The 43,453-nt window shown below is 55.7% G+C and carries 29 protein-coding genes and 1 pseudogene (1 of these 30 running past the window's edge); 6 read left to right on the top strand and 24 right to left on the bottom strand.

The window, feature by feature from the left end; translation table 11 throughout:
• A partial coding sequence (locus BM125_RS10740) for an IS66 family transposase (protein ID WP_139224958.1) occupies positions 1–306 on the top strand: 306 nt, incomplete at its 5' end.
• A 953-nt stretch (positions 307–1,259) separates the two neighbouring features.
• Entirely contained in the window at positions 1,260–2,036 is a 777-nt protein-coding gene (locus BM125_RS10730; protein ID WP_092407789.1) for an ion transporter, read from the top strand.
• Here the strand turns inward: BM125_RS10730 and BM125_RS10725 are convergent.
• From BM125_RS10725 to BM125_RS10720, 3 genes and pseudogenes are all read right to left on the bottom strand, one after another.
• Entirely contained in the window at positions 2,021–2,662 is a 642-nt protein-coding gene (locus tag BM125_RS10725) for a hypothetical protein (protein ID WP_175498020.1), read from the bottom strand. The two genes, BM125_RS10730 and BM125_RS10725, sit on opposite strands and share 16 nt — an antisense overlap.
• Positions 2,663–2,761: 99 nt before the next feature.
• Positions 2,762–2,827 (bottom strand): annotated as a pseudogene (locus BM125_RS21070) (competence protein CoiA family protein); the annotation flags it as partial.
• Between the two features lie 83 nt (positions 2,828–2,910).
• Positions 2,911–4,995 carry a DEAD/DEAH box helicase gene (locus tag BM125_RS10720; RefSeq protein ID WP_092407784.1) on the bottom strand — a complete coding sequence of 695 codons (2,085 nt, stop codon included), beginning with the start codon at positions 4,993–4,995 and terminating at the stop codon, positions 2,911–2,913.
• On the opposite strand from BM125_RS10720, the gene BM125_RS20900 reads away from it, so the two are divergent.
• A complete protein-coding gene (locus BM125_RS20900; protein WP_342741296.1) occupies positions 4,909–5,643 on the top strand; it encodes a Mov34/MPN/PAD-1 family protein in 735 nt (244 codons plus the stop codon). The genes BM125_RS10720 and BM125_RS20900 overlap by 87 nt on opposite strands.
• Positions 5,644–5,687: 44 nt before the next feature.
• Here the strand turns inward: BM125_RS20900 and BM125_RS10710 are convergent, their stop codons facing one another.
• The 6 genes from BM125_RS10710 to BM125_RS10675 form a co-directional block, all read right to left on the bottom strand.
• Positions 5,688–6,053: a HigA family addiction module antitoxin gene (locus BM125_RS10710; protein ID WP_175498019.1), complete on the bottom strand. Its 366-nt coding sequence runs from the start codon at positions 6,051–6,053 to the stop codon at positions 5,688–5,690.
• Positions 6,054–6,329: 276 nt separating this feature from the next.
• The gene (locus BM125_RS20980; RefSeq protein ID WP_425429615.1) at positions 6,330–7,505 is read right to left on the bottom strand and encodes a pentapeptide repeat-containing protein; all 1,176 of its coding nucleotides are present in this window, start codon (positions 7,503–7,505) and stop codon (positions 6,330–6,332) included.
• Between the two features lie 2,211 nt (positions 7,506–9,716).
• Entirely contained in the window at positions 9,717–12,785 is a 3,069-nt protein-coding gene (locus BM125_RS10690) for a UvrD-helicase domain-containing protein (RefSeq protein WP_245778887.1), read from the bottom strand.
• Positions 12,786–13,402: 617 nt separating this feature from the next.
• The gene (locus BM125_RS10685) at positions 13,403–17,698 is read right to left on the bottom strand and encodes an NACHT domain-containing protein (RefSeq protein WP_092407772.1); all 4,296 of its coding nucleotides are present in this window, start codon (positions 17,696–17,698) and stop codon (positions 13,403–13,405) included.
• A 225-nt stretch (positions 17,699–17,923) separates the two neighbouring features.
• Positions 17,924–18,187 carry a hypothetical protein gene (locus BM125_RS10680; RefSeq protein WP_139224954.1) on the bottom strand — a complete coding sequence of 88 codons (264 nt, stop codon included), beginning with the start codon at positions 18,185–18,187 and terminating at the stop codon, positions 17,924–17,926.
• An 891-nt stretch (positions 18,188–19,078) separates the two neighbouring features.
• Entirely contained in the window at positions 19,079–19,786 is a 708-nt protein-coding gene (locus BM125_RS10675; protein ID WP_175498018.1) for an RES family NAD+ phosphorylase, read from the bottom strand.
• A 554-nt stretch (positions 19,787–20,340) separates the two neighbouring features.
• Here BM125_RS10675 and BM125_RS19830 point away from each other — a divergent pair.
• The 3 genes from BM125_RS19830 to BM125_RS19825 all read left to right on the top strand — a co-directional run bounded on the left by BM125_RS19830 (position 20,341) and on the right by BM125_RS19825 (position 24,013).
• The gene (locus tag BM125_RS19830) at positions 20,341–21,423 is read left to right on the top strand and encodes a hypothetical protein (protein ID WP_139224953.1); all 1,083 of its coding nucleotides are present in this window, start codon (positions 20,341–20,343) and stop codon (positions 21,421–21,423) included.
• Between the two features lie 408 nt (positions 21,424–21,831).
• Positions 21,832–22,089, top strand: a complete 258-nt coding sequence (locus BM125_RS10665; protein ID WP_139224952.1) for a hypothetical protein — start codon at positions 21,832–21,834, stop codon at positions 22,087–22,089.
• 424 nt (positions 22,090–22,513) lie between these two features.
• The gene (locus tag BM125_RS19825) at positions 22,514–24,013 is read left to right on the top strand and encodes an AAA family ATPase (RefSeq protein ID WP_139224951.1); all 1,500 of its coding nucleotides are present in this window, start codon (positions 22,514–22,516) and stop codon (positions 24,011–24,013) included.
• 377 nt (positions 24,014–24,390) lie between these two features.
• Here BM125_RS19825 and BM125_RS10655 read toward each other — a convergent pair whose 3' ends face one another.
• The 15 genes from BM125_RS10655 to BM125_RS10595 all read right to left on the bottom strand — a co-directional run.
• A complete protein-coding gene (locus BM125_RS10655; RefSeq protein ID WP_092407760.1) occupies positions 24,391–25,131 on the bottom strand; it encodes an ATP-binding protein in 741 nt (246 codons plus the stop codon).
• Entirely contained in the window at positions 25,128–26,669 is a 1,542-nt protein-coding gene (gene istA / locus BM125_RS10650) for an IS21 family transposase (RefSeq protein ID WP_139224950.1), read from the bottom strand. The genes BM125_RS10655 and istA overlap by 4 nt, the downstream gene beginning before the upstream one ends.
• A 1,448-nt stretch (positions 26,670–28,117) precedes the next feature.
• Positions 28,118–28,585 carry a hypothetical protein gene (locus tag BM125_RS19820; RefSeq protein ID WP_139224949.1) on the bottom strand — a complete coding sequence of 156 codons (468 nt, stop codon included), beginning with the start codon at positions 28,583–28,585 and terminating at the stop codon, positions 28,118–28,120.
• A 513-nt stretch (positions 28,586–29,098) separates the two neighbouring features.
• Complete coding sequence (locus BM125_RS19815) at positions 29,099–29,536, bottom strand: hypothetical protein (protein ID WP_139224948.1); 438 nt, start codon at positions 29,534–29,536, stop codon at positions 29,099–29,101.
• Between the two features lie 259 nt (positions 29,537–29,795).
• A complete protein-coding gene (locus BM125_RS10645; protein ID WP_139224947.1) occupies positions 29,796–30,206 on the bottom strand; it encodes a hypothetical protein in 411 nt (136 codons plus the stop codon).
• Between the two features lie 269 nt (positions 30,207–30,475).
• Positions 30,476–30,889: a hypothetical protein gene (locus BM125_RS10640; protein WP_092407754.1), complete on the bottom strand. Its 414-nt coding sequence runs from the start codon at positions 30,887–30,889 to the stop codon at positions 30,476–30,478.
• A 205-nt stretch (positions 30,890–31,094) separates the two neighbouring features.
• Positions 31,095–31,892 carry a hypothetical protein gene (locus BM125_RS10635; RefSeq protein ID WP_092407752.1) on the bottom strand — a complete coding sequence of 266 codons (798 nt, stop codon included), beginning with the start codon at positions 31,890–31,892 and terminating at the stop codon, positions 31,095–31,097.
• A 147-nt stretch (positions 31,893–32,039) separates the two neighbouring features.
• Entirely contained in the window at positions 32,040–33,464 is a 1,425-nt protein-coding gene (gene mobQ, locus BM125_RS20975) for a MobQ family relaxase (protein WP_425429614.1), read from the bottom strand.
• Between the two features lie 425 nt (positions 33,465–33,889).
• Positions 33,890–34,996: a class I SAM-dependent methyltransferase gene (locus BM125_RS10625; protein WP_245778886.1), complete on the bottom strand. Its 1,107-nt coding sequence runs from the start codon at positions 34,994–34,996 to the stop codon at positions 33,890–33,892.
• 1,211 nt (positions 34,997–36,207) lie between these two features.
• Positions 36,208–37,563: a right-handed parallel beta-helix repeat-containing protein gene (locus BM125_RS10620; protein WP_139224945.1), complete on the bottom strand. Its 1,356-nt coding sequence runs from the start codon at positions 37,561–37,563 to the stop codon at positions 36,208–36,210.
• A 729-nt stretch (positions 37,564–38,292) separates the two neighbouring features.
• On the bottom strand, positions 38,293–38,571 hold the full coding sequence (locus BM125_RS10615) for a hypothetical protein (RefSeq protein ID WP_092407744.1): 279 nt from the start codon (positions 38,569–38,571) through the stop codon (positions 38,293–38,295).
• Between the two features lie 1,502 nt (positions 38,572–40,073).
• Positions 40,074–40,562 (bottom strand): JAB domain-containing protein, encoded by a 489-nt coding sequence (locus BM125_RS10610; RefSeq protein ID WP_092407742.1) that lies wholly within the window; start codon positions 40,560–40,562, stop codon positions 40,074–40,076.
• Between the two features lie 309 nt (positions 40,563–40,871).
• The gene (locus BM125_RS10605) at positions 40,872–41,903 is read right to left on the bottom strand and encodes a hypothetical protein (RefSeq protein WP_139224944.1); all 1,032 of its coding nucleotides are present in this window, start codon (positions 41,901–41,903) and stop codon (positions 40,872–40,874) included.
• A gap of 391 nt (positions 41,904–42,294) precedes the next feature.
• Positions 42,295–42,720 carry a helix-turn-helix domain-containing protein gene (locus BM125_RS10600; protein ID WP_217647852.1) on the bottom strand — a complete coding sequence of 142 codons (426 nt, stop codon included), beginning with the start codon at positions 42,718–42,720 and terminating at the stop codon, positions 42,295–42,297.
• A 700-nt stretch (positions 42,721–43,420) separates the two neighbouring features.
• Positions 43,421–43,453, bottom strand: partial view of a tyrosine-type recombinase/integrase gene (locus tag BM125_RS10595; protein WP_092407738.1) — the final stretch only. Its footprint extends 1,104 nt past the window's final position; 33 of the gene's 1,137 nt are visible here — the last part of the coding sequence; its start codon lies beyond the right edge, outside the window; the stop codon is at positions 43,421–43,423.

Here is a 43,453-nt window from a genome sequence, read left to right as displayed (position 1 = left end):
ATCGACTACACCTTGCGTCGCTGGCCAGCCCTTGCGCGCTATGCCGAGGACGGCAGCTACCCGATCGACAACAATGCGATCGAGAATGCGATCCGACCCATCGCACTGGGCCGCAAGAACTGGCTGTTCGCCGGCTCCGAAACCGCAGGCAAACGCGCTGCGGCCATCATGAGCCTGCTGGCCACCGCAAAGGCCAACGGCCACGAGCCACTCGCCTGGCTCACCGACGTGCTCACGCGATTGCCTACGACCCTTGATCGCGACATCGACACTCTGCTGCCACATCGCTGGAAGCCTGCCGCGTAACCCGAGTCATGCCGGTGCGCAACGTGTCGGGAGCAGGCGCTTACGATCGATTGCGCATCCAATTGCATGCTTAGGTGAGAAGAGACTAAAGATTCCGGCGTGAAGGTGCGTCTTCATTCCAGATTCCAGAAGAGGCACTTTTTGGTAGAGTTCGCCAGCATCCTTTGGCAACCAAGTGCCGCACTCGTTTTTTCCAAGCATCTGGCGAGGGTGCGCGACCTGGCCGGCCTTGATGGCGGCAGGCATTGCAGAGCCGGCAAGCGGCCACGATGTTAGTTCCGCCCCTCCCACCCTTCTGGCGTTCCACGAGGTGCTCAGCCGTGCATTGGAATGTTCGGACCTGTCGGAGGCGAAGTCCGTGGCGCACGGCGAACGCATCAGGGTCGCTCAGCCACATCGGCTGAAGGCAATAATAGCACTGGCCATTTTGGAGATAAAAAGCACGCGTGCGTGCTGAGGCGAAACGATTGGGCACAAAGGGATCCAGGCTGCAAGAGAAGTCCCCTCACCTGCCGTATGGGGCATGGCGGAGGCACTCAACAGCTAGAGCCGATTGAGCCAAACATCGGCCGCGTTGTGCGTGCCGACGTGGCTTTATACCGCCGTCAAAACCCCGTAGCAAGATATCCGGATCGCGTATTGCAATGCCTACCAACGCTCTTTAGGCAACCGCTACCCTTCAGGGAGTCACCTACCACCACCCAGTACTCGAAATACGGCGCCCGGATGACTAGAAAGTTGGCAAGGAGAGGCCGGCATGCAGGAATGTGATCCTGGTCGTGCGCTCGCTGCCCAAGTTGCAACCGAGCTCGAAGTTGAATCTTAATCGAGCGTTGCCGGGTTGAGACGGCGACAGAAAATCGTTGGCTTCACCAGACTAGCGCTTCATCACAAAGCCGGAACACGCGAGTGAATGCCGTAGGATTCCGGCTATACCCAACGCAGGGGGCTCGATGCTACTCCAAGCCGTACACCACGCGTTTCATGGCACCCAGGGAAACGGACTCACCCGTACCCAGATCGCCAGTGCCGTCCTCATCATTGGCTCCGTCATCTTCGCCATCGCTCGCACTGAACCTACGGTCGAAACGGCCCTGGGCGGCTGGGCAGATCGAATCGACGTCATCATCGCGTGTGTCTTCTCGATGGAATACATCCTTCGCGTCTGGTGCGCTGGGGCAAATCCATCCTTTGAAGGTGTTCGCGGACGATTGCGCTACATGGCGACACCGATGGCCCTCGTGGACCTGCTGGCCATCCTTCCATTCCTGTTCGGCTGGGGAGGACAGAGTTTTCTCGTCCGAATCATCCGGCTGTTCCGAATCCTCGCACTCTCCCGGCTGCTTCGATATTCAGAAGCGATGCGCCTGGTGCTGGAGTCGATACTGAACCGACGCTACGAGCTTACGTTCGCGGTAGGCCTGGCGGGTGCGGTCATCATTCTCACTGCCGGTGCGCTCTATTCGGTCGAGGGGGATATCCAGCCTGAGTACTTCGGAAGCATTCCACGTGCGCTCTGGTGGTCCATCTGTACGCTCACCACCGTCGGATACGGCGATGCTGTGCCGGTCACGGCCCTTGGCAAGGTGCTCGCGGCGCTTACGGCCATCTCCGGCATCGGTCTGATTGCCATGCCAACCGGAATTCTCGCTGCGGCGTTCTCGGAAGCTTTCGCCAGGCGTAGGGAGAATCCGGGCGGCGCTAAAAAGAGCGATCAGCGCGAGGGTTGAACGCGGGCACAGAGGAGCCCTCCGCACTTCGGACAATTGCAAGGCCCCCTACTGCGCGGCGCCTCCCATGTTGCAAGGCAGATCACACACGCATAGTCGGCCATCGAAGCCACTGGCGCTGCGCCCGCCGTAGGAGTCGCGTGCCGCTGCACCGACAATTTCGTCGGAGCACTCTCGCGAGAAATCTGCAGTCGCTTCGACATTTTTGCTTTCGCTTCCGACTCTGCGCTCTGGTATCCCGGATGGAAGATCCATCGCTTGGCGCTCAAATCCTCGGTCAAGAAGTCCAGGAGGACCTCCCTATAGGACTTCCCCGAAAGGTGTCCATTAAAAAAAGCGCGCTCGATGCCGTGCAGCCGGACTTCAATCACGCCGCACCGCGAGTCCTTGGGATGATATAGGCTGTCTGGAACCCAACGCCCCGGATACGTAAAGTAGACAACAAAGCCGTACCCGGCAATGGCACCGAAAATGTCCACGATCGTCGAATCGAGACTCGTCTCAACCGTGACATCGGTCACCGCAACTCTTCGGCTCTCGGTAACAGTAAACCACTCTTCGATATCGTCGAATCCGTTAACGTCGGACCGGACGCAATCCCGATATGCGGGCAACAGCAGCTTCAAGCTGTCGCCTACCAATTGCTTTAGCATCGACCGAGCTGCGACGAATATCGAATAGTCGCATGGGCTTTGGGTGTCGTCGTAGGCCTTCCGAGCGGCGTGCGCGAAATGCGGCGCGCGGCGCGCACCCTTACGTGCCACGAGGCGCGTCTTACACGACGGACAAATACAGTGGCACGCAGACCCGCGCGCGACATCTGCGACATCGACCAGCCTTTGCCCATCGAGACTCCATCCAAATGGAATCAGCGTCAGTTCGATGGGAGCACCCTCCCCGCTTCGTCGAAGCCAAGTGATGACATCGGCGGCTTGCCCTCGATGGCGCGTGTACTCACGCGACGCAGCCAGCTCATTGCGTCATCGAGGTCGAGATTGAGGCTCGCATACGACTTCTGAAGCAGAGATCGGGGAAGCGCCCAATCCCATTTCTCGCGAAGGAGGTTCTTCGCATCCGCGAGTAGGGCCTCAACCGGCGGAACTTCGCTCCTCGCGAGATCGTTGATGCAGGCCCGGATCTCGTCCCAGCTCCGCTCCCCGCGTGAGACATCCACACCGAGTTGCCCCGCACTCGCATCCACTCCTCGCGAAACAAGCAGGCAGCCGATGGCTTCATTGGCCGAGTCGCCCAACCAGGTCACCAGCGTTCCGTCCTTTCCGCTCTCCAGGAGCCACTGCGTACCAAGGTCAAGCGTCCTGAAACATGCGCGGCCCTGGTCCACGAATCGCTGCGCTACTTCATCGAGGTAGGGCAACGCGGCCTCGGATGCGTAGATCTCGCGCATCCGCTGACGGACTTGCGGGTGAACCCGCCCCCCGGATCCACTGAAGAGCGGGGGTGCGCCGCCCTTAGCCGCGGAGACGTGGATGACCTTTTCGGCATCGTCGACGTCATCGACGAGCCATGTCCGCCCGGCAAAGACGATACGCTGCCCTGCCCTAAGCATCTGGCTGACTGGAAGCGTGCCGAGCAGTGAGCCTCCCGCCACGACCCGGAACTCATCGTCGGACGCGAAGGCGGCATAGAACGAGTAGTGATTGACGAACTGTTCGCCCTTGACACCGAGCAGGAGCAGACGAGACGTATCCATCATGATCAGATCTTCGGCATGGAGCTGCTGCAACAGCTCCAAAAACTCGGTCTTGGTCAGCCCTGAGAATGGTCCCGTCGCTCCGCACAGTAAGCCGTACGCCTTCGGAGCCGATAGGCCACCGTATTGCGCAATGGCAGAGAGCAGCTGTTGGACGAGCGTGGAGAGATGGGCGCCGTGGGCGACTGGCGGCTCGAACCAGCCTTCGAGCAGAAGCGAAATCGTCGCGGCCGTACGCACGGTGTCCAGGCGCAGTTGTGTCGCAAGCGTTGCGGTCTTGCTGAGTGCGTCTTCAATCACATAGCCGCGCAAGATTGCAGGCTCGCCGGGCCGTCGTCCGGAGCGTCCTAGCCGCTGCCGGAGACTGGCGACTGAGGGCGGTGGACCAATCTGCACGACACTCTTGACGGCACCGATGTCGATGCCGAGTTCCAACGTGTTCGTACATACCGCCGTTGCCGGGCGGCCCTTCTGCTTGAGGGCGGCTTCCGTATCAGTTCGAATCGCCGTGGAGAGGTTGCCATGATGAGGCCAGAACTCATTGGGCACCCGCTCGCCCTCACACAGCTGATTGAGATGGAGCGTATAGCGCTCCACTTCGCGCCGGCTGTTCGGAAACACGAGATTGTTCGAGCCTCTCAAGACGCGAAAGAGATGCTGGGCGATCGCGAGCGCGGCCATACCCTCCCCTTCTGTGTCCGCGGGTGACGTGCCGGGCTCCGGCTTCGCCTCCTCATAGCCTTTCACCTTGACCAGCAAGCGCGACTCACCCGAATCGGCGTCCACGATGGCGACCTCACCACCACTTCTCAGGAAGTCCGCCGCCAACTGCATGTCGCCCAAGGTCGCCGACAGTCCGATGCGGGGCACGGTGCGCTCGATGATCGTCTCAATGCGATGCAGCAGCGATTGCATCTGCTTCCCCCGCTCGCTCCCTATGAAGGCATGCAACTCGTCGATGACGAAGGTATCAAGCCGCTCGAAGATACGCGCGACGGACGTGCCCCGATTACATAACGTCGCCTCCAGGGACTCCGGCGTGATGAGCAAGACACCATTCGGGCTCGCCAAGAATCGTCGCTTCGCCGCCGCACTAATGTCGCCATGCCAGGGACAAACGGGAATATCTAACTCGACGCAGAGGCGGTCCAGCCGACCGAATTGATCGTTGATGAGGGCTTTGAGTGGACTGATGTAGACGATGAGGCCCAGGCGGTCACCATCCAGTCGGATTGGGGCAAATTCCATCTGGGCGGACAGGTGCGTACATTCTGGAGCGGTGCGAGTTGTCGAGACATTTCAACCGTGATGCCCTATTCCCGGGTACTGGGGCACGCAAGCACTCTATCCGAACAGATTCAAGCTACCGCAAGCACCGAAGAAGCGCTAATTCGTGTGTGGCAGCGCGACCCTAAGCTTGGCTCTGTCAAGGTGCACGATGTTCCAGTCATGCCAGAGCAGCGCATATCATCCGGCGACGTTGACATTTTCATTGACGATGCCGTCAAGCAACAGTTACGCGAACTCCGGCGACAGCGACTTCCCAACGAAACCGGGGGCGTACTCCTCGGCTACTATGATTTCAATGTCAAGGCAGTCGTCATCGTCATGGGCCTGCCCGCCCCTCCCGACAGTGAAAGCCATCCCGATTCGTTCGAGCGCGGATTATCAGGATTGAAGGAAGCCGTCAATGAAGCCACGGCACGCACTGCAGGGATGGTTGGCTACATTGGCGAGTGGCATAGCCACCCACCGGGTCATTCCGCCTTACCCAGTGAGCACGATCTCATGCAGCTGATTCATCTGGCTCTTGGAATGGCCGACGATGGCTTGCCAGCGATTCAGCTCATCGTCGGCGAAGAGGACCTGCGGGTTCTTCGCCTAGAAGCGGAATGATCACGAAATCAGCTGGAAAAAAATCCTATCTCCTAGCCGCAATGCTAACCGCGGAAATAAAACTTTCCGGTAGCCAAAAAGTTAACGTGCGCCTCTCGCAACCGCTCCATCTCTTCAAAACCCAGCGTCCGCTTTGCTTGCCACAAATCATACGTCACTTGCAAATTCTGCCAAAACATAGGCGAGTTCCCCAGAAGCGACCCTAGCTTTACCGCTGTCTGCGCGGTGACAGACCCCTTACATCCAAGGATCTCGTTGACCGTCTTCCGCGAGAGCCCTAGGAGATTTGCAAACTGCTCTTGTGTGACTCCCAAAGCAGGAAGCACGTCCGCTTTCAAGATAAGTCCGGGATGAGTCGGAGGGCGCTTTCGTTCCTCTTCAAACGAAGTCAATGTTGTGACCATGATCATCAATCCATTCGTACGTAATGCGGTAGTACCCATCAACACTCACCGAGTGAACATCTCCTGAAACTCGGTATCCGTTCCCTGCCAAATCCAGGTCCTCTGGGCGAACAGCGCTCTCGATACTGTCTGTCAGACGTTGACACCGTGGCTGTACCGCAGCCGGGATCGACGGATGACTGATTCCGAAATGAGCGTCCGCAAGTCCAGAGTGTGTGAAGTTTCTTCTAGTCAGTATCATGGTAACCATATTAGTTACATTATGTCAAGGATGACGTTACATTAACCGCCAGCCGAAACCAACCAAACAGGTGAGAGTAATCGCGGCACGACGTGCCACAGCGCAGCTAGAACAGCAAACCAGGCCCCAAAAACCAACGACTTGTGGAGCGGCATTAGCCACCGATAGGTACTTCGCATCCGTTCCGGCCATGGCGCAGAAAGTAGCTCCCTAGCCGGCGTAAGCCCGCTCCGCGCCTCCTCGTCTCGCATCGGAGCAACTACCCAAGTAACCAAGAGACGCGTCAAGTTGTAGCAAAGAAGCAAGCATGCAACGAGCCAAGCACGCCAGCCAAGCTGAACCCCGAGCATCACCTGCCAAATCTCTAGACATTTCCCTGAGTCACTAAATCGAGACGTCTCACGTTGCGAAAGGCACGCCTCCATCCCCGGACTGTGAACTTTCTCCAGAATATCTTCCGCTAGTGCGTTAAAGTCTGTGAGGTCTATGCGCGATTTTCCATTTAGTTCCACTCGAACAGAGTTCACAGCACGTACAGCACTCATCTGAAACTCATTCAACGCGCTCCACCTGAGAGCGTCAAGCGCCCATGGCGCGAAGAAGATGGCCGACAAGACCAAATTGAAGACCATATTTGCACCCGTGTATTTTCTCCTCAAGACCGACCAATCATCGTTAGAATTAGAAGAAAGAGTGCACTCCTTCAGTGCATTGCTGTCGAACTGGTATCCGACAGCTTGCCTGAAGTCACACATATCAAATCTAGCGTTCGTTATCTTACAATCGCTTAGCCTAGCTCCGTCGAATTGACAAGAGGAAAAGACTCCGCTCTCCAGGGTGCATGACCGGGGAAAATCAGCGCCACCCTCCCTTGCTAGGAATTTTGTTCCTGAAAACTTACATTCTAAGGCCTTCACTCCAGAGAAGACGCAATTTATGAACTCAACGTCAGAAAAATCGACGTTCAGCATATTGCATCTAGAGAAATCTACGTACTCGACTTTCCCTCTGACTACTATGTCACTCAACTCGGCCTTGATAAGATTTGCTTGGCTCAAACCATTGAAAGTTGCCCCAATCAAATTACAGTTCGTTAGGTCCCACTTTGAATCGCCGCCTACCGAGGCAAGAACTAGATTCGCGCCGCTTAAGTCTGGCCGAACGCTTCTATTGTCTTCCCTCCAGCGATTCCATTCCTCGACCCCCGAATTGATCACCTGCAAATGCTTGCAATCAGCCACTACACTCTCCTGACGTCCGAAAATCACTAGACCCGCAACGAAAGCCGAGCACAAGCAAGCAATCTTCCGCACCCCCAGTAACGCAATCCCTCTACGGAATCACCATTCGCCGAACATTATTCCCCTGGAACAAGAGTGGTGACCTTTTGACGCACCCACCTCGACAAGGGCGTACTCAGAATTCCTATCAACATCCCTCCCCAAAAATCCTGTATGCGAAGCGAGATGGGTGGATCGAACCCTTGGGTTGAGTTTGCCAGAACGATTAGCACGAGTGCTAAGCTGCCGCCGACCAGCGAGCTACGTAGCGCAGTCCAAAGTCCTAGCCCCAGGCCCGCGATTGTCGGCGGCACAGCTCGATTTATCCGAGAAAGCAAGTCTGTCCATCCGTCAATCGGCTTCCGCGTCGTATTCTCGTCCGTCGTGGAAATTTGCAGGAACAACGCCCACATGAGTGCTCCCGCGAATCCACCCAGGATGACGGCGAACTTCGGACTGACAAAATCCGCGCTACCCGACACGTAGTACGAGCGGGCTTCGCCCATGCCCTCTCTGATTGCGACTTGGATCCTGAATTGCTGCTTGCCACTACCTAAAAGCGTGTTGAGATCAACCCGCCGATACCACCCCGCTTTAAGGCTGGTCAGCTGACAGACTGCCAAGAACGGCACCCCTTGCGCGTGGCTATCTGTGTCTGACTCGACTCGGCATCCGACCCCAAGCTCCCGTGTAGGCTGCTGACTAAATGGATCGATGTCGTCTGTCGCGTTCTGGTAGATGGTGGCAAGTTCACCAAGAGGGTGAACCCTCACTGATTCGAGGTCCCATCCTCTTAGAGGTGTAATCAACACCGAAATGAGAACACTATCTCCGTAGCTGATAGCGCCTCGGTTCTCGACCGAGATTAACGCCGTGAACGGGTTTGGGGCGCCTGCTGGGCTACTATCGGGCTCAGTAGCGCCTTTGGATAATCCGTCAGCCTCAGTTTTCGCTGGGATCGAACTGTCTGGCTCTGCGCTTACTCCCGAACTCGCGAAGAGCAGTATGACCAACAGAGCAGCGGAGAACCCAGTACTCGTAGCCATGTCGTTCTTCTTCCTGATCTAGTTGGAAGCGGGGTGAATTGGACAATCTTCGTTCGCCGGCAGGAGGGCACTCAGAGCGAGGTCGATGTTCGGTCCATCGACTGCACCTATTCGCGATCGGTCTAGGATTCTCGTCAGCGCTAACTTGCACTCGTCAACGCACAAGAGAGCTTCTTTGAGCGCCGGGAGATCACGGTTCTGCCCTTGAACGAAGTCCCACTCATCGCAAGACCGGATTGCACGCGCCCACGTTTCGAAGGTCTTCACGGACATATCCCTGTCCGCAGCAAGCGTGGCCGCCACATGATAGTCGTGACCGTCATGCATTCGCTCCATCGCATCTCCCAACCCCTCGAAGTTTCTCGTCCAGGTAGCGCGAGTCCAATCTTCTTGTGGAAGCGCTCTAAGAAATTCGGCAAGCTTCCTTCGAGTCCTGATCTCACTCTCGTAGTAGTCGGAGCGGGACTTAGCTGAGGCAGTTTGCTCTGCAGCAAGTCGCTCGTATTGAGTCATGTCGAGCAAGAATCCAACATACTCTCTTACGCACGCACTGCACTCCTTAGGAAAGACTGCCGCGCCGTCGAAAGCTTCGTCGATTGCTAGTCCGCACTGGATACGGCTCGAAACACTCTTATGCGCCGTTGATTTGATACGGCCGCGAGCCTTTTGAAGAGAACTTTCAGAATAAGTCCAGTCGCCGATCGGACACCCGTTCGCATAGCAAACGGTGCCAGATAAGAGGAGAAGCAGCGAGAGAAGAATAGGCAGCGGGCCTCTTCCGGATCGCGCACAAGTTTTGTGAGCGGCTGGGCACTGCATGCGGCACTCCTTGTCACAGGACATCAACGCGACGATCTGGGTTAGCCCACTTCGCCGGAAATCGCCCGCGGACACTAGGGCATGGATCCCCATGACCGAAATTTCCGCGCTCAGGCAATGAATGATCTACCCCGAAATGAATTTACACCAAAGTCATGAAATGTTAAACACATCACATTTTGTGCTGTGGAGCACCGAGGGGGAGGGCGCAGGAGGTCCCGCGAGCAAGATGCTCGCTCGGTTCAGATTGACAAAATATCAGCGACGCCGGGCGCTGTCTGCGCTACCGAATGCTCGCCGTCGCCCCGCATCCCTGCCGGTAGCGTGAACAGCCAATAAAGTCGCCGTTCCGCCCCGCCCTCTTTATGAGTGTCCCGGTGCGGCACACCGGACATGGATCGCCCGGACTGACCGGAAACCGTATTCGGCTCGTTCGCGCTAACGTGGGGAGTGGCCGCGCCTCAGTTTCCATATCTTGAGAGAACTCGCACGCTGGAAAGCGACTGCATCCCAAGAATGGCCCACGCGGCCCCTGACGCTGCAGGAGGACGCCGGCTTGGCACCTGGGGCACGGCTCCAAGGGATCACCATCGACCGGTTCAATGGCTAGATGCCCGCTCGCCACGAGCTCAACCAGAAACTGTGAGGGCTGCCCGAGTGTTGTGTAGAAGCGGACCTGCTTGCGGGCGCGCGTCATGGCGACATAGAAAAGGCGTCGCTCTTCCGCGAATGGGAACGGGTCAGGCTCGGGCATTGCCAATTGAAGAGCCGGGTCATCCTGAATCTGACTGGGGAACCCCCGTGTGCCCTGGACGACATTCAGAACGAAGACATATTCCGCTTCAAGCCCCTTGGAACCGTGGACCGTGCTGAAGTCGATCTTCAGTCGGTCTCCGAACCGTTCGATCCAATCGGCTAGCTCTGAAGGTCGGTCGTTCTGATACCGGCCCAGGAGCTTCACAGTAACGTGCGATCCGCTCATGGACCTAAGCTTCCCATCCGCAGCGTAGCGATGCATGTCCTCCAGCTGTTGCTCGATGTAAGGGACAATGGATTCTTGGCTCTGGAGGCCGAATGCCAAGAGGGGGGTTTTGGATAGCGGATTTGTGGTCGAAACCACCTTCGAGATTTGGGCGGGATTGACCTGAATGAAGGCACTGGAAGCCTCGCATACGTCGTTCGGACACCGAAATGTCGTATTCAAAGTCAAGCGTGTCGCATAGCCAAAGATCGATTCGAACTCCCGCATGACTGAGATATCCGAGCCGGCGAACCGATTGATGCCCTGCCAGTCATCGCCGACTACGCAAAGATGGGTTGGAACCGACGGGCTCGCTGCCAAGGCCTTCAGAAGTCGAACGCGGGCCCGTGAGCTATCCTGGTACTCGTCCGCAAGGATGACCGTGTAGGGGCTTTGATATCGCCCCTCCTCCACGTGTTCCGCTGCCTGGATGAGCATGTCTTCGAAGTCGATGTAGCCTCCTTCTTTCAGAAGGCGCTCCCACTCCTCAGAGATTCGCTCATACAACGCCAGAAACATGCGCAGCCGAGCGGCATAGCCCTCCCGAGACTGCGCGTTCAAGGCTGCTTGCAGCTGTGAGTGGGTCAGTCCGTTGTTCTTGACGTGTTGCTGAAACACGCGAAATGACCTGGATAGCTCCATCTCGGAGACTGGCGGCATACCAGGCGCGGGGCGCTGTGGATCAAAAGTAGGCTTCAAACCACGCTTGATTAGCTCACGCTTCAGCTTCTTTATCGCCCTACCGGAGGCCAGCTCGCCGGACGTTGTTTCGATGAAGTCAGTGCTTTTCTCTGCATGAATCCGGCGTTTCCAAGCGACACCTTCCTTGTAGTTCTCGAAATGGGGCGGCGCTTCGCCTCGTGCGTTCAACGCGAAGTGTTCGTGATACAACCGCACGCCGGGGTAATAGAAGTCAGGGACGTACTGCTGATGCTCCGAGTCAGCGGTATCGTGCTCGTAGCGTCTCTCGTACTCGTAGTTGATCCGATGGTAGAAGAGCCAATTAGCGATGATCCGCTCTTCCTTGCTCTTTACGACCTGGCCTCCTGCGGTGTCGAACCCACGCCTTCCATTTCGATAGGTGTCAGGCTCTTGCCGAACCCCCCATTTGCCGATATCGCGGGCGTAGACCGTTCGAAACAGGTCCCAGTCGCGCTTGAATGTCTTGTCACGCGCGCCAAGACTCTCGATGATTTCAGCGACCTTCCGAACGTCCGCGCCCGATTTGTTGGGATCCAGCCACGGTGCCAGCGAGGGTGTCCGCCCTGTCGCTTTGCCGATGATGTCAATTCCAAACGCATGAAAGGTGTTCGACCTGACACGGTCAACGCTCGGCATGCCCCGCAGCTGCTCGGCAATGCGCCGGCCGACCTCGTCTGCAGTCGCTCGATTGAATGCAAGCAAGAGAATCTGCTCGGGTTCAGCCAACTTCTCCAAAAGCACATACCCAGTCTTGGCCACCATGGTGGACGTCTTGCCCGATCCTGCGGCAGCAACGACCATGACGCTGTCATCCATGCACACGCAGGCATGAATCTGCTCCTCCGTCAGCGGATTCTTCTCGACGCTATCAAAGAAGGGGCCTCTGAACTCCTTCTGGTACGCCAAATGCTTTTCATTCTCCCTACCGTATAGATGCCTCAGCGTTGTCTCGGGTGAAGCATCCCCGACCGTCTCTTTCCAGGACCGGCCCGGCCAATGGGGAGCAGGATTCTTCACCAGCAGTCGGCCGACTTCTCCCTTTGGGATCCATCGCCCTCGCCCAATGGGCGCCGTCACGGCGGCATACCAGCGGCCAAGCGCCTGCTTGAACGTGGCCGCATTGTGGGCGCGAAACCGCTTCTCCAACTCGATGCTGGGTGGGTCCTGCCACGTTGGCCAGGCTTGGGCCTTGGGGCGCGCGGCGGGCGCTTCGCTGTGCCAGAGAATGCTTCCCCAAGGAATGTCACCCGGTGTTGCCGGTGGCCTCACGTCCTCAAGAGCTCTGTGAATTGCCTCTCCAGCTATTACGACGCCCGGCGCGCTCTTCAGTGACATCATGGCCCGGTCCAACCAAAGTTCGAGCTCAGACGTCTTCGCAGTGACGAAGCGCGCGATTGCATCGATGACAGACATGGTGATACTTGCCTGCATCTGATGTGCGTGCTCGTTGGGAATGCCGTCGACCGTGCGGGTGAACTTCTCCTCGCCCCTCTGAAGGTCAAAATAACAGGTCGCCCAGAGCAACCCTGCCTCGATGCGAACAGCCCTCACCTGCACCAAGTGAACCAGGAGACCGTCCGGCTGGCCCTCAATCCGGAGCCAGAATCGATCCTCGTCAATACCGGCCATCCAATGTTTGGTGCCCGTAATCATTTCGCCGTATGTAGTCGATCCCCATTCCACCCGCATCGCGCTCCAATGCTTCGACTCTGGTCAGGTTAGTCCAGCGTTAGTACGACGGGAGAAGCAACATTTAGACCAACGCGAAATCGGAGGCCCCCGCACGGTCTGATGACCGGGCTGCCGGTGATGAGGCTTGCGAGCCGCCCGGAAAGCTCGATTACTGGCCGAAACCAGGCCGGAGAGCCGGAGAATTCCTGAAAAGCATAACTAGAGTGCAGTCGCAACATTTGGGCACTACTAACGACTGGTCAACCATAAGGAGTACGACAATGAACGCAACCCTAGACTGCCGCGCCCTCGCCCGCGAAGTCCTCGTGATCCTTCGCAATGATGGCTGCTAACCTGGCGAGCAATTGCCGTTAGGCGCCCTTCGCCAGGTGTTTGGACCCATCCGCCCAGGCGTCGAGTTCGAAGGGGGACTGACGTACGCGCAACAAGCGGGCTGGATCAATGTTGACCGGAGAGCCTTCTTCGTCAGACTCACTGACAGGGGCTACGCCGAAGTGTAGCTCCGTCGAAGCACTGAAAGGCGGCCCATCGCAGCACCGGCTTCGGAAGCGCACCTATGGGGACGACTTCGACCTCTTGGCGCCTTCAACGGGAGCGCGCGGGCGCAAATCAAGGAGATGAACGGCGACTTGAATCGTATCGTTGAATTTCAACCGAACTCGCTGCGCCTCTTCACGAAGCAGGCACATGAGTTCCCGCACATCGATTTTGCGACCTTCGGTCGGATGCACCCACGTCCGCTCCTTCGCCAGCGTTATCAGCAACACTCCCGACCTTCGCTTTTCCGGACCCAAATACTTCATCACGAGCTGATCTTCAATTGCACCAACCAATTCCTTAGCCGAGCGGTCTTTTTCACCAATCTTGAGCTCGACCACTCCTTCATAGCCACCGGTAACAGAGCGCAAGCGGATGTCTGTCTCCTTCTCATCGGCGGTCACCGCTTCCTGATCGACGAGATACATGCCATTGGCGACGCCCTTAAGCTGGCGCGCGATCTCCCGGCGCATCAACTTCTCTTCCGGGATGCGCGACCACAATTCACGCGGGGAATCATCACGGAGAAGACGATCGTCGAGTTGGGCCAGCCGATCCATCAACATTGCGTACATCGCCTCGTTTGTTGAAGGTGGCGCTTCAAGACTATCCTCAAGCGTGGCGACCTGCTCGTCATCCAAAGCATCCGAGTCGAATTCCTGAGCCCAAGTCTCCTGCGCAACAGCGACAATTCGATCCCGGAAATGCTCACAAAGAGGATCGTTCGCCATCTCCATCTTCGCGGCCCATCCTTCATCACCCTTTCGGGCGAAAAGTGCCTCAATAATGATGCTTTGAACCCGCCCCGCATTGTTGGGAAAATCCTCCTCGCGACGTTCGACCGCATCTTCGACTCGAATATGCATAAAGGAGAGCCGGAGTAATCGCAAGAGCAACTGAGGTGGGAAGCAATCGTCATTCAATTCAATCGCGTTCCTCTGGTCGCAGAACAGGCGCGCGAGCAAATCGACTGCAACACCGCGTTCGTCTGGACCAATTTTAGCCAGCTCGTCTTCGAGCGCCTTGACACCGGCTTCCGGACTCAATCGTAAGGCTGTCGGGATCCATACTCTCCGCACAGCTAGCGATGGGGCCGACTGAAGTCGGTCTTTCGTCACGTCCAGTAATTCAGAACGAGCTGCCTCATCGCCAAACTTCATAATGATACCGACGACCTGGGTCAGCCTATCAGCGACACCCTTAGCATTACTCTCTTCACCCTGCCGATCGCCACTTCTCATCAACCAGCCCATCAACTGCTTGATCAGCAACGCGGCCGGCCCAGGCGGGCCAAACTCAATGCACTGGAGAAGTCGAGAAAATCCACTCTCCGCGACCTCGTGATGCAACTCCCACAAAACTTCAGAACCGAGCACCTGAACAACTGCATCGGGATGTGCTATTGATAGCGAATCCATCCATTCTGGCAGATGGTCCCACTCGTACGGCGCGAACCTTACTGCTAGCACAGCCTCATCATGCATTAGCTTGCCAGCCCAATTCGGGTCCTCTGCTTCCGCATAGATGCCGCTCAAGCCAAACCGCAACTCTGAATAGATGGTATTGCGTTTATCATTGGACCGCTCGCTAAGAAGCAGCGGCGAACCCTCGCGCCAGACCTTCATCAACGTAAGCCTGAACCGGTCTGCGATGCCGTCGCCAAAGGTCCTCTCGATGAATCCTCGATTCCACCCGGAAGGATGCTCACCATCACGACTCATCGTCTCCCACAAGTACCATGCTGAATGGCGGTCCCGATCTCCGGAAAATGCGACGTCTGGTTCGTTGACAACCGTCCTCCAGAGCTGAATCCAGCTGGCGCGTTGCCTTGCCTTCTTCCGTCTCGCGCGTTCGCGACGCTTTCTATCGCGTTTTTCAAACCTCCCAAGCCCTCGACGCCTTGGCGGCTTCCGCAAATACTTATCGAGCCTATCGAGTAGCACGCGCTCACCGTCAACGCGCGACCTCAGGTCCGAAAGGTGATCTGACCACTCTTGCGCATCTGGAAAAAGACCGACAGCAATCTCTAGGAGCACTTCACGATCTGCGAGGTCCAGCGACGCGTCTCCCAGCGATTGTCGAATCCACACCGAGTCGCGATCGCGGCTTATCTGCACAGCTTCGTCATATGCAAGGATGGCGTTCAACCGCTTGCGAGGATCGTCGATCACTCGGAACTCGCGACTAAAGGCGTCTGCAACCCAGAAGAGCCGAGCATTTTCTTCGCCATTGAGTTCGTAGAGCTCCTTTTTCAACGTCTCGATCGGCTCAGGATTGCCAGAGCTCGGGCGATACAACCGCAATGCGAGCAGACTGGCGCGAAGCCAACCATCGCTTCTGTTGGTTCGTAGGCCATTCACGCATACCGCGGCCAATGCAATAGACAACAGAGGCCGTCCGCCACGAAGTTCCCCCGACTTGTCATCCCATTTGAGTCCTTCTGAGACGACGGCCGAAATACCATCCCTGAGCGTGGCAGCGGCAGACTTGCCGAGTTCAAGAGACGCAAGGAATCGCGGAAGGTCCCAGCCGAAGCTCCCGGACCTGACGGGTTCACCATCGATCCTTCGGAGCGCATTGCAGAACTGTCCAACCGACATGTGCTTCGGGAAAAGCTTGAAGAGCGCCGCACAGACTAGTTCCGTAGGCCAATATAGTTCTTCGCAAGCGATGGACTGTGAGACTTCCGGTAGCCTTCTATCTGAGATGGCGATCAAGGCGGCCATCGCTACAACGCGCTCAATACCTTGGGCGTCCACATCCGAAACCAGTTCATAAGGTATGTTTGCGCACGAATCGATGCGTCCGGCCTCGATTAGATTGAGCAGAAAGACTCGCACGTCGGGGTTTTCAACCCCACATTCCCAAAGCCTCTGAATCTCGTCGCCTAAGTCTGATGATGCGATTCGATGAACTTGAATGCGAGGAACTCGCAGATCTCTCCATCCACCTGGGCCATATCGTTGAACGTATGCGCGAAGAGCTTGGATTCTTTGAGCGCAGGTGAGTGAGCCAGGATCTCCCTCGTCCAGTAGCACTGATGGTTCATTGTCTCTTAGAAACTCGAAGACCTCAGTCTCGGTGAGGGCTAGCCAACCAGCGATTGGGCGTTTGGAAGGGCGAACGATAGCTCTCCCTCGCGTTTCGGCGAAAAGAAGTGTCTGGAGGGCACGGCTCGACATGCCCTTGCGACGGAGACAACTCAATTGATGGGCTGCGAGATACTCCATGACGGAGCGATGATGGAATCGAACCCGGCCATATGACGCAAATCCGAAAAGCGGGCGCTCAAGCAGCGCCTCCCGCTCTTTCGGCGCCCAATGCGACAGGACAATCTCTGGATTGATGGGGCGGTCCGTCGCCACAATGTCGGCACCTGCGCTGTATCGGATAGTAAGCCGCTTCGTCAATTGCATCGCCAATGCGAGTTGAGAGGCGCCTTCCTTCGCCCTTTCGTCTGACAATTCGGCAACCTCGTGCTTTGGGTCACGCGACTTCAATTTCACTTGAACGTTGGATTCGACCTGTTCCCGATGTGTTCTGATGCGCTTGTTTACCCGCCAATCGGCGCAGATCTCGATGAGATCCTGAGGGCGGCGCGCGAACCCCACCGCATTTCGCCTATGTAGGTCATCCAAAAGCTGAGACGCGTCACTCACGCCTTGTCCGAGAGCAAACTCAAGGATCTGCTCATCAGAAAGCGGCATTACCGCGACCACTCGCCAATCGGGCGGTCCCTTTGCATTCCGGCTGTTGGGATGCCCATTGATAGCCACATCGGCGAAGGCCTCGCCGGTGGGCTCCGGCAACGGATCAGGAGGAATTGGCAGCCGCTTACGCATTAGCTGCTCATCAATCGGTATCGGCCGGCTCGTGACGATGACACGAATATTCCCCAGCCGGCTGCCAACTCCCTTCTTCAGATTTGTCAAAGCCTGGGAAAACGAACCCAATGAAAGGTTCAGCTCGTCGATCGAATCAAGGAAGAAGGTGGCCACCTCCGACTGAGAACCCAGCCATGTGTCCAGCCTCGCTTCCTGTTCGTCGTCGAGCACACCTCTTAGCCCACTGCGCGACAGTTCGGAGAGTTCAACGAAAAACGCCGCTTGACCGTCGGAGTAGAGGCGTTCCGCGTGCTGGCGGCATTCGTACGTCTTCCCGGAGCCTGCCTCCGAAATGATGAGCACACGCTTCGACTGAAGCAGCGCATCCCAATCGAGCCCTTGGGACCATCCCAGGCTAACGAGAAAGTCGGGATTGTCTGACTCCGTCACACGCCCTGCGGGTATCTCTTTAAACGTCCGTTTGATCATTTCAGTAAGATTGGCGAAGTCGGCGCCTCGCTATTGCAAGGCGAGTCAGGTTGTCGCGATCACGATCTATGGATCTGAAGCATATACGCGATTCGCTCGCGCTACCGGCTTCCGACGTACAATAGATTCATGTGCTCGGCAAGGCGGCATCGTCACCTGCATGCAATCCTTCGTCAGTTGCGCTCAGCAGCGATTGCGCGCGCGTTCCATGGGCGCAAGAAGAATTCATGCTACATTGCTTAGAGAGACGATATGCCAACGTGGCTCCCTACGCTGCTCAGCTAGCAAGTCGTCCGTGATCTGCGCATAGCTCCAGATTCGCGTGTCCTCATCCACGCTAAGTTCGCGCGCAACGTGCTCACACCACTCCGGGTTCGGGGTCACAATGGAAGCGACGGAGCTGTCGAACCTGAGCGATTCGGTTTGAATTCTCCATTCGCGCTCCCAGGTGAAGTCAACCGGCTCTGTAGAAAGTGGATCGAAGGTCATGTGCCTCCAGTTATGCGCTGGAGAATCTCGCAGGCCTTCAAACTCATCGTACCTCTGGTAGATGACCGGGCGACCGCCCCGTTCGAATATCCATCGCTTTTCGAACATGATTCCGAACGGTCGGTAGCGCGAGACATCCATCTCATTTACGAACCCACGAGCGAGAGCGGCAAGCGGTGCCTCCGTAAAGCACACACAGACATGCTCGCCCCTAATCAATCTGCTGCTTCCTACCAACGCTCGATCGCATACCATACTGAGAAGACGCTCGCACGCCGCATCATCAGTGTCGCCTTTAGTAAAATGCACTAGATTGGGGGATACGTCTGGTCGCGGCATCGGGCTTACACCGTGAGAATAGTTCACGCAGTAGCATACCCCCGGCGGCAACTATCGGCTCCTCCGGGAATCGAAGACCCCAAACCTCGGGATCACCTTGGCTGGAGCATGCCCCCTGATCCCGCGTCTTCGGATCCCACTTTCTGCGGGCCCGAAGCCCCGGCGAGCTAATTTAGCTCCAGATGAGGAGTGCCTTGAAAGGGTCCAAGTGAGTTACTTTCCGCCGTTCAGCCCAGCCGCATCAATCGGTGTTTGTCCGCCCAACAAGAATGCCGGCCGCCGCAAACAGGATTCGCTGACCAGCCAAAGACGAGTCTACAGTCAACCCAAGGCCTTTTATGCCATTTCACCATCTGGAAGGTCTTATGGACTTACCGCAGGCGAGCCTACCAGTTCTTCGTGGGCCGCCTCACAGTAGTCAGTGGGCAGGCCGACGAATGCGCGGTGCAGGCGGCATCCCTTGCTTCTGGATTGCGCAATCCAGAAGCAACCAAAGAAACGCTCTGGCGGCCAGTTCGAACAGTACTTGTCAGGGGAGGGTCATCGACCCTTCTACGTGAAAAGCAATCTAGGTGGCGAACGACTATCCACCCAGGCTTCCCAGCCCTCGTAGTTAAAGATCACGAGATTGGCATACCGGTTCGCGGGGGAGCCGCGGACGCCAGGTACGAGCATTCCTTGGTATCCGAGCGATCGAATCAAGTCGGCAAGACGATGCCCCGCCCAGCGAGAATCCGGACGCTCCGCATAGTCGAACGCCTGATGGACCACTGCAGGAAGCGATGCGTCGGTCAGGTCAGCGATGCTGATCTCAGAAGAGATCGCGCTGAAGGTCGCGAAGAAGCAAACCTCTTCCGGGTCGTGATAGCACAACATCTCGGCCTGAAGTCCAGCAACAGTAGTGCACAAGTACATCGCAGTTTCGCCGTCGCGATTGTACCGATTGCTGCGCCGCTTCGGATTCGGCCCGAATTCGATTGCGGAAGCAGGAGCAACATCCGAGGCGAAGCTCAACGCTCGATAGGAGACCATTGGCGAAGCAAGCTTCATACCCTCAAGGCCCTCGGAAACCAAGGCTCTTCCGGGGTGCTCACGGTTGTCCGCATCGTCGCTCAACCATGCCTCAACAAGCACTTCGGATTTCCACTGCTCCTTGCTCAACGTGTCAATCCTTCGGCCCGTGGCGCCGCGCTTGATAGAGCAGCCAATCTCATCGGATACCGTGACGTTCGCTGTCGCGCCAAGCTTGATTTGGGCCATAGCCTTCTCCTGAATGTTGAAGCGAACCATAAGGTGAAGCGATGGTGCGGTAGTCTAAAAACAGCCAGTCTCCCAAGGACAATACAGACCTATGGGGATCACTCCTGTCCCTGGAATCATGTTCTGACCGAAAACGAGTCAAATTGGTGCCCGCTGCGGGAGGTTTGCCGATGGGCGTCTCAGGCATCGAGACTGGCGGGTCTTACGCTACCGGGAAACTGTCGGGGGAAACAATGGGCTGGTTGAGAATAGTGCGCACATATGCCCCGAGCAAACTGGCGCTCGCGGCAACGCTACTCTCCATGGGTTTCGTCAAACAATTGAAATGCGTCTCCGTTATGTCGGCGCATTTTCCACTCGTGCGATGGATACTTGTCGGCATTCCCGCGACTGCGATTGTCCTGCTCGGCTGGACCGACTATCCGTTCATTCAAGCAGAGCGATGTGCCGGGCTTCCATATCCCCGGTGCCGCGGCCCTGAGGGCCACGAGCATTTCGGGCATACGGCGCCTACCGAAGGTGCGTGAGCTGTAGGGATAACTTGAGGACTTGAAATGAATCGCAGGCTCTTTCGACCCGGTGGTGAACTTGACGTTCGCAGCCGTGGTAATAATCGCTATGAGATGAACATCTCATTGCCCAATGATGCTGATGGACGCAGGTCGCGGGAGTGTCCAGACAAGCGGTGCTCACCTGGATATTTCAAGGTGACTCCGGGCACTGGAATCACTGAGAACCATACACAGGCGTTCTGCCCGTACTGCCGCCACACCGACGAGCCTGGTGAGTTCAGGACCGAAGAGCAGATGCGATACGCCAAGGATCTCGTCATGCGCGAGGCGCACAAAAGCGTGAGAGGCCTCATTAAGGACGCATTCGGATTAGGGAGCAGTGGGCGGCGAAAACTAGGAGGTGGTCTGATCTCGATAGAGATGAGTCTTAAGGAATCGCCATTGCCCCATGTGCGACGGCCATTTGAAGAGGAGGTACGCCGGGATGTTGTCTGCCCCCGTTGTACATTGGATCAGACCGTGTTTGGACTGGCTGTTTGGTGCGCCGATTGTGGGGCCGACATTTTCATGAGCCATGTCGACGCGGAGATAGCCGTCACGCGCAAGATGCTGGGAGATTTCGACCGACGGCGCGAACTGCTCGGAAAGCGGGTCGCTGCAAAGGATCTTGAAAACTGTCTGGAAGACTGCGTCTCACTCTTTGAGGCTGCGATGCGAGCATTGGCGAGGCGTGGGCTGAAACGGGATGATTGCTCCGAAGAAGACATCGAGAAGAAAATGCAAACGTTGGGCAATGCATTTCAGAGCATCGATCGCACCCGCCTGAAGCTGGCCGAGCTGTTCGCACTCTCTATCCCAGAAGGCGGCCCTTGGGTGGCTTTGGCGGCGGTTTTCGAAAAACGCCACCCCATCACCCACAACCTGGGCGTGGTCGACCGAAAATACCTTAAGCGGGCGAAGGCTGCAGAGCAGCAAGGTCGGGAGATTCGCGTTACCGCTGCGGAAGTTGAACAGACTCTCACAGCCATTCGCAAGGCAATCGCTTTCGTTCATATAGCGCTCTTCTCTTCCCCCGAGGAAGCCGAAGAAGACTCTCCCGAAAAGGACCTGAACTCCGACGAATGAAGTAGAAGAAGTAGGCGCCTGCCACCCAGGGCCCTCGCTAGCCATTACACCCAAGGGCTCCGGGCCAATAGCTACTATCTTGGGCAGCCCTTTCAGTTATCGGTGGGCTGCCTCATTGGACTTGCAGGGCAAGGCTTCAAGAATACGCATCTGCGTATTCCAATATGATTGCCCACCCAGTCCAATAAACGCTGCCCACCTTGACATAGTGCTGCAGAAGATATCTAGCTGAGTGCGGAACGTTTACGTTTCCGAAATGCTACGATTCGGCAAACTAATGAGGGGGATAGAATGGCCTCGAAAGGCACCGGCACTCATACAAGTGTAGTCGGGAAGGCCGACCACTACAGGGCTCTATGCGATTTCGCCAAGCATATCGCTACGCTGTCCCTAGGATCTCTCATCCTGGTGGGAACCCTCCTCGACAAGCTCCCCGGCCGAGACGCCTCCAAAGGCATCATGGGATTTGCGATGGTTGCTTTGCTGTTTTCGATGGTTGCTTCTGCCCTGGCCTTCCTTGTTACGGCCGTGCGGTTCCCGCAGGCCGATAAACCTCCACTTTCCTTTTCGGAACGCAACCTGATGGCGCTGGCAGTCGTTTCCTCATTCATAGGATTTGTAATGGGGGTCGGACTCATCGCCTACGATGTCTGGGCGAATACGTAGTACGAATGTTCGATATCTCGCTACGAGTTGCTCTAACTAGCTTATGTCGAGTCTCACATTCGAATCGGATATTCCCAGATGCGTGCACTGGCAGATATTGAACAGCGCGCAGATGAAACATGATCGGGTCGCCGACCAGAGTTGTCAGGCGAATGGCAAGGTCAGCTTGAGCGCGGGGAACAGCAATCACGAAATAAGCGTCCAGGCCTGGGTACAACTCAACTCGCAGTGATACTCAAGACCTGGGGGACGTCGCGTAGGCGATGCTCTTTTGATCCCGGAACCTGAAAGCAAGGAATCTGTCTGCCCACCCTCTGACATCCCGGCAGCCGAAGCCGAAGCGAAGATCATTTGGAAAGTGTAGAGTCTACGCAGAGCACAGCGCGTGCCAGGGCATGCATCAAAGTTCTCAGGTGAACAGGCTATGAGTCAGAGCCCTTACAGTCCAACTGAACCAATCTCTGACCCCGCACGCCTCATTGGGCGTCACGAGTTCATCGTTGCGGCAATCGACGCGATTGGCGCTGGAAGGAATTTGATTGTTACGGGAGAAAGAGGTGTCGGTAAGTCAAGTTTCTCAATGGTTCTCCTTAGCATACTTAGCGGTCGTAGGAGGATCAAAGACCGCTCTGTAAAGCGTGCAGTAGTCGCTGTGTTCTCCTGCTCGCCAGGTGAGACGTTGCTGGAAGTGACTGACGGCTTGCTTCGTTCCCTATCCAGATGCTCGGGGCGAGAGTTGACTACGGTACGCCGAAGTGGGATTGAGATCGGCGGCACCTTGGGGGCCATGTCCGGATCTCGGACCTGGGAAACCGAGACGAAAGAGGCTGCCTCCTGCGCTGCCCGCATAGTAGACTCAATAGCAACACTGCGGAGAGCGGGCTTGGCTCCATCGACACCTATCGTTGCGGTGGTTGATGAGGTAGATCAGCTTTCTACAGCAGCACTTCCAGGCGTTCTGGTTCGAACTTCGAAGGAGATGATCGCCGCGGAGTCACTTGGTCTCGTTTCGTTCGTGCTTGTGGGGCAAAAGAGACTTGTGTCGCGACTCAGAAGTGAACACCCTTCGGCGCCACGCGCTTTCGAACAGATTTGGCTCGATCCGCTCTCTAGTGAAGCTTGCGAGTCAATCGTTCGTGATGGCGAGAGTATCTCTGGCGTCGAATTCGATTCAAGCATCAGGTCTGTAATAGCAAAGTCCTCAAGGGGCTTTCCCGCAGTCGTGCAGCGTCTTGCAGATTCATGCTTCCGCGCGGACCGAGATCAGTTTGTGGACACCCTCGATTTTGAGGTTGGCCTGCGTGCAGCGATCGACCAGATCAAGGGAGAAGAAACTCTTCAGTCTGCGTCCGCACTCTCAGGGCAGCCCGGCCGAAGAATTATCTCCATGCTGGCTGTTCAACAGGACTCGGTGCCACTTCGAACTATTCAACAGGTGCTATCGGATTCCAACGAGATGGTAGCCTCATCTGTAGACGTCTTGGAAGAGGGAGGAGTAATCGAAAGAGACGGTGATGGCTATCGACTCGTGGATCGTCTAGTTGCAGCCTACGTAACTCTGGAGGAGACGCGCACTAGGGCAACTCTGGAAGTCAAGGAACTAGCTGCACAACTGCACGCTCTTGGCTGGTCCGTTAGAGCGATGGAACCGGAAGAACTAAGGGGAATTGACCTGGTTGCGTCGAGCGGACGGTGGATTTTTCGGCGGCGCGTTGGCGTACTCTATGTTGGAACTTCCGACCGCCTGAGCGACAAAGGGATCAGGCACATGCGACCTCAGTTCAAATCGGCCGAGGCGATCTATGGTCTAGATGAGATCTGGATTGTCGGACACGGCAATGCGAGTCAAAGCGTCTACGAGGCTTTAGAGGAAGAGAGGGGGGTTGTGTACTTTGATTGGGATCATCTCAAGCTAATGGTGTGAAGCGATCACTCACATAAAGGAACTGAGCCACTGCCGGAAGGTAGCGGGTAGCGACACGCATCTCGCCATGCGGCTTCCCGTGGACATAGCAGGTTCTTCTCAGCTCGTACCTTGAAAGCCGGGTTTTGTTTCTCAGAGACCCAGCGAGTTCGGACTTCCATTCTTAGGCTCAGTTCGTCTCCGAATGACCTGTTTCGGCCGAGTTCTGCCCTTCGAGGATGCCGACGAACGGCCAACAGCTGTGTCCGAGCTAGGTTGATCAACTCATCGGCGTGCTGATCCCGGCCAATTGGTACAGACGATCAACTTCCTTGGTGTGCGCCCCACAAAGACGAAGGGCCGAGCAATATCTCGGGCCACTTCCGTCATGAGTCCGTTCAACACCCCTTCCTCAAGTCAATCCGATGAGCGCCACCGCCCAGCCGCCGTACCAACGATTCGCCGACGTAATCGCCTCCCAACCATTCCAACCAATGGCTTTCGGGATACGGAGACGCCACGACAACGCTGGCATGTTCGAGGGGGAACTGGAGGACGCGTCGCAAGATTGAGACATCCTCCTCGTCGAGCCTCTCCACACCCCAGTCATCCAGCACGAGGACATCGGCACGACTCAGCGTGTTTCGGAATGCATCCAATGTGTCGTGGGCTTTAGCCGTCGACCAAGCGAAGAGGAGGTCCGGCACGTTGAAGTAGCGAACAACATGACCATGGCGCAGTGCCGTGCTCGCCAATGCACAGGCCAGCCAGGTCTTACCGGTTCCTGACGCGCCCGTGATAGCAATATGTTCTTGTCGCTTGACCCATTCGCCTTTCGCCAGGTCATCCACCACGTCGCGATGGAGTCCCCGCGCATTGCTGCATTTGGCTTCCTCAAGGACTGCCGAGGGCATCGGCAGTCTTGCGGCATCGAAACGACGGTGGATAGAGCGTTCATCACGAGCAAGCTTTAGCCCCTCCACGAGGTCGACCAGCACCTCACCAAAGGGTTGCTTCGATTTAGCAAATAGCAGCCCTTCGATGACCGCGGCCAGGCGCGGTTGGCCGAGCGCTTTTATCTCACCGATGAGGTCACGGTCAGGGCAAATCGAACGTGCTCGTGCGCGGTTCTTGCTCATTTCGCACCTCCCGTCGAGGAGGAGGCATGTGGCAAGCGGCGAGCGCGAGGTGCGGTCAACGGCGTACCAGAACTGCGCCTCCGGCAACTGCGGGTCACCTCAGTCTTGCTGCTTTCGAGCATTCGGCGAACGCCTGTTGGGCTCGCGATTTTGAGCTCCAGTGCGCGGGTGGCAGCGGCTTCGAGATCTTCATTGCTTCGTCCCTTGGCGAGATTGCGCAGCGCACCAGCGGAAGGAAGTCCTTGCAGCGGAACCTTCTGGCGAAACTGCTTCTCAACGACCGCTTTCATGTTCGGCCCCACTGTTTCAGCCCAAGCAATAATTCCTTCCGGTGTGCGTTCTGCTTCGGCGCGATGGGTATCAGGCTGATGCGCGCGATCGGTGGTATGCGCACCCTTCTCTTTCGAACGATTGTGCTTCGCCACGCATTTCCCGCTACAGAAGATCTCAACTTGTGTGGGAGATACTCGGGGCTCGACTCTATGACCGACCAAGTCGAACGGAACCGAATACCAATGCCCATGGACCGACACATGGTAGTCGCGAGGGACTTTCTGCTTCGGCGACCATTGCGCGTAGACAAAAGGCTCGCCGGGAAGCGGCATCAACGCCGGCTTTTCGAGCGTGTCGAACTCAGACTGCCGTGAACCTGGGCGCTTCTGAAAGGGGCGTTCATTGAGCGGTTTGAGAAGCCCGGTGACTGCGGCGTCGAGTTCAGCAAGTGAAAAGAACGAACGCTTGCGTAGCTTTGGAAAGACAAAGCGCTGAACAATAAGGACCGCCCCTTCTACCGCGCCCTTGTCTCTCGGATGCCCTGGCCGTGCCGGCAAGACAGCCATGCCGTTGTGACGCGCCCAGTCGGCATAGGTCTGTTGGAGGACCGGCTCGGTGCCGCTCTTCGTGACGGCGGAGCGCAAGTTATCGGGAATCACAGAAGCCGGAGCACCTCCGAAAAATGCGAGCATGCGCGTGTGCGCATCAATCCAGTCCGGCACGGTCTGGGTCGCTGTACAGCATGCGAATATGTAGTTGCTGGCGCCGAGAACCCCGACGAAGAGCTCCACGGGAATCTGCTCGCCTGTCGAGCAGTCAATATAGAACGGCCGCACTCCGGAGTAATCCGTCATGACACATTGCCCGGGAACGACCGCTTTCCGCATGACGAGGTTCTGTGCCTTGCGATGCTCACGATAGAGCGCTGCAAATCGTGAGTACGAAAGCGTCGGCGCGGAATGTTCCTCTCGATAGTCCTCCCATACGGCTAGTAGCGTCATACCAGGGCCATTCAACGCCGCAGTGATGGCTTCAGGAACGGGCCTGACTTTCTCGGACGCTTGTCGCCTGCGATTGAACATCGCATTCAGTGCGCTCCCGTCGAGATCCTTGAGCTCCGACCAGGTCTTCTTGCCAAGTCGCAGAAGATTCGCATATCGGTCGATGGTCCGGCGAGACACAGCGAGTGAAGCTGCAATGTCGCGACGGCTGAGCGATGGACGGGTTTCGAGCAATCGCAGGATGTCGTGAAGTTTATTATTCATGATGGTCTCCCAGCTGAGGAAGATGGGGGGGCGATATTGATCATTGAGTTCATAGTGGGTTTCCAAAAATGAGGCTTTAAGGAAACGGCGGGCGAACGAGTCCGTCGCCTCATCCAAATGTGATGAGACTTGACGAAAGTCGAAATCGCGCTAGGATGCCTATGCGGTGGTTGTCATTCCGCTTGAACTGAAGGCCCTCAAACCTTGTCCGTTTGGGGGTTTTCGCTTTTCGATCCTGCCGTTTGTTGGTAAAGGGACGATTAGCGGCTTACATAGGCGCCCCCCTATCCTCGCAGTTGACGGCACGAGTAACTCCATATCGCTCTGTGCGGGCACACTTGTGCCTTGCAAGCCTCAGCATCGAATGCGGCCGACGGCTTAGCGAGTGGACGTTCGTGGCGAGAATGGCAGATGGACTCATGGGGCAATCGACACGGAATAGTGGAATATTCCTAAAAGCCTAGCCCTGTTATCGCCGTCGTCAATTACCCAACTAGATGCGATTTTCGTTGCGTTACAAGCATCACTTCTTTCCCGAATACGTCGCAACAGCAACGATCAGTGATTGTTGGGTGCTTGCCGGATGGGTGTCTTTAAGTCGAATTCAAGGATTAACGCTGGCGCAAACGCGTGGAATTGACCGATAAGCGGTAGATCTCGAATGAAAGAAACATTGCGGCACGATGACGCCGATCATGCTGATTTTACTGGCGCTTTCTTCTCATTGGCGGTGTCGTGACTGAATACTTGCAGAAGCCCTTGCAACCCTGATGGAGGGCGCGTCATGCAATTTAAGACCTCCAATCGCAATCAAACAGCAACCCTATTCATCCAAGCATAAATCCTGCCATTTCTATCGCCCGCCGATACATGGATGTCAGCCTTGCCAATAACGAGCTGTCTGCTATCTTTTCCGTACGTCCATTACTTACATTTCGGAGATAGCATGCCAATTGTCAAATCGTTTCATCGCGTACTGAGCTTTCGCAAATCCATCAACGGTTGGCTCTATACCCATATCAAACCCCTGGCCCACGTGAGCGCGTTCATTTTTCTATTGCTCGCTCTTCAGTTCGCCTATCACTGTGCGGTTTACTACCTGGGTTAACACAGCTTACCCCGAACCATTACTACTAAAATGCAGACGAACGCTCCGACGAGCCCCCCGACGGAGGCCCATACCCAACTGGATGGACTGTAAAGCCAAACAAAGGCAGCGACGCTCGCGAGTGCGATTAAAAATGACAATAAAGGATCAAATCGCCCGCCTCTCCAGCAAATAAGAGCGAGCGCTATAGCTGCTGCCGCTGCTCCAACTACGAAACCCATAAACAGGGGGACGCCTACATCCGGATCCATAGTGATCTCACACGCTTTTTTGATACCTACAGTTTAAATCAAGCTGGACATGACTTGAAGTGCTCACTCAAAATAGTGTGCTCAGCAGGTCAACCAACAGGCGAACTATTGTCATTTACTGCAATCCCATTGCATTCGTGACCAAAAAACCCCTCGCCTTGGGCGCGACCTCCCGCGTCTCCTTTTCGCCGCTCTCGAAGATGGTCGGCCAGGCGCCGCGTAAACTGTGAATACGACAGAGCATCTTCGGTATCGTCACGATATCGCTCCCAGAGGGTTCGCAAGGTTGTACCGGGCGGGTGTGTGGGCTGCAACAGTTCATCGAAGTCGAGCGACGCCTGAGAGCGCAGCAGCTTTCGACGGTCCAGAACGACTTCAATGGCATGGCGATCACAATGGGTCAGTTGCTCCGTCGTCATCGACAGCGCCGAAAGCCGCCGGCGATAGCGCCGTATGGTTTTCGGCGAAATGCCGGCAGCATCCGCGACGCGGCGATCGGAAAGGTTTGGCTGAGATTGAATGTATAGCGCGAGCTCGTGGGGGGATTTCTTTCGCATTGCGGTTACACCGAAAGTTGGCCGCCGTTTGGCAGAACCTGAAGAAGTTCAGAGCGCAGGCTGCCGCTGCCGAAAACCCTCAATCGAGTTCGACTTGACTACCCATTGGAACGCGATAGGATGCTTTGGCGGTGGTCACTCAATCCGCGTTTCACCTGAAAACCCCGAAACGGGAAGGTTTCGGGGTTTTCGCGTTCCGCCCTGTTCGAATTGAGAAGGCGGATTCCTTTGACTACATGACACCCTCCTTCGCGCTCATCGAGTGTCCCGCAATGAAGTCATTGATCGCACCCAGGCGACGACGACTTGCGGAAATTCGTAGTACACATGAGATGTAGATTGACAGGTTCATTGGCGATATATGTGAACAATTGATTCGGACGGAATCAACGTAGCTCAGAATCGATCATCGTCAAGGTGACAACTGGCGCAACGCCAGTTGCGTGGTACGCAGTTCTCACTTTTCGTACGCGCGATTGGCGAGCCAAAACTCGAACTGCGCACGGGGCACCATCAGGAGTCCTCCTCAAGACGGAGTGCGTCGCAAAGATTCTCGATAGACCACGTTGGATAGGCGAGCCTTCGATGCCCATCTTCAACAGCTACAAGGACTGCGGGTTCACGTTGGTGCTCGACCGGACAGTTGGCCAACATCATCACAACTAATGGGCCACAGAAGGACCCGAACCTTACCTCTCTCACGACAAACACTCCCAATGTCAATGCCACGCTTCCATCCATCCATTTAACATCCATCGTGGCACCATCATGAGGTGAGTCGAGAATCATGGAGAACGCGGCACGCCCTAATGCTTCTACAATCTCTTCTGGGGTGGCCTCTGGAACGCAGTGGGGCGACGCTGCGTAAAGCAGGGCTTCTGTCGTGACAAATGCAAGGTGGGGCGGTGGGTCCTTGCGAAGTCGTTCGCGCTCAGCACTCGAAAGATTCATGTTTTTTCTCCATTGAATTCGCTAAACCGACGATTCGGCAAAGCGAACACAGTCTGGAGTCGGAGCTATTGCCTACCCGAGATCATGATCTTGCAGCGTCTTGTCTTCCTCTCGCCGGCAACCCTCCACTTGCGATGAATCCAGATAGTCACTGCCCCTGTCTTACAAGACGACGTCCGCCTGAGCAAACTCGCGCTCATCGCGCTTGAACTAAAGTTTCTCCGGCAACCGAGACCGCGTTGCCGGAGAGGGGGTGACATCAAAAGAGCGCATCCATTGAATCGACTTTCCTCCGCGTTTCGCCATCATAGAAGACCAGATTTTCATAATCAGTGTCCGCATCAATGCCATCGCTCAGACGCAGCACAATCACAGGACCTGTTTCATCATTCATGCATACGTTTTGCAGCAACTTCGCACTGTAAAGAAACGGGACGAGTCCATCGCTCGTTACATACGGAAAAATCAGCAGCTCTCCTTTGCTGCACATCACTGTTACCCAACAGTTGAGCATCAGTACGTCACAGAAATCATCGCCGGTGAGCGACATCCTCGGTGCGGTTTTGTCATCTGGCGCCCGCGCTCGACGGAGGTCTTCCGCCAACCAAACGCGAAGTCCATAGTTGCCCCAGTAGTAGACCATTCCAGGTACAGTTTCGTTACTAGACATGTGATTCTCCATTTAGATTGATGCCCGCGCGGTTGCGCGAAGCGATTTCGATTCTGAAGACCATATAGGTGATTGCAGGAGATCATGATCTTGCAGCACTCTATTGGACGTTGTGATTTCTCCTGGGGCTTACGCCAGTAGCCGACATCCCTTCGGCCAGAGATCCTCTTGCTCGATTTGGCGTCAGCATTAGTTGTCTGATGGTTCAACGACCATACGAACTCTGGCTCGCCCGCCCGCCGGGATACGACGGGCAGGAGAACGGGTCGTCAATGTTGTGATTCAGCTTGCGGTCCCTTGAGGAATCTCGCGGAATCGCGAAATTCGAACGCCTCGGGCTCCGTTTCAGATTGATAGCCATCGCACAATCGCAGAGCAAGAAAAGGTACGTGCTTGCCATGAATCGTGGCATCGGACACGATCTTCGCGATATAGAAGAACGGCGCCACCTCATCGGTCCCAGGGAATTCAAAGCGCATGGAATCCTTTGTCGTCTCAAAGATCCCTCCCACGGATTGGGCCGCGAGTTGGCGACATAGATCCCATGCCTCCGGGATATTGGGCGATTGCCGCGCGTTTTCCTGGGAAAGACCACGACGACGCAAGTCGTCCGCCATCCAGACCCACAAGTCCGCGAAAACGTTGGTGTAGATGCACCCCAAGGTATAGTCGATGTTTTTCATTTTTGAGCTCCTTTATTGGATATGCTTCCCACCGCTGTGGAAAGTCTCGACAATAATGGAGAAGAAAATCCGAACGCCAGAGATCATGATCTTGCAGGTTCGGAGTCAACCATTGCGCGCAAGAAGTAGCCGCGCGCCGCGTGCTGGCGCCGCGCTCTCATCAACTTCAAGCTGTGGCTTGGCGGGTTGCGCCTATCAGGCAGGACTAGAGACGCCGCATACCTGTACGCGTGCCGGGCCGCGATGTCTTAGGAACAATCTGCTCCAGGGACAAGGCGAGTGACATCGCCGCCGACTCCTCCCCTTTTATCACGAGGAGCTGACGCTCGGCGTCTAGGAGCTCTAGGTAGTAGTCGTGGAAGAGTGCGCGCTTTGCAGGGTCGAGCCACGTCCGCTCGGTCATTGCCTGTTGGAAGGTGAGTATTTGAATTCGCGCCCCCTTCTGAAACAGCTTGGCGAGGTGCGCGGATCCGTCCTTACATTCGATAGTGATCGGGGCATAGATGTGACCATTCTCATCCGCTATCCATGCAATCTTCTTGCGCAGTTGAATCGAAAGACGCCCCTCCGGCGTGTGCTGCTGGATAAGTTTTTTGGCTCGGGCATCATCACCGATGTCAGATGCGCTTCTGATGGTTTCGCGGATTTCTTTCACAAACCCCACTCTATAGTACCGCTCCCTACGCGTCTGCGTACCACTGCGACACGGCAGCATCTTGGTGTCACCACGCTCCTTCAGATCGCCTAAAGAGAGACCGGGAGGCCGATGGTTGTTGAAAGTCGTTTCCGAGCACCTGCAATATATGGCTGCGACAGAAACATGGATGAAATCAGCGTCAGAAAGTGAATCCAGAGCATCTCTGACGACATAGTTTCCGCCCAAGTTGACGTCGAGCAACGTCGCCGTGGACCAAGGCGTCGGGTCGCGGATAATTGCCGCGACGCCGCCTGGCAGATTTTCAACTGCCTTCTTGACTGTCTGGGGCCCACTGCGGCTGGACATTCAAACTCCCTGGCCCAAGCATTTCGTAGGTGCGGCGAAAACACTGCCGTATCCGTACTATTTGCCAATTGATCCTAAGAGTCAAATAGCACATCTGACCCGCGGAATGCGTCTTTTAGGAACCCCCGCAGATCTCCATGCCTACTCTCATGGACTCGGTGGCCGCCAACGAGGATTCGGACCTGGAGCATCCAGGGCTGGCCTCCGCCGTTTGGTTGCAGAGAATCCGAATGAACTCATCACCGGGGGCGTGGATTCATCGCGTCTAGGCGCCCTTGTGTATTGGGCCTTCCGTTCCGCGCGTCTGAGTTCTGCCCATTGCCGCCGCGTACGAGCCGTCCCAGCTCTCGGGGGGCAAACAATCCCTGACTCCGACGAGGTTTTAGCGACTGGGCATCTTTCGATAGGCTGCCGCCCCACCCTCAGATTTATCCGATTCTCTGCCCTAGGCATTGGGAGTCCACGGGCCTGGTCCGCCGCAACTTGCGCCGCTCGAAGGACCGAGTCTGCCAGAGCCTTTGAGGTACGCAAGGAACGTTCCAGGGCGGCGACCTGTTTGCGGGCATCGTCGCGGACGGCTCTAAGACCCGTCTGAAGAACGGTGGCCTGGTTGTTCAACAGCATTGCGTCGGCGCCCGTCGCGCGGACCATGAGCGCTGTGTCACCGATGAGACTTGCGTCGGACGGCCTCAACGATTGCTTCAAGGAAATGCGAGGGCGTCTCGACGGGGCATTACCTCGTGTTGGTCGAGAAGGGCGAGCCATAGGGGTTTGCTGGGATAGTTCAAGGGCGCGAAGGCGGCCCTCAGCAACAAGCAAAGCATTTTGACTCGCGAGCAGGACGGCTCCAGAAGCCCTGTCGCTGGCCGCCCCGCGTCTTGCCAGCGCAGTTGCCGCCCGTCCGAGATGCTTTGTTGGTTCACGGCTCAAAACGGCAACCCCATCGAGGTCACCGTGAACGGCGGCACCGCCGGCTTGCTCCCCCAGCGTTCGATGATCCACCCTATCCTCAAAGCCTGCCCCGGCAAGATGTCGGTTCGTTGCCACGGCGACCCACTCGCGTAGCTTGGCAACTTCCATTGGACCGGACACTTTGTCGTCAAGGACGCGCGCCTTCACGCCCATGCCATTTGCACCAACGACACGTGTCGTCATCAATAGATGAACGTGGTAGTTCCTGCCATCACCCTCCGGGCCAGGCTCATGGATAGCGGCCATGACTGCCACCGAATACCGGTCCACGAGCATCTTTGCGAGTTCGTGCGCCAGCGCTTCGCGCTGAGCCGCGTTGAGTTCGGCCGGGAGGGCGACTTCGAGCTCCCTCGCTACACGACTGTTGATTCGGGCTTCGGCATTCTCTGCTGCGTTCCAAAGCGCGGTTACTTCTGTGGCCCAGGGGGGAGCATCGCGAGGCGCGAACATCTTCGCTGACACCACGCCTGACTTCTTGCGATAGTCATGAACCAAACCCGTACGGTCATCGGCCATGTAAATACCCGCTCGATAGGCCGCCGCCGCGGTCGCCGAATGGCCCTGCGAACGGCTGAACGTCTTCAAGGTGGCGTGGTAAATAGCGACGGCGGCAGGCCCAGGACTAGGTCAATCTCAGACTAGCGTAGCCTTCGGATTCCGCAATCGGAAAGCACGAGCGACCCGTCAATACCTAGCAAAAGATGCAAAGCGTCCCGGCGCCCTCAACAACGACGGACCATACGCAAATCACCAACAATCAAATGCAGCGGCACTGTGAAGTAGCAAACTCGTTCCGAAAACTGAACGCCAGCGCTCTTATTCATCTTAAAGGCACATTCGACTTCCGCCGGCTACACCGTCAATTGAATTGGTATCAGTCAAACCGCGGCAAAGCAACAGCCGCAGGTAGAACGCCAAAAAGCCAGTTAACGAAATCATAAATCCCGCGACCACATTCCAGGACCACAAACAAAGTACTCCGAAGCGCGCCTGCAGTGAGTTATGGCCAAATGTCGCTACTAGACTTACGATCGTCGAACACAATCAGCGGGCAGCATTCCATTCCAAATCGTACAGTTTCCTTTGTAGGAATTCCTCCGCAACACGGCAAGCATATGAGTTGGAGTCAACTCTTTCTTCTCAAACATCGATACGTCTATTTTGTGCACATTGTCGATGAATGTCCGATCTTCTGGATTGTCGGGGTCGAGATTTGGTCCGAAGCTTCTGTCTATGAAGACATCAATTACATTGCCATAGCCGATAAAGAACTCAAACGGGAATCGCTTAATGAGTTCCGGAAGTATATCTTGCGACCTAATTCCTTCAAATCCGACACCCGACGAATCCCAATTCACAAATTTATCATCAACTCGCTTAAACTGCTTATTATACTTGTATCTCTGAGGCATGCTATCCCAGATCTCATTGACTATGACCAATGCCTCTGGCCACCGTTGATGGCCGTTTCTACCTATCATGTCCGAAATAATGAACCGACCAGACTCCTTCAGTGACTCGTCAATCTGATCAAAAAGGTGCTCCAATTCGACCACATGGTGGAGACTCTGGTTTGCTATGACGGCATCGTATGGCCCAAGCAGCTTTAGAGAGTTGAAATCAGCAATCATCGGTTCGAGATTCTCATAGACCCCCAGAGATCTCGCAAGAACACTGGCTCGCTCAAACATCCGCTCGTTGATATCAACACATTCTATTATGAAGTTATTCAATCCATCATTGCGGAGTGATTGGGCCAGCCTAATCTCTGTGTCACAGTTGCCAGAGCCAATGCTGAGTATTCGAATATTTCCGGGGGTAGACTCCAAAACCGATTTTTTCACGTTCTCTAGAAAAAACTGATCGGGATTTGAAAATCCATGTACCTCCAAAATAGGTCTCAGATGGGTGTTCGACCAATAGTGCGATATCGGAGGAAGATCATGAACTTCGATCTGATTCTCGAAAATTGCCTTCTCCGCAGCTATTCTCAGCAAGTAGCGGAATCCTTTCGTCCTAGGTCTTCCCGCACTGGATGCTCTCAAAACCAGCTGCCAAATGTTTCGCAGTGGTATTTGAAGAGCGCCAGGCAGCTGGAGCGCTGCCCTGCGTGCAGCTGAGAGGATAGCCACAACAGCTCTTCCGACGAGGGAGGATGTAGTTGATGCCATAATGTGTGAATTAGTCAGAGGGGGCACGAGGGAGTAGGCATGCGGCCATTTGGACCCATTGCGCTTCAATCGATTGAAGCGAACTCGAATAGGCGATCACAATCAATACGAAATCATCAGGCGCCTGCACCCGCACAAGGATTATACGCGACGTCTCGGCTTACTCAACTTCCCGGTTCGTGATCGCGATCGGATTTTGTACTTCGGATAGTCTGTCCGGCTTCGCTTGTGCTATCGGCTTGAGCAGCAGCATATTCACGTAACCCAACGTATGCTTGGCGCATCTTGACCATTCCATTGAACTACCCTGTTTCCGAGTGCCGTTGGGTTTGGATGGCGCGGCCTTGGACTACGCGGTCCCCTGCTGATAGTACTTTGCCTCCGCTTCTCCCGGACGAAGGAAGGCGATCGGACGCAACGGCCGCTGGCGAACGGGTGCCACCAACCCAACGTCCCCTGCTCGAACGCTTATCGGTTCTTCCCTAAGCGCCGTCGAATCAATCCGGCCTGATGCAGGCCATTGATGGTCTTGCAAAACGCGTTCTTGTAGGGTTCACCGATGCTGCCGACTATATGCTCAGCGCCCGCATCAGCTAAACGAACGCCGTGCCAAACCGACACATGCTGAGATCCCTTGTTGCTGCGATAAATCAGTCGGTTGGATCGGAGTTAAGGGTTTCGCGCGGCGGCTCCACCAGCTCGTGGACCGCGAAGTCTCTGCACCGTCTATTTGGAGACTTCCCAGTTGACGAACCCCCGCCTGAAAGCCGCCACGGCCAAGGCGCCATCGATATAGAGGGCGCAGGGCGGCAAATGGTTGAAGCCACTGAATCGGTGAGCATGCAGACGCCAGGACGTTCTCGCGCTTGACCCAACAACGAGGGCCACACCATCGCCGAGTGGCCATTGGCTACTCCTATTGCCCGGCACAGAACAGCGCTATTACGTCGTAATCTTCCAGCTCGCACGCTACTCTCAAGGGAGAGAGCGTCGAGGAAAGTGGCATGCTGCAATACCAGTGTCTGCCAATAGCACAGCTACATATGGAGTGAAACAAATGTCAGCAAGGCATCTAATGTACTCGCCTGGCTCGGGCTCAGAACAAAGCAAACTGAGCTTTGACTAAGCCCAAGCCGAGGCTTGGAAAGGCAGCTGACGGAGCCAATATTGGGTCAGTCGCTACAAGCGGTTCCAGAGGGACTAGAGTAGTCGTTTATCGCATAGAATCCTGCCGTATTTCCACGTCGGTTAACTCCATTGCAACTGCCCGACGCACTCGGCCCCTGCCGATTGCTCAGATAGGAATTATTCTTGAATAATGCAGCCTGCGAATCCTTTAGCACTGCTCCGCCATTGCGAGAGTAGGAGACGGTGTTCTCAAGAAACAACCCGTAGTCCGAACCCGTGGGATAGGATAGGTTCACGATGTCCAGTCCCCATTCTTTTGAATGATCCACCTGATTTCCAATTATTTGCGCATTGTCACACGCAACAAGGAAAACTCCGCTCGCGCCGGAGTAGCTGATCATGCTCCCCTGAATGAGAAGGTTGTTCGTGTTGTAGCAGGCAATCTCGCCATCTCCCTCTGGGCCAACCCCGTTGTTCAATATGCTCGTACTAAGGATGCGGACGTCCCCGCTATTGTTTACCCATATGGACGGCTGCGCACATCCTGAACATGCCACGCCGTCCCCCGCGTAGCTAACGGACGAGTTGTCAATTTGAGCATTCACGGCGCCATTGAGGCCAATGCCGATCAGGGAATACGCAACGTCGACGTTATGCACCTTCTGCGATGTGCCGTAAAGCAAAATGCCATATTCCGGCCTTACGGTCGTATTGCCCTGGACCACCAAATCGCGAATAGTAATTCCACTATTTGATGACGCGATAATTCGCTCTCCGGACCCTGAGCCAGGATTCGTGAGTATTGCTTTGTTACTCGGATTCGAGCTCTTCAAAGTCTGACCAGCTTTGGGGTTAAGTGAGCTCACTACCTTCGTCCCCGGCGAAATGCAAATGACTGCCCCAGTGGGCTGAGAGTCAAGAGTTTGTTGAATGACGCTCTGGTTGTCTACGGTCACTGAACACCCCGGATTTGAGATGCTCGTTGAAGCGACGGTTAGCGTCTTGGAGTACATCAATGTGCCGTGAAGGCGGACCGCATGAGTATCTGGCCAAGACGGATCATTCGTCGGCCAAACCGTATGCCAGCGAATTTCGAGCGCATTGCTGCCCGAGTATCCGTAGTCGTACGTATTAGCGTAATTCGAATAGCCTTGGCAGTCGCTGACGTTATCTCCATTCCATAGACAAAGTATCTTGTTCGAGCTATTCCCTGAGAAGCCCCACCTCACGGAACAGCGGTTTGAAGCATACGGACCAGGCAAGTAGCACTTGTCTCCGATGGAGTAGGTTAACGCCGCATCCGCAGCGCCTGCGTAGGCGAGGGCCAAGATCGCCAAAACCACCTGAAAATATCGGTTCACTATTGATTTCTCCTTGATTGCCTCTACGCTCAGATTCACGAATCTCCAACACTTGCCGAGTCAGGCTCGCGTCAGAATCGATATACTAAATAACCATTCCATGTTACGTTGTAATTGCACAAGCGCCTTCAGTACACAGAGCCTTAATGTGTACTCTGCGCCAAACATACGCAACATGCGCGCATCTATTGCGTGAAGTCGTTCTCAGAATCGCGAGCGGCAGCTTGACGATTGAGGAAACAACCTCTTGGCATGATTTATGCCGAGCGAATATTCAGTGTACGTGGATACTAAGGGATCGCCACTGCAATCCATCCTGCACCGTGCGCATTGAGCATCCTTCCGCGCGCTTTCGTACCAATGCGCTCGATGAAGTCATGCGGGATAAAGCGCGGACGGAAACCAACGAAGTTCGCGCTCCGCTCGTGAACTCTGCCTTCCACCAATCGACGACAAGGAAATGAACGGATCCCATGTGATTCGCGCCATGGGAATCCATGGGAATCGTTAGGGGACGGAAGTCCTATTCTATTTCCCGTATGCGCTCGCGCTGGCTATTCTGGCCCTCACTCGCTAGCTGCTCCTAGCTCTCCATCGATTGACTGAGAAACCATCAGTTGAGGCAGAATTCGACTGTCGTAACTATTGTTCGGTAGCCATTGGGCGCAGCCAAAGGGAGGCGCAAGGCCATAGTGCATGCAAACGCAGTATGGCCGCTTGGGAAGATCGAGCGCGAGCAACCGGATATCAATATCAGGTTTCTAGCGCCTAGCCAGCAATCTTCTCGATCATCAATCTAAGGCGGTTCTTGCTGCTTTCCACCTCACTTCCAACATTCACCGTCGCCCTACCGTGCTGCGCAACGAACTCAACGTAGGTTTGTGCAATGGTGTCAATCTGACCGGTGAGATGATCTAGCCCGTCGGTCTGGAGCATCCTTCTTGTGTCAAGACCTGGCCCGACCGGGAAACGCGCGAATCCCCGTTCATAGAGCGAACTGACTTGGCGAACAGTGTCATCTAGGCATTTCACGGTCACATCTCTCATTTCTGAGATTGCGGGACCTTGAAGGGATTGCGATCCGTTAGCGGATGCTCGCTCTATGATTGAACGTAGATCCGACGATAACTTCACTAGAAGTTGCTCAAAGACGATGTCTGCGGGCACTTGAACCGAATGTATCTGGGGGTCGTACATAGAACATCTCCTGACGTTGAGTGGCGTCGATGGACGCGGCGCGTCGTTTGCATAGGCTCATTGAGCGATAATTCTACCCCTGATCGACCGCCGACTATGATCCATCGAGAGCCCAGATCGCCATTGCGCGCCCATTGGCTCACTGTCTCAAATTGCGAACTATGGAGCCTGCGAGACTGTCCAAGTGGTTCGTTGTGACCCAGTGTCACTTTGTATTTTGAACGTGCGCGCTTGAATGGAGAAGCAACAGAAGCAGTAGGCTGTCGCTGTTTACCTTGCCTTGCGCCGTAGTGTGGCGGGGTCCGGGGCGAAGTTCCGGCGCTCTCCGAGGCCCGCAGGGTACCGGGCAAACGTAGTTTGCGTAAGTGCGCTATTGCCCTGCTCGATTGTCACGCCATTCGCCTTGAATCAGCGCGATTCACGATCATTGGAAATCTTCGAGTTTCCTCCTCATTTCATCATTGAGCGCTGAGCTGATCTGGCTCAGAATCCATAGGGCGAACTTCATAGCCAAGTACCCACTATCGGGCGATCGAATCTATTGGGATGCTCACTTCGTGCGATGAGAGTTGCGCGTAGTTGGGGACTTGTGCTGTTGCCTCGAAATGATACTTCTGATGTGAACGCTGCATCCACATCAACGAGGCCTCTCATGCATCTATCAAAAGAACTCCGCTCTCTACTCATCGACCTCAACCAGATCATTGTTTTCCTTCCTGGCCTTCATGACGCGCACTTCATCCAGTGCCCACCCGAACCAACTGAGGTTGAGTTCGCACGATTGAGCGACCTCCTCATCAAAGGCGCGGACCTCATCAAAGGCAGCAAAAGATCATCGGGTCGACAACGCATGTCACTTCGACCGCCTCGCCTCGTCTTGGATGATGCTCGACGGCAACGTTTGAGGCATTCGAGCCTGTTCGTGCCTCTGACTCGTGGGCCACGTCGGCCGGGAGCATTTCATTGACTGCCGGCAGGGATGGGAAAGGTGTCGAGGCTCAACTTGTGCGAGCGACCCAACGAGTCGCTCAGCTTCGCGCCCGAAAGCTGCTTCATGAGATGCGAGTCTCCGCTCGCGAAAAGAACAAGAATCGACGCAATCTCCTGCGGCGACGACTGATGCTCGGAGACACGGTGATATCGACCGGACTCGGGGACATTGAAAAATCCGACCTGATTGGTCTATTGATGGACGCGCGCGTGCGCTATATCGAGTCACCGACGCTTCGCATGACCGTACGAAAGCGTGGCCAAGAGCATGAGAGAGGCGAAGCCGGCTCGTAGCCGGCCCGCCCGATGTTTGATAGATGCCCTTGGCTGAATGGCCGCCAGAGGCATCTGTGCGATTGAACTCAGATCCATCCTCGCTGCGCCAGGCTCGTGGTGCCACTTGCACCAACCACAAGGTGGTCAAGAACGCGAATATCAACCAATGTCAGCGCGTCACGTAAGCGGATTGTGATTGCCCGATCTGCCGCACTGGGCTCGACGCTACCGCTCGGATGGTTGTGAGCGAATATCACCGCTGCCGCGCCAATCCGGAGCGCGTGGCGCAAGACTTCGCGCGGATAGACGGAGCATCCGTCTACAGTTCCTGTGAAAAGGTGCTGGACCCCAAGTATCCCATGCCGGTTGTCGAGCCAGACTGCGTGAAATTCTTCATGCTCAAGATTTCCAAGCCGTGCGCGAAGGAAGTCTGCGGATGCCTTTGGGTCTGTGAGCCAACCGAGGCGTTCGAGCCGGCGAAGAAGGATGCCTTCGGCGAGGCTAAGGATGTCGGCTTCAGTTTGCGGCCCACTGAGGTGGTAGTGGCCTAGTACGTCGCGGGTTGCCTGGTTCATTGGTTTTCGCTCCATCGGCACTGGAGTGCGCCGGTGGAACCGGAACGGCGAAGCCCGAATATGCGGAGCGCATCCGAAGGAGCGAAACAACGTGGAGCACGGCAACGCCGTTGCGCGCTGCGCGGGTGAAGCTAGGGTCCAACTGAAAGGCGCATGAAGAGCTGATGGGTAAAGTTGGGATTTGGCAAGCCGGCTCGACATCGACTTGCAATTCTACCAAATCGTCTACTGATGCCAGCATGAGGACGTCCCACTCGACGTAAATCGGATCACTGTTTTCAGTGCGGCCCTTCGTAGCGCTTCTGAGTCTCACCGACCCCGGGCGGCAAGCACCTTGTCGAGCGCCTGCTTATCGAGAACAGCTGACTTGCCGACCCACCGATACTCGACCACAAGAATGTCGAGCGCCTTGATTGCCTCTCGCATCGTTATGGAGAGGCCGTGTGGAAGCACCAGGATTTTGATATGAGGCGCTCCCAGAGTCTGCTCGTACAGCAGCAACTGACCCAAAGCCTGCTGCACTGCGGCGGCATAGATGGTCGTCTTTATCTCGAAAAGAATCCGCTGCGGCTTCAAGGTTCTCAGATCCGGACCAAATCGTCCGACCCGCTTGTTGGTGGAATTGACGCCGCCTTTCGCGAGAGCAAGTTTCAGTGTCTTCCACACTGAGCCGTGTCGGCGCTTGACCGTTACGGCGCTTCTCGGTGGGGTGACATAGGTTCCCTCGGACTCAGGATTGCCCTCGTCTTCTTCGCCGGCTTCTGCCAGCTCGACAGCCGCTTCTTCGCTGGCGACCTCGACTCCCCAGCTATAGTGGTCGCGAATGCGCTGGCACTCGCGCACAAACTTCGCGACGGCATTGCGGATGAGGGCAGGCTCTTCGTCCAAGCACGCTACGACCAAGCAGGTTGCGGTGCTATTGTCCGAGAACGACACCTCCGCAGTGGGATGACTGCTGATCGACAGCGAGTCCGATTCCGAAATGCGCTTGCCAGGCAGTTGCATACGACCTCGATGCAATAGCCATTGCTTGCCTTTCACTAGGGCGACAACACCCTGGAAATCTCGGCGAATGCCACCGACAGGAGGATTGATCTCGACCACGAGGTTGTCTTTGAACCGAACTTGGCTTCGCCCCAAGGCAATCCACCAACGTTTGGCGGATTGTCGGTATTGAAATATGCAGATTCCGAGACCGAGATAGGGTTGCCAAAGACCCCCGACTCCGTAGGCAGAAAAATGTTGCGCGCCTTCCTCAAACGCCGCTTTAAGCTTCGCCACCGCTTGAGCGGTTTCCCGACGATCCTCGATAGCCGCTGCGCGGCGCGGTGGTGTTGTCATGTGCGATGGATTCCTGAGGGCCATGCTGGATCAAAACCCGAATGTGCGAGACCAAGCACACGTTGGTGTAGTTTGAATTCAATCCGGCTCAAGCCGGTGCCGCAGGTGGCCGCCTCTCCCTTTTTTTGCAGCGTGCTGGCCAATCGGTCGACATGCGACGAGTCTCGCACAAGCTGACGGGTTCGGCGAGGCGCCAGGTGCGCCAGAGCTAGGGCGACACTCGACGGCGGGAAAGCGTCCAGTACGGCGGCGAACGAAGTCCGGGGCAAGCAGATCAACACATCGGAATGCTGATCACGGCTGCTAGGTTCAGACTATCAATTTCGTTGGTACGACCTCCTGCTGAGGATTCAGATGACCCAACATCCCAAGCGTTAAAGTCCATCAAGACTCACGCGTTGGCTTCCAGCCTCGAAGATGCCTCGCGCTTACCAATGCCCCGGAGCGCCGCAATCGCCTCCAGTTGCTGTCGACGCGGAATGGCTTTCCCGGTTTCCCAGTTGTAAATGGACTGAGCGCTCACGCCCAAAAGCCGAGCGAAGTCCTCGGCTGAGAATCCAATATTTTTCCGTTGAGCCCTCAGTCGCTTCGCTGAGAACCGTAGACTCTTCCCCGCAGGCTCGCCATTCACTGACGGGCTGGGTGTTGGTGCGTTTTTGTGCGCTTGCTTCTCCAACGCCGCCCGGCCCTTCTCTAGCGCAGCGACCTGGCGTTTCAATGCGGCAATGTCATGACGGTAGCCGGCCCCTGCCTTTCGGAGCGTATCCAGCTCTGTTTTCAGAGCTCTGCGCGCGAGTCGGGTGATCTCATCTTTCATCACAGCAGCAAGGTTTGCAATACTCAACCTCGTCTATAGGCTTGGTAGGACTAGATACAAATAGCACAACTAACTAGCGATGAATATTCGATCACCAATTCACTAGCTAACCTCCCTTGACAATCTCGAAACATCTGCTTGGATGAACTCCCATCTCAAGGTGAAATACCAATGAAAAGCGAGTACTACAAACATATGGTTGCGTGCTATTTGTGCGGCGCAGTCGGAACTCTTACTGCGCATATCATCTATTTTGGTTTCTTAAGATAGGTGATCTGGAAGCATCACCGCACTAACTGACCAACTGATTGACTACGAGGGCTATTATACAAATGACGATGAGCAGGATAAGTACGAGGGGCCAGCTTCCCTCATTCCCGCCACCACCAACCAAATAGTCTCGGAAAAACGCGAGAATGGTTTTAATTGCCTCCAGAAGTCCGCGCAAACCTCGCCTGACCACATCCGACACTTCTTGCCACATGCGCCCCCCATTGATCCAAAGAAAACGTTTTTGGATATATATATCTATTGCAGTTCAAGCGCGAATCGGATCTTACCTAAAGTAATCCAACTCGTCGACCATATGAGAGCCGCTGCAAAAACGATATGTGCATTAGTTATGTGTCCACACTACACAGTTCAGCTGCGTATATCTAGCTTCCACGACCCCCAACCAGCAGTTCAACAATTTTTTCGCCTAAATTAATGCTGCGCGTGGCACTAATGCCCT

Source organism: Dokdonella immobilis (assembly GCF_900115085.1).
GTDB lineage: Bacteria > Pseudomonadota > Gammaproteobacteria > Xanthomonadales > Rhodanobacteraceae > Dokdonella > Dokdonella immobilis.
Note: the sequence above shows the minus strand (reverse complement) of the source record. Positions and strands in the feature narration are given on the sequence as shown.

Bases quoted from the DNA above. Each gene is read 5' to 3' on its own strand.
- BM125_RS10635 (WP_092407752.1), bottom strand. From the start codon at position 31,892: ATGTCCAGCCGCAGTGGGCCCCAGACAGTCAAGAAGGCAGTTGAAAAT.
- BM125_RS10610 (WP_092407742.1), bottom strand. From the start codon at position 40,562: ATGAACCAGGCAACCCGCGACGTACTAGGCCACTACCACCTCAGTGGG.
- BM125_RS10675 (WP_175498018.1), bottom strand. From the start codon at position 19,786: ATGGCCCAAATCAAGCTTGGCGCGACAGCGAACGTCACGGTATCCGAT.
- istA (WP_139224950.1), bottom strand. From the start codon at position 26,669: ATGAATAATAAACTTCACGACATCCTGCGATTGCTCGAAACCCGTCCA.
- BM125_RS10605 (WP_139224944.1), bottom strand. From the start codon at position 41,903: ATGACAACACCACCGCGCCGCGCAGCGGCTATCGAGGATCGTCGGGAA.
- BM125_RS19815 (WP_139224948.1), bottom strand. From the start codon at position 29,536: ATGAATCTTTCGAGTGCTGAGCGCGAACGACTTCGCAAGGACCCACCG.
- BM125_RS19825 (WP_139224951.1), top strand. From the start codon at position 22,514: ATGAGTCAGAGCCCTTACAGTCCAACTGAACCAATCTCTGACCCCGCA.
- BM125_RS19820 (WP_139224949.1), bottom strand. From the start codon at position 28,585: ATGCGAAAGAAATCCCCCCACGAGCTCGCGCTATACATTCAATCTCAG.
- BM125_RS10710 (WP_175498019.1), bottom strand. From the start codon at position 6,053: ATGATCATGGTCACAACATTGACTTCGTTTGAAGAGGAACGAAAGCGC.
- BM125_RS10685 (WP_092407772.1), bottom strand. From the start codon at position 17,698: ATGATCAAACGGACGTTTAAAGAGATACCCGCAGGGCGTGTGACGGAG.
- BM125_RS10720 (WP_092407784.1), bottom strand. From the start codon at position 4,995: ATGGAATTTGCCCCAATCCGACTGGATGGTGACCGCCTGGGCCTCATC.
- BM125_RS10615 (WP_092407744.1), bottom strand. From the start codon at position 38,571: ATGAGAGATGTGACCGTGAAATGCCTAGATGACACTGTTCGCCAAGTC.
- BM125_RS19830 (WP_139224953.1), top strand. From the start codon at position 20,341: ATGAATCGCAGGCTCTTTCGACCCGGTGGTGAACTTGACGTTCGCAGC.
- BM125_RS10655 (WP_092407760.1), bottom strand. From the start codon at position 25,131: ATGAGCAAGAACCGCGCACGAGCACGTTCGATTTGCCCTGACCGTGAC.
- BM125_RS10645 (WP_139224947.1), bottom strand. From the start codon at position 30,206: ATGTCTAGTAACGAAACTGTACCTGGAATGGTCTACTACTGGGGCAAC.
- BM125_RS10680 (WP_139224954.1), bottom strand. From the start codon at position 18,187: ATGACCTTCGATCCACTTTCTACAGAGCCGGTTGACTTCACCTGGGAG.
- BM125_RS10640 (WP_092407754.1), bottom strand. From the start codon at position 30,889: ATGAAAAACATCGACTATACCTTGGGGTGCATCTACACCAACGTTTTC.
- BM125_RS10730 (WP_092407789.1), top strand. From the start codon at position 1,260: ATGCTACTCCAAGCCGTACACCACGCGTTTCATGGCACCCAGGGAAAC.
- BM125_RS10690 (WP_245778887.1), bottom strand. From the start codon at position 12,785: ATGGCCGGTATTGACGAGGATCGATTCTGGCTCCGGATTGAGGGCCAG.
- BM125_RS10600 (WP_217647852.1), bottom strand. From the start codon at position 42,720: ATGAAAGATGAGATCACCCGACTCGCGCGCAGAGCTCTGAAAACAGAG.